49 protein-coding genes, 16 tRNA genes and 2 rRNA genes (1 of these 67 running past the window's edge) are annotated in these 57671 nt (G+C 40.1%); 43 read left to right on the forward strand and 24 right to left on the reverse strand.

The window, feature by feature from the left end; translation table 11 throughout:
• The 17 genes from HNR53_RS00005 to HNR53_RS00085 all read left to right on the forward strand — a co-directional run.
• Positions 1 to 296 (forward strand): 23S ribosomal RNA (locus HNR53_RS00005); the annotation flags it as partial.
• A 120-nt stretch (positions 297 to 416) separates the two neighbouring features.
• Positions 417 to 532 (forward strand): 5S ribosomal RNA (gene rrf, locus HNR53_RS00010).
• A gap of 277 nt (positions 533 to 809) precedes the next feature.
• Positions 810 to 884 (forward strand) — tRNA-Asn (locus HNR53_RS00015).
• Between the two features lie 3 nt (positions 885 to 887).
• Positions 888 to 980, forward strand: a tRNA-Ser gene (locus tag HNR53_RS00020).
• 11 nt (positions 981 to 991) lie between these two features.
• Positions 992 to 1066 (forward strand) — tRNA-Glu (locus tag HNR53_RS00025).
• A gap of 12 nt (positions 1067 to 1078) precedes the next feature.
• A tRNA-Val gene (locus tag HNR53_RS00030) sits at positions 1079 to 1154 on the forward strand.
• 134 nt (positions 1155 to 1288) lie between these two features.
• Positions 1289 to 1362: transfer RNA gene (locus HNR53_RS00035), tRNA-Met, on the forward strand.
• Between the two features lie 3 nt (positions 1363 to 1365).
• A tRNA-Asp gene (locus HNR53_RS00040) sits at positions 1366 to 1442 on the forward strand.
• Positions 1443 to 1468: 26 nt separating this feature from the next.
• A tRNA-Phe gene (locus HNR53_RS00045) sits at positions 1469 to 1544 on the forward strand.
• Between the two features lie 22 nt (positions 1545 to 1566).
• Positions 1567 to 1650, forward strand: a tRNA-Tyr gene (locus HNR53_RS00050).
• 3 nt (positions 1651 to 1653) lie between these two features.
• A tRNA-Trp gene (locus tag HNR53_RS00055) sits at positions 1654 to 1724 on the forward strand.
• A gap of 14 nt (positions 1725 to 1738) precedes the next feature.
• Positions 1739 to 1814 (forward strand) — tRNA-His (locus tag HNR53_RS00060).
• 18 nt (positions 1815 to 1832) lie between these two features.
• Positions 1833 to 1907: transfer RNA gene (locus HNR53_RS00065), tRNA-Gln, on the forward strand.
• 4 nt (positions 1908 to 1911) lie between these two features.
• Positions 1912 to 1986 (forward strand) — tRNA-Gly (locus HNR53_RS00070).
• Positions 1987 to 1995: 9 nt separating this feature from the next.
• A tRNA-Cys gene (locus tag HNR53_RS00075) sits at positions 1996 to 2070 on the forward strand.
• A gap of 37 nt (positions 2071 to 2107) precedes the next feature.
• Positions 2108 to 2196: transfer RNA gene (locus tag HNR53_RS00080), tRNA-Leu, on the forward strand.
• Positions 2197 to 2218: 22 nt separating this feature from the next.
• Positions 2219 to 2300 (forward strand) — tRNA-Leu (locus HNR53_RS00085).
• A 387-nt stretch (positions 2301 to 2687) separates the two neighbouring features.
• On the opposite strand, the gene HNR53_RS00090 is transcribed toward HNR53_RS00085, so the two are convergent.
• Together HNR53_RS00090 and exaC are read right to left on the reverse strand one after the other, a co-directional pair.
• The gene (locus tag HNR53_RS00090; RefSeq protein WP_184521287.1) at positions 2688 to 3050 is read right to left on the reverse strand and encodes a DUF779 domain-containing protein; all 363 of its coding nucleotides are present in this window, start codon (positions 3048 to 3050) and stop codon (positions 2688 to 2690) included.
• A 17-nt stretch (positions 3051 to 3067) separates the two neighbouring features.
• Positions 3068 to 4588, reverse strand: a complete 1521-nt coding sequence (exaC, locus tag HNR53_RS00095) for an acetaldehyde dehydrogenase ExaC (RefSeq protein WP_184521289.1) — start codon at positions 4586 to 4588, stop codon at positions 3068 to 3070.
• A gap of 667 nt (positions 4589 to 5255) precedes the next feature.
• Here exaC and HNR53_RS00100 point away from each other — a divergent pair.
• The 5 genes from HNR53_RS00100 to folE all read left to right on the forward strand — a co-directional run bounded on the left by HNR53_RS00100 (position 5256) and on the right by folE (position 10094).
• Positions 5256 to 6926 carry a formate--tetrahydrofolate ligase gene (locus HNR53_RS00100; RefSeq protein WP_184521291.1) on the forward strand — a complete coding sequence of 557 codons (1671 nt, stop codon included), beginning with the start codon at positions 5256 to 5258 and terminating at the stop codon, positions 6924 to 6926.
• Positions 6927 to 6940: 14 nt separating this feature from the next.
• Positions 6941 to 7816: a bifunctional 5,10-methylenetetrahydrofolate dehydrogenase/5,10-methenyltetrahydrofolate cyclohydrolase gene (locus HNR53_RS00105; protein WP_184521293.1), complete on the forward strand. Its 876-nt coding sequence runs from the start codon at positions 6941 to 6943 to the stop codon at positions 7814 to 7816.
• Between the two features lie 100 nt (positions 7817 to 7916).
• Positions 7917 to 8546 (forward strand): cyclodeaminase/cyclohydrolase family protein, encoded by a 630-nt coding sequence (locus HNR53_RS00110; protein ID WP_184521295.1) that lies wholly within the window; start codon positions 7917 to 7919, stop codon positions 8544 to 8546.
• A gap of 42 nt (positions 8547 to 8588) precedes the next feature.
• Positions 8589 to 9416 carry a formate/nitrite transporter family protein gene (locus HNR53_RS00115; RefSeq protein ID WP_184521297.1) on the forward strand — a complete coding sequence of 276 codons (828 nt, stop codon included), beginning with the start codon at positions 8589 to 8591 and terminating at the stop codon, positions 9414 to 9416.
• A 120-nt stretch (positions 9417 to 9536) separates the two neighbouring features.
• Positions 9537 to 10094: a GTP cyclohydrolase I FolE gene (gene folE, locus HNR53_RS00120; RefSeq protein WP_184521298.1), complete on the forward strand. Its 558-nt coding sequence runs from the start codon at positions 9537 to 9539 to the stop codon at positions 10092 to 10094.
• Between the two features lie 249 nt (positions 10095 to 10343).
• Here the strand turns inward: folE and HNR53_RS00125 are convergent, their stop codons facing one another.
• A complete protein-coding gene (locus HNR53_RS00125; protein ID WP_184521300.1) occupies positions 10344 to 10511 on the reverse strand; it encodes a hypothetical protein in 168 nt (55 codons plus the stop codon).
• Between the two features lie 279 nt (positions 10512 to 10790).
• Between HNR53_RS00125 and HNR53_RS00130 the strand changes: the two genes are divergently transcribed.
• The 3 genes from HNR53_RS00130 to queG all read left to right on the forward strand — a co-directional run bounded on the left by HNR53_RS00130 (position 10791) and on the right by queG (position 14057).
• Positions 10791 to 12446: an FAD-dependent oxidoreductase gene (locus tag HNR53_RS00130; protein WP_184521302.1), complete on the forward strand. Its 1656-nt coding sequence runs from the start codon at positions 10791 to 10793 to the stop codon at positions 12444 to 12446.
• A 184-nt stretch (positions 12447 to 12630) separates the two neighbouring features.
• Positions 12631 to 12704 (forward strand) — tRNA-Gly (locus HNR53_RS00135).
• Between the two features lie 228 nt (positions 12705 to 12932).
• A complete protein-coding gene (gene queG, locus HNR53_RS00140; RefSeq protein WP_184521304.1) occupies positions 12933 to 14057 on the forward strand; it encodes a tRNA epoxyqueuosine(34) reductase QueG in 1125 nt (374 codons plus the stop codon).
• A 25-nt stretch (positions 14058 to 14082) separates the two neighbouring features.
• On the opposite strand, the gene HNR53_RS00145 is transcribed toward queG, so the two are convergent.
• Complete coding sequence (locus HNR53_RS00145; RefSeq protein ID WP_184521306.1) at positions 14083 to 14685, reverse strand: TetR/AcrR family transcriptional regulator; 603 nt, start codon at positions 14683 to 14685, stop codon at positions 14083 to 14085.
• 235 nt (positions 14686 to 14920) lie between these two features.
• Between HNR53_RS00145 and HNR53_RS00150 the strand changes: the two genes are divergently transcribed.
• The 5 genes from HNR53_RS00150 to yhbH all read left to right on the forward strand — a co-directional run bounded on the left by HNR53_RS00150 (position 14921) and on the right by yhbH (position 21543).
• Entirely contained in the window at positions 14921 to 15817 is an 897-nt protein-coding gene (locus tag HNR53_RS00150; protein WP_184521309.1) for an amidase domain-containing protein, read from the forward strand.
• Positions 15818 to 15891: 74 nt separating this feature from the next.
• Positions 15892 to 16371, forward strand: coding sequence for a tRNA (uridine(34)/cytosine(34)/5-carboxymethylaminomethyluridine(34)-2'-O)-methyltransferase TrmL (gene trmL, locus HNR53_RS00155; protein WP_377802066.1), 480 nt, complete (start codon positions 15892 to 15894; stop codon positions 16369 to 16371).
• A gap of 120 nt (positions 16372 to 16491) precedes the next feature.
• Positions 16492 to 17241: an oxygen-insensitive NADPH nitroreductase gene (nfsA, locus tag HNR53_RS00160; RefSeq protein WP_184521313.1), complete on the forward strand. Its 750-nt coding sequence runs from the start codon at positions 16492 to 16494 to the stop codon at positions 17239 to 17241.
• A gap of 981 nt (positions 17242 to 18222) precedes the next feature.
• A complete protein-coding gene (locus HNR53_RS00165) occupies positions 18223 to 20118 on the forward strand; it encodes a PrkA family serine protein kinase (RefSeq protein WP_184521315.1) in 1896 nt (631 codons plus the stop codon).
• A 252-nt stretch (positions 20119 to 20370) separates the two neighbouring features.
• A complete protein-coding gene (gene yhbH / locus HNR53_RS00170) occupies positions 20371 to 21543 on the forward strand; it encodes a sporulation protein YhbH (protein ID WP_184521317.1) in 1173 nt (390 codons plus the stop codon).
• 38 nt (positions 21544 to 21581) lie between these two features.
• Here the strand turns inward: yhbH and HNR53_RS00175 are convergent, their stop codons facing one another.
• Entirely contained in the window at positions 21582 to 22637 is a 1056-nt protein-coding gene (locus tag HNR53_RS00175) for a lactonase family protein (RefSeq protein WP_184521319.1), read from the reverse strand.
• 207 nt (positions 22638 to 22844) lie between these two features.
• Between HNR53_RS00175 and HNR53_RS00180 the strand changes: the two genes are divergently transcribed.
• Entirely contained in the window at positions 22845 to 23480 is a 636-nt protein-coding gene (locus HNR53_RS00180; RefSeq protein ID WP_184521321.1) for a YczE/YyaS/YitT family protein, read from the forward strand.
• A gap of 61 nt (positions 23481 to 23541) precedes the next feature.
• Here the strand turns inward: HNR53_RS00180 and HNR53_RS00185 are convergent, their stop codons facing one another.
• From HNR53_RS00185 to HNR53_RS00200, 4 genes are all read right to left on the reverse strand, one after another.
• Complete coding sequence (locus HNR53_RS00185) at positions 23542 to 24165, reverse strand: spore coat protein (protein ID WP_184521323.1); 624 nt, start codon at positions 24163 to 24165, stop codon at positions 23542 to 23544.
• 204 nt (positions 24166 to 24369) lie between these two features.
• Positions 24370 to 25368 (reverse strand): inorganic phosphate transporter, encoded by a 999-nt coding sequence (locus HNR53_RS00190; RefSeq protein ID WP_184521325.1) that lies wholly within the window; start codon positions 25366 to 25368, stop codon positions 24370 to 24372.
• Between the two features lie 13 nt (positions 25369 to 25381).
• Positions 25382 to 25999, reverse strand: a complete 618-nt coding sequence (locus tag HNR53_RS00195) for a DUF47 domain-containing protein (RefSeq protein WP_184521326.1) — start codon at positions 25997 to 25999, stop codon at positions 25382 to 25384.
• 162 nt (positions 26000 to 26161) lie between these two features.
• Positions 26162 to 27082: an RluA family pseudouridine synthase gene (locus tag HNR53_RS00200; RefSeq protein WP_184521327.1), complete on the reverse strand. Its 921-nt coding sequence runs from the start codon at positions 27080 to 27082 to the stop codon at positions 26162 to 26164.
• Positions 27083 to 27261: 179 nt separating this feature from the next.
• Between HNR53_RS00200 and HNR53_RS00205 the strand changes: the two genes are divergently transcribed.
• The gene (locus HNR53_RS00205) at positions 27262 to 27660 is read left to right on the forward strand and encodes a DUF5365 family protein (RefSeq protein ID WP_184521329.1); all 399 of its coding nucleotides are present in this window, start codon (positions 27262 to 27264) and stop codon (positions 27658 to 27660) included.
• 81 nt (positions 27661 to 27741) lie between these two features.
• On the opposite strand, the gene HNR53_RS00210 is transcribed toward HNR53_RS00205, so the two are convergent.
• Positions 27742 to 28209, reverse strand: a complete 468-nt coding sequence (locus HNR53_RS00210; protein WP_184521331.1) for a thioredoxin family protein — start codon at positions 28207 to 28209, stop codon at positions 27742 to 27744.
• A 1-nt stretch (position 28210) separates the two neighbouring features.
• Positions 28211 to 28648, reverse strand: a complete 438-nt coding sequence (locus tag HNR53_RS00215) for a disulfide oxidoreductase (protein ID WP_184521333.1) — start codon at positions 28646 to 28648, stop codon at positions 28211 to 28213.
• A gap of 294 nt (positions 28649 to 28942) precedes the next feature.
• Between HNR53_RS00215 and HNR53_RS00220 the strand changes: the two genes are divergently transcribed.
• Positions 28943 to 30685 carry a phospho-sugar mutase gene (locus HNR53_RS00220; protein WP_184521335.1) on the forward strand — a complete coding sequence of 581 codons (1743 nt, stop codon included), beginning with the start codon at positions 28943 to 28945 and terminating at the stop codon, positions 30683 to 30685.
• 91 nt (positions 30686 to 30776) lie between these two features.
• On the opposite strand, the gene HNR53_RS00225 is transcribed toward HNR53_RS00220, so the two are convergent.
• Complete coding sequence (locus tag HNR53_RS00225; RefSeq protein ID WP_184521337.1) at positions 30777 to 31037, reverse strand: YhdB family protein; 261 nt, start codon at positions 31035 to 31037, stop codon at positions 30777 to 30779.
• Between the two features lie 276 nt (positions 31038 to 31313).
• On the opposite strand from HNR53_RS00225, the gene HNR53_RS00230 reads away from it, so the two are divergent.
• Complete coding sequence (locus HNR53_RS00230) at positions 31314 to 32732, forward strand: SpoVR family protein (protein ID WP_184521339.1); 1419 nt, start codon at positions 31314 to 31316, stop codon at positions 32730 to 32732.
• Between the two features lie 42 nt (positions 32733 to 32774).
• On the opposite strand, the gene HNR53_RS00235 is transcribed toward HNR53_RS00230, so the two are convergent.
• Complete coding sequence (locus HNR53_RS00235; protein WP_184521341.1) at positions 32775 to 34085, reverse strand: hemolysin family protein; 1311 nt, start codon at positions 34083 to 34085, stop codon at positions 32775 to 32777.
• A 231-nt stretch (positions 34086 to 34316) separates the two neighbouring features.
• Between HNR53_RS00235 and HNR53_RS00240 the strand changes: the two genes are divergently transcribed.
• The gene (locus HNR53_RS00240; protein WP_184521343.1) at positions 34317 to 35339 is read left to right on the forward strand and encodes an AI-2E family transporter; all 1023 of its coding nucleotides are present in this window, start codon (positions 34317 to 34319) and stop codon (positions 35337 to 35339) included.
• 47 nt (positions 35340 to 35386) lie between these two features.
• On the opposite strand, the gene corA is transcribed toward HNR53_RS00240, so the two are convergent.
• The 9 genes from corA to HNR53_RS00285 form a co-directional block, all read right to left on the reverse strand.
• The gene (gene corA, locus HNR53_RS00245; RefSeq protein WP_184521345.1) at positions 35387 to 36337 is read right to left on the reverse strand and encodes a magnesium/cobalt transporter CorA; all 951 of its coding nucleotides are present in this window, start codon (positions 36335 to 36337) and stop codon (positions 35387 to 35389) included.
• A gap of 93 nt (positions 36338 to 36430) precedes the next feature.
• A complete protein-coding gene (gene cydC / locus HNR53_RS00250; RefSeq protein WP_184521347.1) occupies positions 36431 to 38161 on the reverse strand; it encodes a thiol reductant ABC exporter subunit CydC in 1731 nt (576 codons plus the stop codon).
• A complete protein-coding gene (cydD, locus tag HNR53_RS00255; protein ID WP_184521349.1) occupies positions 38161 to 39894 on the reverse strand; it encodes a thiol reductant ABC exporter subunit CydD in 1734 nt (577 codons plus the stop codon). The genes cydC and cydD overlap by 1 nt, the downstream gene beginning before the upstream one ends.
• Positions 39894 to 40907, reverse strand: coding sequence for a cytochrome d ubiquinol oxidase subunit II (gene cydB, locus HNR53_RS00260; protein WP_184521351.1), 1014 nt, complete (start codon positions 40905 to 40907; stop codon positions 39894 to 39896). Before cydB ends, cydD begins: the two co-directional genes overlap by 1 nt.
• Positions 40894 to 42297 carry a cytochrome ubiquinol oxidase subunit I gene (locus HNR53_RS00265; protein WP_184521353.1) on the reverse strand — a complete coding sequence of 468 codons (1404 nt, stop codon included), beginning with the start codon at positions 42295 to 42297 and terminating at the stop codon, positions 40894 to 40896. The genes cydB and HNR53_RS00265 overlap by 14 nt, the downstream gene beginning before the upstream one ends.
• Positions 42298 to 42564: 267 nt before the next feature.
• A complete protein-coding gene (locus HNR53_RS00270; protein WP_184521355.1) occupies positions 42565 to 43947 on the reverse strand; it encodes a hemolysin family protein in 1383 nt (460 codons plus the stop codon).
• 627 nt (positions 43948 to 44574) lie between these two features.
• Entirely contained in the window at positions 44575 to 45132 is a 558-nt protein-coding gene (locus HNR53_RS00275; RefSeq protein WP_184521357.1) for a GNAT family N-acetyltransferase, read from the reverse strand.
• 68 nt (positions 45133 to 45200) lie between these two features.
• Entirely contained in the window at positions 45201 to 46079 is an 879-nt protein-coding gene (locus HNR53_RS00280) for a cation diffusion facilitator family transporter (RefSeq protein ID WP_184521359.1), read from the reverse strand.
• A gap of 568 nt (positions 46080 to 46647) precedes the next feature.
• Positions 46648 to 46848: an alpha/beta-type small acid-soluble spore protein gene (locus HNR53_RS00285; protein ID WP_184521361.1), complete on the reverse strand. Its 201-nt coding sequence runs from the start codon at positions 46846 to 46848 to the stop codon at positions 46648 to 46650.
• A gap of 285 nt (positions 46849 to 47133) precedes the next feature.
• On the opposite strand from HNR53_RS00285, the gene HNR53_RS00290 reads away from it, so the two are divergent.
• Positions 47134 to 47376: a hypothetical protein gene (locus tag HNR53_RS00290; RefSeq protein ID WP_184521363.1), complete on the forward strand. Its 243-nt coding sequence runs from the start codon at positions 47134 to 47136 to the stop codon at positions 47374 to 47376.
• Between the two features lie 60 nt (positions 47377 to 47436).
• Here the strand turns inward: HNR53_RS00290 and HNR53_RS00295 are convergent, their stop codons facing one another.
• Entirely contained in the window at positions 47437 to 47604 is a 168-nt protein-coding gene (locus tag HNR53_RS00295) for a hypothetical protein (RefSeq protein WP_184521365.1), read from the reverse strand.
• Between the two features lie 196 nt (positions 47605 to 47800).
• Here HNR53_RS00295 and HNR53_RS00300 point away from each other — a divergent pair, with 196 nt between their 5' ends.
• From HNR53_RS00300 to HNR53_RS00310, 3 genes are all read left to right on the forward strand, one after another.
• Positions 47801 to 48154 (forward strand): YlbF family regulator, encoded by a 354-nt coding sequence (locus tag HNR53_RS00300; RefSeq protein ID WP_184521367.1) that lies wholly within the window; start codon positions 47801 to 47803, stop codon positions 48152 to 48154.
• A gap of 219 nt (positions 48155 to 48373) precedes the next feature.
• Positions 48374 to 49240 (forward strand): Cof-type HAD-IIB family hydrolase, encoded by an 867-nt coding sequence (locus HNR53_RS00305; protein ID WP_184521369.1) that lies wholly within the window; start codon positions 48374 to 48376, stop codon positions 49238 to 49240.
• Positions 49241 to 49383: 143 nt separating this feature from the next.
• Positions 49384 to 50877 (forward strand): coproporphyrinogen III oxidase, encoded by a 1494-nt coding sequence (locus HNR53_RS00310; RefSeq protein WP_184521371.1) that lies wholly within the window; start codon positions 49384 to 49386, stop codon positions 50875 to 50877.
• Here the strand turns inward: HNR53_RS00310 and HNR53_RS00315 are convergent.
• A complete protein-coding gene (locus HNR53_RS00315; RefSeq protein WP_184521373.1) occupies positions 50858 to 51103 on the reverse strand; it encodes a hypothetical protein in 246 nt (81 codons plus the stop codon). The two genes, HNR53_RS00310 and HNR53_RS00315, sit on opposite strands and share 20 nt — an antisense overlap.
• Positions 51104 to 51236: 133 nt before the next feature.
• Here HNR53_RS00315 and HNR53_RS00320 point away from each other — a divergent pair, with 133 nt between their 5' ends.
• The 4 genes from HNR53_RS00320 to HNR53_RS00335 form a co-directional block, all read left to right on the forward strand.
• Positions 51237 to 52136 (forward strand): ABC transporter ATP-binding protein, encoded by a 900-nt coding sequence (locus HNR53_RS00320; RefSeq protein WP_184522700.1) that lies wholly within the window; start codon positions 51237 to 51239, stop codon positions 52134 to 52136.
• Positions 52129 to 53382, forward strand: a complete 1254-nt coding sequence (locus HNR53_RS00325) for an ABC transporter permease (protein ID WP_184521375.1) — start codon at positions 52129 to 52131, stop codon at positions 53380 to 53382. The genes HNR53_RS00320 and HNR53_RS00325 overlap by 8 nt, the downstream gene beginning before the upstream one ends.
• 180 nt (positions 53383 to 53562) lie before the next feature.
• A complete protein-coding gene (locus tag HNR53_RS00330; protein ID WP_184521377.1) occupies positions 53563 to 54780 on the forward strand; it encodes a metallophosphoesterase family protein in 1218 nt (405 codons plus the stop codon).
• A gap of 15 nt (positions 54781 to 54795) precedes the next feature.
• Positions 54796 to 57671, forward strand: the 5' portion of a protein-coding gene (locus HNR53_RS00335; RefSeq protein ID WP_184521379.1) for an AAA family ATPase. 115 nt of this gene lie beyond the right edge of the window; 2876 of the gene's 2991 nt are visible here — the first part of the coding sequence; it begins with the start codon at positions 54796 to 54798; the stop codon falls past the right edge of the window.

Genomic DNA, 57671 nt, shown 5'->3' on the forward strand with positions numbered 1-57671 from the left:
TTCGGTCCCTATCCGTCGTGGGCGCAGGAAATTTGAGAGGAGCTGTCCTTAGTACGAGAGGACCGGGATGGACGCACCGCTGGTGTACCAGTTGTCTTGCCAAAGGCATCGCTGGGTAGCTATGTGCGGACGGGATAAGTGCTGAAAGCATCTAAGCATGAAGCCCCCCTCGAGATGAGATTTCCCATAGCGTAAGCTAGTAAGAACCCTGAAAGATGATCAGGTTGATAGGTCTGGGGTGGACGCGTGGTGACACGTGGAGCTGACAGATACTAATCGTTCGAGGACTTAACCTAATTAATGATGATTGCTTGTTATTCACTTCTTCAGTATTATCTAGTTTTGAGGGAATAATTTCTGAGAATCCCTTGAAAAAAAATGTAAAGACATTATAATAATATATGTCTTGAAAATAGTTTGGTGACGATAGCGAGAAGGTCACACCCGTTCCCATCCCGAACACGGAAGTTAAGCTTCTCAGCGCCGATGGTAGTTGGGGCTTTGCCCCTGTGAGAGTAGGACGCCGCCAAGCTGTTATTCCGCAGTAGCTCAGTGAGCCGCGGCGTCCTGAAGAGGACGCGGCTTGCGATAAAAAGCCAAGGCTTTTTCGGAGCACAAATCACAATCTTTATATAAAGGATTTTTTAAAAGATTTGGGGATAATACAATATTTTCCGCAGTAGCTCAGTGAGCCGCGGTGTCCTGAAGAGGACGCGGCTTGCGATAAAAAGCCAAGGGCTTTTTCGGAGCACAAATCACAATCTTTATATAAAGGATTTTTTTAAAGATTTGGGGATAATACAATATTTTCCGCAGTAGCTCAGTGGTAGAGCATTCGGCTGTTAACCGAACGGTCGTAGGTTCGAATCCTACCTGCGGAGCCATATGGAGAGCTGTCCGAGTGGCCGAAGGAGCACGATTGGAAATCGTGTAGGCGGGCAAAACCTGTCTCAAGGGTTCAAATCCCTTGCTCTCCGCCATTTTATTTTACGGCCCGTTGGTCAAGCGGTTAAGACACCGCCCTTTCACGGCGGTAACATGGGTTCGATTCCCATACGGGTCACCATTTAAATTATGTGGAGGTTTAGCTCAGCTGGGAGAGCATCTGCCTTACAAGCAGAGGGTCGGCGGTTCGAGCCCGTCAACCTCCACCATATTGTTTTTATTATCGCGGGGTGGAGCAACGAAGCGTTACTCCATTGAAAAAGCTGCGAGTTGTACCGAATCGTAGATTCGGGACAGTCTTTACTCCTTATTGGAGTATGAATACTGTATAATTTTCTATTATCGCGGGGTGGAGCAGTCCGGTAGCTCGTCGGGCTCATAACCCGAAGGTCGCAGGTTCAAATCCTGCCTCCGCAATATGGTCCGGTAGTTCAGCTGGTTAGAATGCCTGCCTGTCACGCAGGAGGTCGCGGGTTCGAGTCCCGTCCGGACCGCCATTTTTTTAAAATTCAATATAACTTGTGGCTCAGTAGCTCAGTCGGTAGAGCAATGGACTGAAAATCCATGTGTCGGCGGTTCGATTCCGTCCTGAGCCACCATTTTTTTAGTTTCATTTAATATGGAGGGGTAGCGAAGTGGCTAAACGCGACGGACTGTAAATCCGTTCCCTTGGGTTCGGCGGTTCGAATCCGTCCCCCTCCACCATTTAGGGGTATAGTTTAAAGGTAGAACAAAGGTCTCCAAAACCTTCGGTGTGGGTTCAATTCCTACTACCCCTGTTTGTAGTATTATGGCGGCTGTGGTGAAGTGGTTAACACATCGGATTGTGGTTCCGACATTCGTGGGTTCGATCCCCATCAGCCGCCCCATTTATTAATTAGCATTATTGGGCTATAGCCAAGCGGTAAGGCAACGGACTTTGACTCCGTCATGCGTTGGTTCAAATCCAGCTAGCCCAGCCATTATGCGGAAGTAGTTCAGTGGTAGAACATCACCTTGCCAAGGTGAGGGTCGCGGGTTCGAACCCCGTCTTCCGCTCCAAAATTTAACGGCGGCATAGCCAAGTGGTAAGGCCAAGGTCTGCAAAACCTTTATCCACCGGTTCGAATCCGGTTGCCGCCTCCAATTTTAGCATTTTCTATTGCATACAGATAGATGATATGCCGGGGTGGCGGAACTGGCAGACGCACAGGACTTAAAATCCTGCGGTAGGTGACTACCGTACCGGTTCGATTCCGGTCCTCGGCACCAGTAATAAATGTTAATTGAATATGCCGGTGTGGCGGAATTGGCAGACGCGCACGACTCAAAATCGTGTTCCTTCTGGAGTGTCGGTTCGACCCCGACCACCGGTATCATAAGAACAAAATGAAGCACTCACGAATGTTGATATATTTCAATGTTTGTGAGTGCTTTTTGTTTTGAATGTCAATTATGTTATTAATGTGAATTGAATTATCCTTACAATACTTGGAGGAAAGATGGAAAAGGTTTGAGATTCATAAGCAGAAAATTTCCGGTTAATGTATATAGGGGAGGCTTAAGAAGCCGATATTAGCGGAGATATTCCGATTAACTTCTCTAAATAAGACAAAATTCAAAGATTTGGATAGTATAAATGGAAAAATAGGGTGAGAAAATCACTGCGATTTCGCACCCTATTTGCATTGTGATTTACTGTTTTGCACCTTTATGAAAACCCGTTAAACAAAAATACTGGAGAGTGATTCTTCAATAATAAACTACAATAGTCTAATTACTTCATGATACTCTTTGTCTGTGAAAACACGGGAGCGTGTAATGAAATGCTTGTCTTCGATACTATCAAGAGAGAATGCTGCGCCGCGTCCTGGAATAGCATCAATGATTAATTGGGTATGTTTCCAATAATCATATTGGCTTTTATGCATGTAAAAGGGTATGTTCCCGATTGCGCCGAGGTAAATGTCGGAATTACCTAATAAAAAGTCATCCTTACCGTAGCACATCGGAGCAGATCCGTCGCAGCAGCCGCCGGATTGATAAAACAGGATTTGTCCATGTTTCTCTTTCATTGTTTCTATTAATATTAGTGCTTTATCCGTTGCCGTAACACGTTCAACCATGGCAGCATCCTTTCACATTAAAAGAAACCTTGGGCGTTTTTATTGTAATTGACTAATAAACATTTCGTTTGTTGATAGTGTTCCAGCATCATAGCATGGTTTTCACGACCAATGCCTGACATTTTATAACCGCCGAATGCAGCGCCTGCCGGATATTGGTGATAAGTATTGGTCCAAACACGACCGGCTTGAATGGCTCGTCCGGCACGGTAAGCAACATCGCCATTTCGTGACCATACACCTGCCCCCAAGCCATACATGGTATCATTGGCTATTTCGATTGCTTCCTCAAAGTCTTTGAAGGTAGTCACACTAAGGACTGGTCCAAAAATTTCCTCTTGAAAAATCCGCATTTTGTTATTTCCTTTGAATACGGTTGGCTGAATGTAATATCCATTTTCAAGCTGATTGCCAAGCTGATTTTCCTCTCCGCCAGCTAATAATTGTGCCCCCTCTTCTTTTCCCAGGCTGATGTATGAAAGGATTTTTTCCTTTTGTTCAATAGAGGCTTGGGCACCCATCATGACATCGGTGTCAAGCGGGTTTCCAACTTTAATCGCTTTTACACGCTCTAATGCACGCTCCATAAATTTACCGTAAATCGACTCTTGAATTAGGGCGCGTGAAGGGCAAGTACAAACCTCGCCTTGATTGAGGGCAAACATGACAAAACCTTCGATCGCTTTATCTAAGAATTCATCATCCTGATTCATCACATCTGCAAAGAATATATTTGGTGATTTTCCACCTAGTTCGAGCGTTACAGGAATGATATTTTCTGTTGCGTATTGCATAATTTGACGTCCAACCGCAGTTGATCCGGTGAAAGCCACCTTCGCAATACGAGGATTTGTTGCAAGCGGTTTGCCTACTTCAATGCCGTAACCATTGACTACATTTAGAACTCCAGCAGGAAGTAAGTCCTGGATTAGCTCAACTAAGACCATGATCGAAACAGGCGTTTGTTCAGCTGGTTTTAACACGATACAGTTGCCAGCAGCTAACGCTGGAGCCATTTTCCAAGCCGCCATTAAAATGGGGAAATTCCATGGAATGATTTGTCCAACAACACCAAGCGGTTCATGGAAGTGGTACGCTACAGTATTATGATCTAATTGACTAGTCCGATCTTCCTGGGCACGAATCGCACTGGCAAAATAGCGGAAATGATCAATCGCTAAAGGAATATCAGCGTTTAATGTTTCCCGGACTGCTTTCCCATTTTCCCAAGTTTCCGCTACAGCCAGCATTTCTAAGTTCTCTTCAAGCCGGTCCGCAATCTTATTTAATATAAAAGCGCGTTCTGCTGCAGAAGTTTTTCCCCAAGCATCCTTTGCTGCATGGGCTGCATCTAAAGCTAGTTCAATATCTTCAGCTGTAGAACGAGCAGCCAGAGTAAAGACTTCCCCGGTTACAGGAGTCTTATTTTCAAAATATTGGCCTTTTACCGGTGGAACCCATTCGCCGCCAATAAAATTATCATATTTTTCTTTGAATTGAACGTTTGCTCCTGATGTATTCGGATTAGCATAAATCATAGCTCCATCTCCTTTTTCTATTTTAATAAGATCTTGCGTACTGCTTTTTTTAGTTGGTAAGTCCCAATTTAAAACTATGTAATGGAAAAGTTGAATCCTTACTATTGGATTTGGACTAAAACCATCTGTATTTCCATTATAAGGGAACTTTTGTTGCTTGAACATATATTTTTTGAATATTATAACTATTTTAAATAAGTTTACTAAACTAATAAAACATTAATATGTTCCTGAAAATAGGTTTAAATTGAATGTTATTTTCAAAAAATAATTATTTTGCATTAAGGAATAATAATAATAGTAATTAAGAATTTACAAATAAAATCAATTATATTACAATAACAATGTGAGTGTTGGCAGCATCCTTGTACATAGGAATCAATTTCACAGACCGTATACTGCAGATACTGTCTGAAAATAAAAGTTATAGAGTAGTTGGTATTATCCGTAACCTGAGCTCAGACCTAGTCATTGTGCCCGTTTGAGAGTCGCTTAGGGAATTTGTTTTATCATAAAGAATCGACAAAAGATACACAATAAAGTAAGCGGTTACGATACTCGTGCAAACTTTGAAATCGAATGAAAAAAATTCCTTCATTGATTTGAAGTCTACGTTTGCTAAATCTTACTGCAAAACAATAAACCGATACATATAAGGAGAGATCATATGAAAACAGATGTTCAAATTGCCCAAGAGGCTAAAATGCGCCCAATTAGTGAGATTGCTGATTCACTAGGAATTACTGATGATGAATTGGAATTATACGGAAAGTATAAAGCAAAGGTATCATTGGATGTATTATCCCGCTTAGAAAATAAGCCTGACGGAAAACTTATTCTTGTAACAGCTATTAATCCAACTCCTGCCGGAGAAGGAAAAACAACAATGAATGTTGGTCTTTCAATGGGATTAAATAAAATTGGCAAGAAAACAATTACAGCATTAAGAGAACCATCTCTAGGTCCTGTATTTGGTGTAAAAGGTGGAGCTGCCGGCGGCGGTTATGCTCAAGTTGTACCAATGGAAGACATCAACCTTCACTTTACTGGTGATTTCCATGCGATTACATCTGCCCATAATTTACTTGCGGCTCTACTTGATAATCATTTGCAGCAAGGCAATGCTCTTAAAATCGAACCGAAGAAAATCGTTTGGAGAAGAGTACTTGACATGAATGACCGTGCTCTTAGAAATATTGTGATTGGTCTTGGCGGGAAACCAGACGGCGTTGTGAGACAGAGCGGGTTTGATATTACCGTTGCATCCGAAATTATGGCGATTCTTTGCCTGGCAACAAGTGTGTCAGACTTAAAAGACAGACTATCAAGAATGGTCGTGGCCTACAATACAGACGGAGAAGCTGTAACAGCTGGACAATTAAATGCAACAGGTGCAATGGCCATGTTATTAAAAGATGCCATTAAACCAAACTTAGTTCAAACGATTGAAAATACACCAGCATTCATCCATGGTGGACCGTTTGCGAATATTGCTCATGGTTGTAACTCTGTTATGGCCACAAGAATTGGTTTAAAACTAGCTGATTATGTAGTAACAGAAGCTGGTTTTGGTGCAGATTTAGGTGCAGAGAAATTCTTTGATATCAAATCTAGATTTGCCGGATTAAATCCAAATGCGGTTGTCATAGTTGCGACTATTAGAGCACTTAAAATGAATGGCGGCGTTCCTAAGACAGAGCTTGCTGCTGAAAATCTGCAGGCTCTTGAAGCAGGTCTTGCAAACCTTGAAAGACATATTGAAAATGTCAATAAATTTGGCGTGCCTGCTGTTGTTGCTATCAATAAATTCCCAACAGATACAGAAGCTGAAATTCAATTATTAAAAGAAAAATGTGCTGCACGCGGGGTAGATGTGGTGCTTGCAGAAGTATTTACAAAAGGTGGAGAAGGTGCTGTTGAATTAGCACAAAAAGTGGTTGAAGTGATTGAAACAAAACCATCTAATTACGCACCGCTTTATGATGTACACTCTTCCATTGAAGAGAAAATTTCAACCATTGCTAAGGAAATTTATCGTGCGGACGGAGTGGACTTTACTGCTCCTGCAAAAAAACAAATTGCTGAACTTGAGAAGCTTGGTTTAGATAAAATGCCGATTTGTATGGCGAAAACTCAATACTCTTTCTCAGATAATGAGAAGTTACTTGGAGCTCCAACTGGATTTAGAATTACAGTTAGAGAAGTTAAGGTAAGTGCAGGGGCAGGCTTCATTGTAGCTTTAACAGGCTCCATTATGACAATGCCAGGTCTTCCTAAAGTTCCGGCAGCAAATGGAATGGATATTTTAGAGAGCGGAGAAATTGTCGGACTCTCATAATGAGGAGGGAAAACATGGGCGAGAAATTAGCAGGAAAACCAGTTGTTCAATCATTAAGAGAAAATATTATCTCAAGAGTAGAAGCGCTTAAAGAAAAAGAAATCAATCCAACTCTTTTGTTAATTAGAGTTGGTGCACGTGAAGACGATCTTTCTTATGAAAGAGGGATTTTAAAAAACTGCGATCTATTAGGGATTAATATCAATGTGCTGGAGCTTCCAGTCACTGTTTCCATGGAAGAATTAACGTCTGTTTTTGAAAAAGCAAATAAAGATGAGAATGTTCATGGAATGATGATTTTCAGACCGCTTCCGGATCATCTGGATATAGATGTGATTCAAAATCTAATTGCCCCTGAAAAAGATATTGACTGCATGAATCCAGTCAACTTAGAAAGAGTCTTCGAGGGTCACAGCACAGGATTTGCTCCTTGTACACCGAAAGCAGTCATTGAAATACTTAAATCTTATCAGATTCCTTTAAGTGGAGCGAATGTAGCAGTTGCGGGAAGGAGCCTGGTTGTAGGAAAGCCCCTTGCTATGCTGCTTTTAGATGAAAATGCAACGGTAACGATTTGCCACTCACGTACGAAGGATATGCCTGCTGTTACTGCAAAAGCAGATGTTGTGGTAGCCGCGATTGGAAAGGCTAAGTTTATGGATGAAAAGTACTTTGGTGAACATTCAATCGTTATCGATGTTGGCATCAATGATGATGGAAATGGCGGCATTTGCGGGGATGTTGATTATGATCAAGTCTTTGACAAGGTAAAAGCCATTACACCTTCCATCGGTGGTGTTGGACTGATTACGACAACCATTCTATTGGGTCATGTGGTGCAAGCTTGTGAAAATTTAACGAGCACAAAAAAGAAGCCCAGTTTAGTGTAAGGATAAATTTGAACTGAATCATAGGGAAGGTAAAAGGATAAGTTTTACTTTTGCCTTCCTTTATAAAATGGGCGTCTGAATTATTATTGGAGGGATCGCTTTGTTAGAAAAAAGCAGCAATGAATTTATCCAAGAACTCTCATCAAAAGCGCCGGTACCAGGCGGCGGCGGTGCCTCAGCCTATGTTGGCGCACTGGGAATGGCATTAGGAAGTATGGTAGGAAACCTGACCGTGGGAAAAAAGAAATATAAGGATGTAGAAGAAGATATCATTAAACTTCTTGAAAAATCAGAAGAGATTATTAATAATCTTAAAAGTCTAGTACAAAAAGATGCGGATGTTTTCTATCCTCTCTCTCAAGCCTACGGATTACCTGCAGCCACAGAAGAAGAGAAAAAGAAGAAAGAAGAAGTCCTGCAAGGTGTACTTGTTGAAGCCTCAATGGTACCGCTTGAGATTGCCCGCAATTGTTTAGCTGCGATTAATTTACATGAAGAGTATGGAAAAAAAGGTACTCGTATTGCGATCAGCGATGTTGGAGTGGGAGTAGTATTTTGTAAAGCAGCCCTGCAGGGAGCAAAATTGAATGTTTTAATTAATACTAAAATCATGAAAGACGAAAACCTTAAAAACAAAATAGAAAGTGAATTATTTGAAATTGAAAAAGTTGGCATAGCAAAGGCTGATAAAATATTTAATGATGTAGAACAAATGTTGATTGCAAAATAGGTATTATTCATAACTTTATATGACTAAGGGGGTGGAGAGGAAATGGATTATTATAGTCCGCTAGAAATTGCGAATACTTCCATTCAGAAAGGAACAGAAAAGGCTAATTTATCCAAATTTCCCTTGATGTTTTTAGGTTTTTTAGGAGGAGCGTTTATTGCAGTGGGGTATCTGGCATATATTCGTGTAACCGGAACGATGCCTCATGAATGGGGAAGTCTAGTTACGTTTATTGGGGCTTCAGTGTTCCCAATCGGGTTAATTTGTATATTATTGGGCGGTGGTGAATTACTTACCGGTAATATGATGGCAGTCAGCATTGCTTTTTATGCTAAAAAGATAACTTTCACTCAATTACTAATTAATTGGCTGTTAATTACCTTTACCAATTTGTTAGGTGCATTGTTTGTTGCTTATTTTTTTGGCCATTTTGTCGGACTGACTGAGGGAGCTTTCTTGGAAAAAACAGTTGCTACAGCTCAGGCGAAAGTAAATGACCCTTTTTGGGTTGCATTGGTTTCAGGAATTGGATGTAACTGGCTGGTTTCGATGGCTGTATGGTTATGTTATGGAGCCAAAGACTTTTTCGGCAAAATATTGGGGATCTGGTTTCCTACCATGACATTTGTATTAATTGGATTTCAGCACGTCGTAGCTAATATGTTCATCATTCCGGCAGCTATTTTTGCCGGCGGTTTATCATGGTCTGCTTTTTTACCAAATGTAATCCCCGTATTTTTAGGGAATGCTATTGGCGGATCCATTTTTGTTAGTCTTATTTATTTTATGGCTTATAAAAGAAATATTGCAAAACTTGAAAATCAATCTAATAGAGAGGAAGAAGTTATTAAAAAGGCTCGTGCCGTATAGAACGGGAAGTTGTTAAAAAAAGGTTTTACTATTAACAAAATAGCAAAAGAAAGTTTAAGACAGGATTTACCTGTATAGGGTATTTAGCTGCATTTTACAGAAAGTGTAAGGTATAAAATCATGGATAGTAAAAGAATAGAATCAGCAGTAAGAGAAATATTATTTGCAATCGGAGAAAATCCGGATCGTGAAGGATTAGTCGAAACACCAAAAAGGGTTGCAAGGATGATGGAAGAAGTATTTGCAGGTTTAAACAAGGATCCTAAAGAACACGCCCGAACAGTTTTTTACGAAAATCATGAGGAAATGGTCTTGATTAAAGACATTCAATTTTCGTCAATGTGCGAACATCATTTAGTTCCTTTTTTTGGCGTAGCACATATTGCCTACCTGCCTAAAAATGGACGTGTCATTGGGTTAAGCAAAATTGCCCGAATACTTGAGGATGTCAGTAAGAGACCGCAATTACAAGAGAGAATTACGTCAACTGTTGCCGATTTATTAATGGAAAGTCTCGACCCTAGAGGTGTCATTGTCGTTCTTGAAGCAGAACATATGTGCATGACGATTAGAGGAGTAAAAAAACAAGGTGCAAAAACAGTTACAAGTGCAGTTAGAGGAACGTTTAAATCTGATAGCAAGTCAAGGAATGAAGTGCTCTCGTTTATTAGAAATTAGTCTGTGGAAGAATCCCCTGAAATCCAATATAAGAAGCTGATAAAACGGTTGACAAATATGTCTGGCCGTTTTTCATTGTTTTCGGATATTCGGAAGCTGTACATATAGAAATATCAATTCAGCCGGTTCAAAAAGGGGAAAAATTGAAAAAGTGCCGGTGAGAAATGATGGGGAAAATCGATAATGCCTGGGAAGGACCACCCCGCATCTGCAGGATGCCCCATTTTCATTTCAATCGGTGAGTTTTCTTTAAAATGCAATGTATTCTTTAATTTCAATCCACCATACTTGATTAAAAATAACTTCTCTTAGCGCTTTGGCAATTTTTTCATGTTTTTCATTTTCTGATAATCCAATAAACTCCTCATTATTGAAGGTCAATACAAAATCTCTTGGTGTTTTGGCAAGTACTTTCATACTTTCACCCCGTTAGAACGATTATTGTCAGTATATTCGCAGAAAAGGACTGCTATGACATATCACGATGAAAGAATTCAGCGTGAATTCTTTTTGAATAAAAAAGCAACTCTATCTGTTATGGTTGATTATATACCCATCTGGGTATATAATCATTTTATGAAGAGTTTATAATTATTTTACAGGATGTCATGAAATATTTGTCTATTTTTTTGTAAATATATATACCAATAGGGGTAATAGTAAAAACTAAAAATTTCATTTAGGAGGTTATTGGTAATGGCACAGAAGATCATTATTATCGGCGGGGTGGCAGGGGGTGCAACTGCTGCAGCGAAATTAAGAAGAATCAGTGAAGAAGTTGAAATTATTTTAGTAGAACGCGGGGAATATATTTCATTTGCAAACTGCGGTCTTCCTTATTACATCGGTGAGGTGATTAAGGAAAGATCAAAGCTGTTAGTACAGACCGTTAAGGGAATGTCTAACCGCTTCAAAATTGATATTCGTAATTTAAGCGAAGCTATAAGTATTGACCCTGAAAAAAAATTAGTGACCATTCACAATCTGCAAAATGGCGAAACCTATCAGGAAACCTATGATAAGCTGTTATTATCTCCCGGTGCAAGTCCAATTGTGCCGCCAATCCCGGGCTTACAGGAGAATCAAGCCTTATTTACACTGAGAAATATTCCGGATACTGATCAAATCAAGGGCTTTGTTGATGAGAAAAAGCCACAAAAGGCAGTGGTTGTCGGCGGCGGCTTTATCGGAATTGAAATGGCCGAAAACCTAGCGGAAAGAGGAATTCAGGTTACAATTGTAGAGATGGCCAATCAAGTAATGGCACCGATTGATTTTGAAATGGCCAGCATCCTTCATTCTCATTTAAGAGAAAAGAGAGTGCAGCTCATTCTCGAAAACGGTGTGCAGTCATTTGCTGACCAAGGGAGAAAAATCATTCTTTCTGATGGTACTGAAATCGAAACCGATATGACGATTCTTTCCATTGGTGTCAGACCTGAAAATGAGTTAGCAAAAGCAGCAGGTCTTGAATTAGGGGCACGTGGCGGTATTGTGGTCAATGAATACCTGCAAACCTCAAACGAAGATATCTATGCTGTCGGGGATGCAGTGGAAGTAGTTGACTATGTAAACGGAACGAAAGCAATGATTCCGCTTGCTGGTCCGGCTAACCGCCAAGGACGGATTGCTGCCAATAATATGATGGGAAAAAGAGAGAAGTATCAAGGGGCACTGGGAACGTCTGTGGCGAAGGTGTTTGATTTAACCGTATCTGCTACAGGAAATAATGAAAAAACGTTAAAGCGTTCAGGTATCCCTTATGAGGTATTGCACATTCATCCAAGTTCACATGCCGGTTATTATCCTGGAGCAGCCCCTATTGCTTTTAAGCTCATCTTTGATAAAGAAACAGGTAAAATATACGGAGCACAGGCTGTGGGGGCAGATGGTGCTGAAAAACGAATGGACGTCATTGCCACAGCGATTAAAGGCGGCTTAACAGTTGAGGATTTAACAAATCTAGAATTATCATACGCACCGCCGTTTTCTTCGGCAAAGGATCCCGTAAATATGGCAGGGTATGTAGCAACAAATCTCATGGAAGGCGAATTGGAACATATTCAATGGCATGAGGTGGACGAAGTGATTGCCGGCGGAGGATTGCTCATTGATGTTCGTGAACCGGTGGAACGTGAATTTGGCTATATTGAAGGGTCTATCAATATCCCGTTAAATGATCTCCGTGAAAAGTTAGCTGAACTGCCAAAGGAGCAAACGATTTATGTTAGCTGTCAGGTTGGATTAAGGGGATATCTAGCTGCACGTATTCTGCAAAACAATGGATTTAAAGTGAAGAATGTAGATGGCGGCTGGAAAACCTATTCATCTGTTTACGGAAACAAAAAATAAACTGACAAAAGGGCCCTTAATCAACGATTAAGGGCTCAGGTTTATATAGAAAAATAAAACTTTTCAACAAATTTTTCAACAGAAAGTATACAATTTGACAATCCTCAACATTTTTTCGCATAAAATTCAATTTTCTATTGCATCAATGTAATTTTTTTGTTAAGATAAATTTTGTGAAAAGCATGCGGGTGTAGTTTAGTGGTAAAACTACAGCCTTCCAAGCTGTTGTCGTGGGTTCGATTCCCATCACCCGCTCCATACATATCGGTATCAACGCAGTATTTCGTATCCAACAGAGAACGAGGTGTTGCGTTTTTTATATTTTTCGACAAAGTTTTTTGATAATGAAAAGCGGGCACCTTCCAGTTACTCCTCCCTGTATCTTCTATCCCTATTAGAATGGTAATAGGCTCCTTCCTGTTATTTCCGTTATTTAACAATACTTACATTTTCCATGGAACTCAGCAAAAGAGAGGTGATGAAAAGATGAATATTGCCCAATTAAAACAAGAAATTATTCAATATAGCAAAACGATTGGGGTAGATAAAATCGGCTTTACAACCGCTGCGCCGTTTGCTGAACTGCGAAATCGCCTGATCAAGCAAAGAGAGTTAAACTATCAATCAGGATTTGAAGAAGATGATATTGAAAAAAGGGTCAATCCCCGCTTGCTGCTTGATGGAGCGGAGTCCATTATCTCGATCGCGGTTGCGTATCCCTCGAAGATGACAGAGCGGGTCAGCAGTAAGAAAGGTGAACGCAGAGGAATCTTCTCCCGTGCCTCATGGGGATTGGATTACCATATGGTCTTGCGGGAACGCTTAAGGAAACTCGAAACCTTTATGGCAGAGAAGGTACCTGATGCCCAATTTCGTTCGATGGTTGACACGGGCGAATTGGTTGACCGTGCAGTAGCGGAACGAGCCGGAATCGGCTGGAGCGGCAAAAACTGTTCCATTATTACGCCGGAATTTGGTTCTTACGTTTATATCGGTGAAATGATTACGAATATCCCATTTGCACCGGATGCACCCATCGAGGACCGCTGCGGGGACTGCCGTAAGTGTCTGGACGCCTGTCCGACAGGTGCCCTTGTACAAGGGGGGCAAATCAATGCCAGCTGCTGTATTTCTTTTCTGACGCAAACAAAAGAGCTGATTCCGGAAGAATTCCGCGATAAGATCGGGAACCGGCTTTACGGATGTGACTCCTGCCAAACAGCTTGTCCGGAGAATAAGGGGATGGATTTTCACCTTCATCCTGAAGTTGAACCGGAACCTGAAATAGTTAAACCATTATTAAAACCGCTGCTAAATTTGAGTAACCGTCAGTTTAAGGAACAATTCGGCACATTGTCCGGCTCTTGGCGAGGGAAAAATCCAATTCAGCGAAATGCGGTGATGGCCCTTGCCCATTTTAAGGATAAAGAAGATATCGAAACGATACTAAATGTCTTACAGAATGACACAAGGCCGGTGCTGCGCGGTACAGCGGCATGGGCAATAAGGAAAATCGCGGGGAAAGAAGCGATTAGGCTGCTTGAAGCTGCATTAGAAAAGGAAATGGATGACAGTGTCAGGAAAGAAATCATAAACGCATTAAAAAGATGAGAGGGCCCACTGCTCCCTCATCTTTTTAAATGCTTGAACTCATTATTGCCTGCGGATAAAAACAGATAATATCTATTAATTGCGCTGCCATATATTCGGGTGGTGATTCGAAGTCACTTTGTATCCATTCCGTGATTAACCCCATAATGCCATAGGCTTGAAAGGTAACAAAAAGGTCTTTATCGTTTTTTGGACCAAGATTTTTTAGCGGAACGATTGCCTCTTTTGTAAGCACTTTAATTGTTTGAATAAATCTTTCCTGAAGATGGGGAATACATTCAGTTTTCTTCCAAAGCTTGAAAAAGTCCCTGTTTTCTAAAATATAGTCAAATAGAATAATATCAGAAGGGGGAGTTTTGCTTAGATCCTGATGATTCTTGTTCTGATATGGAAAGCGAAAGGCATAAATGAAGTCATTTATCATACTTTCCACCACTTCTTCAGCTAAATCCTCTTTATATTTATAATGAAGATAAAAAGTGGCGCGGTTATAATCTGCATATTCAACGATATCTGTTACCGTAATATGTTTATAGTCTTTTTTCTCTAATAGTTTGATGAATGCTTGGCGAAACATTCGTTTTGTTCTCCGAACTCTTCTATCTACATCCTTTTCTTCTGTCAGCATACCAATCCCTCCAGGAAAAATCAGTAAGGTAAATGCAAGAGATAAACATTCTTTATTACTATTTTAACATAATTCCTCATCAGAAATGCTTCTAAATCACTAGTATTTCCGATAGTCCACGGGATATGGGAACTCCTGCAAAGGTGCGATATTCTGTACTTCAGTATGTTAGGAGGCATTTATCAAGAATGTAAACTCCGTTCATATATATATCTATATGAGAGGAGTGATGCCGATGCGGAGACAGCTGCAGGATTTTCTTTCCAAAAGGGCTCAAGCTTGTGTTACTTATGTAAGGGATAGTCAAACTTGTGATAAAATGGCGAAAAAAAAGGAGCTGTTACACAATAGAAAAGCTGAGATTATGAAAGTGAAGGCTAGGGGGATCATTGACAGGGTGGAGAAAAGCGGTACTGATGTGGAAATGGTTCATTATCAGGCGCATATTCAGTATTTAATTGATCAAAAGGGTTATATATATTTGGAAGAGGAAGTGGAATTAAGGGAGGCGGAATTTTATAAAGGAGTGCTCATTTATGACAAAGAGAAAAGTCCGAACTATATTGCGGCAAGTGCAAAGGAGTTCAGGGATACAGGTGAATTCGAGCGACAAGGAAAGGCGGGAAAGGGAAAGTGGGGTTTTTTCCGTTATAATCGTTTAAGGGCGGTGCAATATGCGGAAAGATGGTGGAATGATTACAACCCTGCTTATACTAAGTTTGATGTAGATTGTACAAATTTTATTTCGCAATGTCTTCATGCTGGAGGAGCTCCCATGGCAGGATCCCCAAACCGTTCCAGCGGATGGTGGATGGAAAATAATAACTGGAGCTATAGCTGGTCGGTTGCCAATGCTTTAAGATGGTATTTACCGGGAGCGAAGCGAGGATTGAGAGCGGTGGAAGTGGATAGTCCTGAGCAGCTGCTCTTAGGAGATGTGATTTGTTATGATTTTGAAGGAGATGGCCGTATTAATCACAGTACGATGGTAACAGCAAAGGATGCAAACGGGATGCCGCTTGTCAATGCCCATACTTCAAACAGCAGGATGAGATACTGGGACTACGAAGATTCGACCGCTTATACAGCAAATATTAAATATAAATTTTTCACCATTACCGATGATGAATAGCCTTATTGGAATCAGAACTCTAAGCTTGCTTATCACAAACATGTGATATAATAATTACAGTTTATTTTTTTGAGGTGAAAGATGTGGCACTGCATGTAGTTTTATATCAACCGGAGATCCCAGCAAATACTGGCAATATTGCACGTACATGTGCAGCAACAGATACTTATTTACATTTAATTCGTCCTCTTGGTTTTTCAACAGATGACAAAATGTTAAAAAGAGCAGGACTTGATTACTGGCCGTTTGTAAAAGTTGCGTATTATGATTCCCTTGATGATTTTTTTACTCAAAATAACGGGGAATTTTATTATATTGAAACATTTGGAGAAAAGACCTACGCTGATTACGATTTCAGTAATCAGGAGCAAGATTACTACTTTATGTTTGGCAAAGAATCAACCGGGCTTCCTAAAGAATTATTAGAAAAGAATAAAGATCATTTTCTGCGCATCCCGATGACAACCAACGTCCGTTCATTAAACTTATCAAATACCGCTGCCATTCTTGTTTACGAGGCATTACGACAGCAAAATTTCCTTCATTTAAAATAAGAAAAGGGACCCGCGTTTTGGGTTCCTTTTTTTCATTACCGAAAACTTTCATTAAATAGTAGCGAATAGAATCAAACAAAGTTAGTATATAAAAGAATACATAATTAGAGGGATGGTAGTATGAATCAAATCATTGAAACGTTATTATCGCACAGATCGATTCGCCATTTTGAGGATAAGCCTTTAACAAAAGAGCAGATTGAAACAATTGTGACGAGCGCTCAGGCCGCATCAACATCAAGTTATGTACAGGCTTATTCCATTATCGGGGTAACGGATTACGAGAAAAAGAAAACATTGGCTGAGCTTTCGGGAAAGCAAAAATATGTGGAGAAGAACGGCCACTTTTTTGTATTCTGTGCTGATCTATACCGTCTGGAAACAGCAGGTGCTATGGAGAATACGGACGTGTCCACTGCTATTGAGAGCACAGAAAAGTTTATGGTGGCATTAATTGATGCTGCTTTGGCAGCGCAGAATGCCGCTATTGCTGCTGAATCCCTAGGCTTAGGGATTTGCTATATCGGCGGTATCCGCAATAACTTGGAAGAAGTATGCGCACTGTTAAAGACACCTGAAAGAGTCATTCCTTTGTTTGGGCTGGCTGTTGGGTATCCGGAAAAAATTACGGATCAAAGGCCGCGTCTGCCGATGAAGAATGTTTATCATGAAAATGAATACCAGCAGAATATGGCCGAATTTAAAGAGGAACTGCAGCAGTATAATGTGCTTGTTTCCAGCTATTATGAAAAGCGTACGAAAGGGAAAAGAACGGATACGTGGACCGGGCAGATGGCAGGTACTCTCAGAAGTCCGTCAAGAATGTATATGAATGAATTTATTAAAAATCATGGGTTGGACCTAAAGTAAACACGTATATGATAAAGAAAACTCGCTGTTTGGCGAGCCTGAAGGGCGAAGACAGAGACGTAGTCGCGCTGAGCCCGATGGACTTTACTAAGAGCTGAAGCTCTAAGTAAAGTCTTATCACGCAGAGCCCGTTTGATTTTTCTAAGAGCTGAAGCTCTAAGAAAAACCTTATTGCACCTATTCTGATTTCATTGAAATTGCTACAACGCCTGAGATGCTTCTTCGCCGCAATTTTAGGCTTTCCTATCAGTGTAAAAGCAAAAAGGCCGCACAATGCGGCCTTTATACTTACTATTTTGTTATTTTTGGTTTGTCGTTGTAACCTGCTGTGAAGATGGCAGCAAGAAAAGCAACCATTACACCAAGGATAAGGATTAAACCCACTTATGTATGCCCCCTTTGAAAAGCAATTTATTATAAATGTAAAACACTAAAACTCTGTTTGAAAACGATACCAAAAGAATACAGTGCAGTCCATCTTTTGCGTATTATCAGGATTATCTTCAGTTACAGAAAAGCACCTTAAGGATTTATAGAGCAAACTTCAAATTTATTATAGCCTATAAAAATTAACTTGTGAATAGTTTGTGCTGATTTTCCAGCGTTTGTACACAAAAAGTGATGAGTATCACAAAGGTGACGAGCGCTATTTTGGATCATTCATAAATTGTAAAACATGGTGCTATATCTATTGGAAAAGCCGCCTAACATTTGCTGGAAATAATGGCAGATACCCTTACATATTATGCTTTTTTGGCATGTTCACAATTTTTCGCGCATAGAGTATATTAATCGTTTCTGATAGCAGGATTAGCCATTTAAGGGGGAAAATAAACTTCTTATAATGGTTAGGGAATTCGGGTGTGCTTTTGTCTGGTTATGTTTGCGAGTTCGGGCTTTTATGGGCAAGCATCTAAAGTCGAATCAGCATGATAGAGTGAAAGCCTGTTTAAGCGGGAAAAAGCGACAGGGGAGGTCCATATGGATATATTAAAAAAGATTGAGTTATATCGTAAGGAAGAGGAAAAGCTTAAATGGGAAGGAACATTTGGAGAATACCTGGAGATTATTAAAGAGAAACCATGGGTTGCCCAGTCAGCACATTCAAGAGTATATAATATGATTAAGGATTCTGGTGTCGAAGAGGAAAATAGTCATAAGCGTTATAAATTCTTTTCCAACCAGCTATTTGGTCTGGAGGAAGCTTTAGAGAAATTAGTGGAGGAATATTTCCATCCATCTGCTAAAAGGCTTGATGTCCGTAAACGGATTTTATTATTGATGGGTCCTGTCAGCGGTGGTAAATCAACCTTAGTGACGATGTTAAAGAGGGGGCTTGAAGCTTATTCTCTCTCTGATAAGGGTGCAGTATTTGGGATTAAAGGGTGCCCGATGCATGAAGATCCGCTCCATTTAATCCCGCATCATTTACGGAAGGATTTCTTTGATGAATATAGTATCCGGATTGAAGGGAACCTTTCTCCATTAAACATGATGCGATTGGAACAGGAATATAACGGTCGAATTGAAGACGTGCTGATCGAAAGAGTCTTCTTTTCAGAGGATCGCAGAGTGGGGATCGGTACATTCAGCCCTTCTGATCCGAAATCGCAGGATATTGCCGATTTAACAGGAAGTATCGATTTCTCTACCATTGCTGAGTATGGTTCAGAATCGGACCCGCGGGCCTATCGTTTTGACGGAGAGTTAAATAAAGCAAACCGTGGGATGATGGAATTCCAGGAAATGCTGAAATGTGATGAAAAATTCCTGTGGCATTTGCTTTCTTTGACGCAGGAGGGAAACTTTAAGGCAGGCAGGTTTGCCCTGATTAGTGCGGATGAATTGATTGTAGCCCATACGAATGAAACGGAATACCGTTCATTTATTTCAAATAAGAAAAACGAAGCCCTTCATTCAAGGATTATCGTCATGCCGATTCCGTACAATTTAAAGGTGTCAGAGGAAGAAAAGATTTACGAAAAAATGATCCGTGAAAGTGATGTGGCCGATGTTCATATTGCGCCGCATACATTACGGGTGGCAGCTATGTTTACCATTTTAACAAGACTGAAGGAACCGAAAAAAGGTGATATCGATTTAGTGAAAAAGATGCGCCTTTATGATGGAGAAAGTGTGGAAGGGTATAATCAGGCCGATGTGAAAGAATTAAAGAAAGAATACGGTGATGAAGGAATGAGCGGAATTGATCCGCGCTATGTTATCAACCGGATTTCTTCTACTATAATCCGCAAAGAAATGACGAGCATTAATGCGCTCGACGTCCTGCTTTCGTTAAAAGAAGGACTTGATCAACACCCATCCATAACCGCTGAATTACGTGAACGTTACTTAAATTATATTTCCCTGGCACGTAAAGAGTATGATGAAATTGCGAAGAAGGAAGTTCAGAAAGCATTTGTCTACTCCTATGAAGAATCGGCAAAAACGTTAATGGAAAATTATCTCGATAATGTTGAAGCATATTGCAACAAAGTAAAACTCCGCGATCCTTTAACAGGAGAAGAAATTAACCCTGATGAAAAGCTCATGCGTTCGATTGAAGAACAAATCGGAATCTCGGAAAATGCGAAAAAAGCATTTAGAGAGGAAATTCTCATCCGCATTTCGGCTTATGCAAGAAAAGGGAAACGGTTTGATTACAATTCACATGACCGCCTTCGCGAAGCAATCCAGAAGAAGCTATTCGCTGATTTAAAGGATGTTGTGAAGATCACGACCTCAACTAAAACCCCAGATGAACAGCAATTGAAGAAAGTAAATGAAGTTGTCAAGCGATTAATTGACGAACATGGCTACAATTCTACTTCGGCTAATGAATTACTTCGCTATGTTGGAAGTCTATTGAACCGCTGATATGAATAACTGAAGCAGTAAGCAAACGATGTCAAACACGTTCCTTAGAATTAAAAAAGAGCATGATGATAAATGCTCTTTTTTTTGTTTTTTAGTCACCTGGGCGATTGTCATATTATTAAAATATTAGTAAATAATTTTCATTTTTTGCATATGATAGAGTAATCTAAAATGTTATTAGATACTCGCAATATTGTATGTATTCATGGAAAAAGTGTGCAGGAAAAATTCATTTTTTAAGGAGGGGTTGAAATGACTGAACAGAATAATCATCAATTTGTAATTTCTAAAGAAGACTGGTCCCTCCATCGCAAAGGCCACGATGACCAGCAGCGGCACAATGAAAAGGTTCAGGAAGCAATTCGTAATAATCTCCCAGAACTTATTACTGAAGAGAGCATTATTATGTCAAACGGTCGTGAAGTGGTGAAAATTCCGATTCGTTCTCTGGACGAATATAAAATTCGCTATAATTATGACAAGAATAAGCATGTTGGCCAAGGCGACGGGGACAGTAAGGTTGGAGATGTTGTGGCGCGTGATGGAGCTGATGGAAAGAAGGGGCCTGGAAAGGGTCAGGGAGCAGGCGATCAGCCTGGGGAGGATTACTTCGAGGCAGAGGTTTCGTTAATGGAATTAGAGGAGGCGTTGTTTAAGCAATTAGAGCTTCCAAATTTAAAACGCAAAGAGCAACAAGAACATTTGATTGAAGACATCGAATTTAATGACATACGCAAAACGGGATTAATGGGGAATATTGATAAGAAAAGGACGATGATGACGGCCTTTAAGCGGAATGCTATGCATGGCACACCGAAATTCCATCCTATTTATAAGGAAGATTTGAAATTTAAAACATGGAATGAAATTGTCAAACCTGATTCAAAAGCAGTAGTCCTTGCGATGATGGATACGAGCGGCAGTATGGGAATTTGGGAGAAATATATGGCACGCAGTTTCTTCTTCTGGATGACCAGATTCCTGCGTTCAAAATACGAAACGGTTGAAATAGAGTTTATTGCCCACCATACAGAGGCAAAAGTAGTTTCGGAAGAGGACTTCTTTTCCAGAGGGGAAAGCGGCGGAACCATTTGTTCATCAGCTTATCGTAAAGCATTAGAGCTTATTGAGGAAAAGTATCATCCGGATAAATTTAACATTTACCCGTTTCATTTTTCAGATGGTGATAATCTGACTTCTGATAATGCCCGTTGTGTTAAGCTTGTCGAAGAATTGATTAGTGTTTCCAATATGTTCGGCTATGGGGAAGTAAACCAATATAACAGGCATTCCACACTGATGTCAGCTTATAAAAACATCAAAAATGAACAATTTCGCTATTATATTCTCAAACAAAAGGTAGATGTATTTCATGCCATGAAAAGTTTCTTTAAGAAGGAAGAAGAGAATAAGCTATATGCTTAAAAACGATAGGCGGCAACCTATCGCTTTTTTTTTTGCCTTTATAAAGTTTCATTCAAAAATTTAATACAAATTGGATGCGGGACATGGATATCGGATTGCAGCAGTGAAAGTCTTCCAGATTCCAGGTCTCTTCTATAAATTACGATATTTTCTGATTCCTGGTTGGAGCCAATCATGTATTTTTCAGTTGGATCCAAAGCAAAGTCACGGGGCCAGTCTCCTGCGGATGATACATGCTCAACAAATGTCAGCCTTCCACTCGTTTCAGCGGCAGCAAAAACGGCGATGCTGTTATGTCCGCGATTGCCGGCGTAAAGATAACGACCGTCCGAGGTAATGTGGATAGCGCTTCCTTGATTATTTTCTGTAAAATCGGCAGGTATCGTCGTTATCGACTGCAGTTCGGTAAATGTGCCTGTTTCCGCATGATACTGTAAGACCACTACTTCTGAACTGTATTCTGTCATAATGTAAGCATATTTACCATTTGGATGAAAGTCCAGATGTCTTGGTCCGCTCCCCGGTGTGAGGTCCAACTGGCTGACCTTTTGCAAATGATCCTCCACGATTTCATAGGTTAGTAATTGATCAATACCTAAGTCAACTACTGCAACAAACCTTCCATCCGGGGTAAAGGTAGCATAGTGGGTATGCGGCTTTTGCACAGGAGCTTTGCCTTTGTGCTCGATGACGGAGGGCTGGCGGTTCACCTCTCTGTTTGCTGCATTTATGGTATAGGCTGTAATCGTTCCTCTATGGTAATTTGCTGCCAAGAGATAATGATTTTCGCTGTCGAGCTGCACATGGCAAGGCTGCGGACCTTCTGTTAGCTGCTGATTTAATAGCTGCAGTTCTCCGGTAGTGCTATTTAATGAAAAAGCCGCTACACCGCCCTGAGTTCCGTCCTGAACAATACTATAAAGATAGTTGTTATCTTTTGAAATCGCTAAATAGGTAGGATTATTCAGTTTTGCTGCCGGTTTGACTTCACTTATCTGACCACTCTCTGCATCAAAGAGGAAGGTATAGATTCCTTCACTTTCTCCTTTTGTATATGTACCGATAAATCCGCGGTATTTATCTATATGGCTCATTTTAACACTCCTAATCAAAAAGGATTGTATACTACCCTTTCATCATAACATGTCCGTTATGTGTGAAGTCAACGACGTTGTCCTGCCTGTGAGGACATTTGTCCTTTTATGGTGCCAGGCACCGAATTTTATAGTCATAAGTTAGAGAAAAGCAGTATATGTTTTATTATGCTCTAAAGGCCGTATATGCATGAGAGGGAAAAGAGAATGGGGAAAAAACTAATATTCTTTGTCACAGGAATTGCCGTTGCCTGCATGGGTGTTGCCTTTATTTTAAAATCAAATGCCGGGGCAGGTCCTCAGGATGTCGTGTTAATGGTATTAGCTAAAAAAACGGGTGTCACATTTGGAACTTGGGTGATTATTTCGCAAGGGATTTTTCTTTTATGCAATGCATTGCTGCTAAAAAAAAGACCGCAGTTTGAGTCAGTATTTACGATGGTATTATGGGGGCTGCTGGCCGATTTCTGGCTGGAAATCATTTTTGCTGATTTGCATTTTGTTTTAGTCACCCCTGTACTAAGATGGTCCTTCTTTCTTCTAGGAGTTCTGCTTATTGGAATTGGAGTCGGAATTTATTTAACATCTGAACTTCCACGGATGCCATATGATGGAATGATGGTGGCCTTAAGCGAAAAATTTCATGTGAATTTAATGGTTTCACGAACGATATTAGAGCTGCTCCTTATTTTCCTTGGCATCATGGTTGGCGGAAAAGTAGGGGTGGGGACGATTGTTATTGTCCTCTGTATTGGGACGATCATTCAATTTTTTAATCAAGTGTCGCTCAAAATCTACCATCATACGTTTGACTTCAAAAATGCTTTTAAAAAATTTAGCTAATGAATGGATAGACCTGTCTCTGCATTGCTATCAATGCGGAGACAGGTCTCCTTTTGTTATGTTATTGCAGCTGCTGTCCTGTTGCCGGAGCGTAGCTGTTGATTACATTGACCATATCATTTTGGTCTAATCGGGCTACTTGATAATATCCATGTTTGTTTTGATATTGGAAAATTTCATAAGCCATTTCAATAAAGTTAGGAACGGAGTCGGCAATGACCCTGCGGACAACAGGGTTTGTTACCTCAAGTGCACCCATTGTCATCACACTGGCACTTGATTTTACCAGTCCCATCATATAACCGGAAATACATTGGTCAGTGATTTGAGAAGCGTTTGTATGAGGCTTCTTAGGCTGCCCTGGCTGTAAACCATAAATAACATCATTATTTTGTGTCATCGTATATCTTGTTGTATGGTGGGATGGATTTCTCCCGGATTTGAAACATTCACAAAGGATATTGTAATTATCCAGAATAAATTGATGCTGCCGGTTGAGCATATCTCTTAATTCAGGGTCCTTTACTTGCTGCTGGTATAATAAATATTGATCCAAAGTAGAAGTTAAGCACCCTAAAACTTCATGAACATCCATCAGCTCATGTCCGCCGTGTAATGTATCTGTCGCCTGCATATTAGGCATCATTTGCTGAGTATTATTGGTTGGGTTAAGTGTTTGCTGCATCTTGTTTGTACCTCCGGCTGAAATTTTGTCGGCAATACTGTGCCGTACATCATTATTATGTAAAAAATCATTTTAATGATGTCTGGAAAATAAAACTTTCAATCGGATTGCTGTTGTGCAGTTTTAATAATGAAAAGGAAAAAGGCCGCTTCAAAAACACCGGCATCATCTGCCGCTGTTTTGAAACAACCTTATAAAAAGTGGTTAAAAGAATAGGTTTAACACTAAATAAAACAATCCTGCCAAAGCGGCTGAAATGGGCAGCGTAATAACCCAAGTAATGAGCATCCGCTGTGCCGTTCCCCATTTTACCCCTTTTAAGCGGTGGGAAGCACCGACACCCATAATGGAAGATGAAATAACATGGGTTGTACTTACCGGTAAGTGGATATAAGTTGCTCCAAAAATAATCATTGCACCTGTTAAATCTGCTGCAACTCCGTTAACAGGGCGGATTTTCATGATATTACCGCCGACTGTTTTAATGATTTTCCAGCCGCCGACAGATGTACCGAGCGCCATGGAAGTCGCGCAGGCTATTTGTACCCAAAGGGGAACATCATTTGAAGTAAGATGGCCGCTGGTGATTAACGCCATTGTAATTATACCCATTGCTTTTTGCGCATCATTTGTTCCATGTGAGTAAGCCTGTAATGCTGCGGTGAAAATTTGAAAGATACGAAAACCTTTATTGGTTTTCGTTAAATTATTGTGTTTAAAGATAATTTTAAAAATGCTGTATACAATAAACCCTGCTACAAAGGCAAGAATAGGTGAAACAATTAAAGCCTCAAGGATTTTGATAAAACCTGTATAATTTAATGAGCCAAAACCTGCTGCTGCAATGGCGGCCCCGGCAATGGAGCCGATAATGGCATGGGACGAACTGCTTGGAATTCCGTAATACCATGTGATTAAATTCCAGGCAATCGCTGCCAACAGTGCGGCTAAAATAACCACTGAGCCGTTAGGCAGTGTAAAAGGGTCAACGATATCCTTGGTGATGGTTTTTGCCACACCTGTAAACGTCAAGGCACCGACAAAGTTCATCACAGCAGCGAGGACGATCGCATGCCGCGGTTTTAATGCTTTAGTTGAAACTGATGTTGCAATGGCGTTTGCTGTATCATGGAAACCGTTGATAAAATCAAATGCCAGGGCGCAGATGACAACTAAGATGGTTAAAATAAAGAGTGCATCCATTTGTCAAATCTCCTTATGCATTTTTCATAATGATGGTTTCCAATGTATTGGCCACATTTTGGCAGTAATCGGCAACATTTTCCAGATTCTCATAAATTTCTTTGTATTGAATGATTTTGATCGGATCTTTTTCAACGGAGAAAAGATGTTTAATCGATTGTCTTTGAATCCCGTCACATTTTGACTCATAATCTTTAATTTTTATGGCATGTTCACGGATTTGCAGTAATTTCTTTGTGGAAAGGAGCACAACTGCATCCTGAATTTCATTAGCACAGCCTTTCAGTGCCTCAGAAAATTTCAGCATAAATTCATCAGCATCGGTAATGTTGTACATTTCAAATAATGCTGAAGTGTGCTCTAATCCGTCAAGCACATCATCCATACTGATGGTTAAGGATAAAATGTCTTCTCTCTCAATTGGGGTAATAAAGGCATTATTTAATTCCTTTATCACTTCATGGACATATGTATCTCCTTTTGTTTCAAATTCTTTCATTGTTTCGGAAAAGATTTTTAAATCCGTTACATTTTGTAAACGGTAATCAGCAAAAAAATTGGCTGCTTCTTGCAGATTTGACGAAATATTATGCAGCATCACTGCAAATTTATCCTTCTTTTTGAAAACCATTTTGTTACCCCCAAAAATTATTTCATCCAAAGTAAAACCAAACGAGTTAATTCTAATCGAAAAATGTCGAATATAAAAGTTATTCAACGAAAAATTTACATAATCTTAATATTACCTATGTTGCACAAGCAACATACTTAATAAAAATTTTATGTTGCTTGGTTAAATTGAATTAGGGTCTATATCCGTAAATATGACCGGTGTATCAAGAAATGGAGCATGGCAGGTAATTTTTTCCTCTGTGAAAGGATGGATAAATTCTAGTTTTACAGCATGCAGGGCCTGTCTCGTAAAGACCGGTTTTCCTCCGTACAACATATCCCCGGCAAGCGGATGACCTATATGGCTGAGATGTACGCGGATTTGATGCGTTCTTCCCGTTGCTAATTGGCACTTTATCATCGTGCTCTTTTTCCTTTGTTCGATTTTTAGTACTTCATAATGGGTGACAGCCGGCATCCCTTTAGGGGAGACTCTTCTTCTCACGGGATGGTGCCGATCCCTGCCAATGGGTTCATCAATCGTCCCTTTCAGATTAGTCAGTATCCCATGAACAATGGCCAAGTAGGTTCGCTTAATTTCCCTTTTTTCCAGCATTTGATCCAAAAGAGAGCCGACAAAAGGGTGCTTTGCGAAAAGAACGGCACCGGTGGTATCGCGATCAAGCCGGTGGACATGCTTTATTTGTCTAAATTCTCCTTTAGACTGAAGGTAAAAAGCTGCAGCATTGGCTAAGGTGTTCGTCTGGTCAGGCGCATTTGGATGAGTATCCATACCTGCCGGCTTATTCACTACCAGAAGATGGTCATCCTCATAAAGAATGGACAGATCAAAAGGACCCGGCAATAGACCGAAATCTGCTTCGGTAAAAAAGCGGATTCTGACTTGTGCTTCCTGCTGCAGCGGTTTTGTCCAATTTGCAGGTTCTCCATCAACTAAGACTCCTTTTTCCATTCTCAGTATATGGGTTTGTTTTTTCGGTGCCTGCCAAATACTGCGAAAAAGTTCCTCAATGGTAAGACCTTCCCATTTTTCTGGAATAATTATTTCAAACCACTCATCGATACGTTTTGTTTGAATCATGCTATTCTCCTAATTGATTAATGTTATATCGCTCATTTTTAGCGGTTTCTGATGCGCTTGGGGCTGCTCACAACAGTGACTCCCGCCCTTCTATTAATTACCATCATCTTAGCATAAGATAATATGCTATTCTATTAGTATCTATGATACTGATCAGACTGATTAAAGGTGGGTTTAGAGTGAAAGTGGTTTTTGCTTCGACTGAAAGTCAAGAAGAAAAAATAAAGGAGCTTATCGATCATTTCTATTCTGATATCTTTCCTGCATATTTTACAGATGGAGATATTCAGAAATATGAAAGGCTCAAAGTATTAAATACGTCCAAAAGTCATTTTGAGCAATTTGGCACTTTGAAGGACGCCTATCAGGTGATTGCAAGCTTACAGACATTGATCGCGATTCTTGAAACAAAAACCTTGGATGGACAATATATGGAGACTTTTTATAAAAATGTATCCATCTTAAAGGACTACGGCTTCTATTTTCCGTTTGAATATGAACAATTTGAGGTATCTAAATTAGCTAAAGCGGACGAAATCAGCCTATATACTAAGCCGGCAAACCAAATGTTAATATAGCGGAAAAAGGCAGACATTATATTTGTCCGCCTTTTTTCTATTATTAAACTAGATGTAATAAAATGAATGTTCCAAAGGGCGTTACTGGCTGTTTTCCTCGAACCATTGACGGTAGGTTGCTTCGTCCCGTAGGTCTTTAATTCTGGCAGTTTCTTTTCCTTTTTTAAACTGCACAATGGTTGGGGTGCCTTCTATCCGATATTTGTCCCATCCCTCTTCAAATTCGAGGAGATTGTATTGGACAAGGTTTATCCCCATATCTTCGGCCAGCGGCATCAAGATTGGTGTAGCCTGTTTGCAGAATTCACAGGTTGATTGAAAAAAATAGACCGTAACATCTTCTTTATTGGCTAATTTTTTTTCCAGTTCTTGCGGGAGAATGATGTTTTGATAATTTTCATCATCCAATAAATCAACGGTGGCAGCATAAAGAGTATCTTTGCCATACGGGTTTCCTTTTGCTTTTTCTTTATTTTGCATATTGGTTAATAATCCAAGCACAGCAAATAATACGACAATGATTCCTAAAAAGATTAGTACCTTTTTCAACTTATTTTTCCTCCTTTGAGCTTTTCCAAATCAGAAAACTGCATATAAAGATCACAATAAATGCGGTCAGTGCTAAAAAAGGAATGGTAATGAAACCGAACCAGTTAATGTATTGGCCAGTGCATGGGATTCGGCCGCAGGCTGGTGCTGCTTCGGAAATAAAACTTACCTTTTGCAGTAAATAATGGTAGAGAGAAATCCCTCCTCCAATAGCTGATAAAACCATTGAATAAATGGTGATTTTGAACTCCTTTCTAACAACGGCTATTCCCAAAAGAATGACCAGAGGATACATGAGGATCCGCTGGTACCAGCAAAGCTCACAAGGCTCATAGTGCCGAATTTCCGAAAAAAACAAGCTGCCGAACATAGCAATGACAGATGCCGCCCAAGCAATAAAAAGAAATGATTCACGAGAATCTTTTTTGATATCTTTCATGATGGTCTCCTTTGGCAAAAATGAGTAGAGGTTGAGAACCCTTTTACTTGCATTATAAACGGGGAAAATTTAGGTGTAAACAAAATCAATCTGTTTAGATAGGAATTCTGTATTATAAAATTAAAAAAGATATTGAGGCATTTTGTATAAATGTCAGTTTTTGTATGGAATTGTTACTGTTTTGTCACCATAATAACCTGCGGTAAGCTTTAATAATTTTCTAATTTACGGTAATATTTTATTCAGACCAGCGGTCGTTGAATTGATCGTGTATTATTAGGAGGTTATACATTAATGAGTTGGAGAAGTAAGGCAGATAGATGGATGCAATTTGAATTATTAGATTCAACAGTAAAGGAACAATTGAACAAAATCGCCGCAGATGAAAAAAGTCTTGAAGAAGCTTTTTATAAAGACTTGGAATTTGGCACAGGCGGTATGCGCGGAGAAATTGGTGCCGGAACTAATAGGATGAATCTATATACTGTCCGGAAGGCATCTGCAGGTCTCGCTGCCTTTATTAATAGCAATGGCTTCGAAGCGGAAAAAAGAGGGGTAGTCATTGCTTATGATTCACGGCATTTTTCTCCTGAATTTGCAATGGAGGCCGCAAAAACTTTAGCTTCAAGAGGAATTCAAACTTATGTATTTGAATCATTGCGTCCAACACCGGAGCTTTCTTTTGCTGTTCGTTACCTGCAAGCCTATTCCGGGATTGTCGTGACAGCAAGCCATAATCCACCAGAGTATAACGGCTATAAGGTGTATGGTTCAGATGGCGGTCAAATGCCACCTGAAGCAGCAGATATCATTATTGAACAGGTTAATAAAATAGATAATGAATTATTAATAGATGTAGAAAGCGAAGCAGTATTAAAGGAAAAAGGATTAATCAAAATTATCGGTCCTGAAGTGGATCAAGCTTATATTGAGAAACTGATGACGATTTCAGAAAATCCAACATTAGCGGATGAAGTGGATGTGAAGGTCATTTATACGCCATTGCATGGTACAGGAAATATTCCGGTCCGCAATGGATTAAAGGCTCTTAAATATCAGCATGTAACAGTGGTGGCAGAACAGGAACTGCCTGATCCGGAGTTTTCAACAGTTAAAAGCCCGAATCCAGAGGAACATGCGGCATTTGAATTAGCGATTGAAGCGGGAGAGCGTATTGGTGCGGACCTGCTGATTGCGACAGATCCGGATGCAGACCGTTTAGGACTCGCTGTGAAAAACAATGCAGGAGAATATGTTGTCTTAACAGGAAACCAAACGGGGGCGCTCCTTCTTCATTATATTTTATCCCAGAAGCAAGCGAAGGGAACCATGCCAAAGAATGGGATTATGTTAAAAACGATTGTAACAAGTGAATTGGGACGAAAGATTGCTGCATCATTCGGCGTCCATACTTTGGATGTATTAACCGGTTTTAAATTTATTGGGGAAAAAATAAAAGAATATGAAATGACGGGTGAATATAAATTTTTATTTGGTTATGAGGAAAGCTATGGTTATTTAATTGGTGATTTTGTCCGTGACAAAGACGCGGTTCAGGCGGCACTATTGGGAACGGAAACCGCTGCTTTTTATAAAAAGCAGGGAATGAGCCTTTATGATGCGTTAATGGCCATATTTAAAGAGTACGGCTATTTTCTTGAGGGTCTCCGTTCCTTAACCTTAAAAGGGAAGGATGGTGCCGAATTAATTCAAAAAACGCTTGCTTCATTCAGGGAAAATCCTTTAAGGGAAATTGGAGGCTTAAAGGTAACAGCAGCGGAAGATTACTTAACAAGCATCCGGACAAATTTAGATGGTACATCGAATCCGATTCACCTGCCAAAATCGAACGTTCTGAAATATTATCTGGAAGATGGGACATGGATTTGTTTAAGACCATCAGGCACTGAACCAAAAGTAAAATTTTACTTCAGCGTTAACAGCGGCAGTCTCGATGAAAGTAAAGAGAAGTTGACCCGCATTGAGCAGCAATTTATGGACATCGTTAATGAAATAATTTCAAGTTTATCCAAATAATAAGGTGTATAGCGTAAAACGCGTCGAACATAAAAAACACGGTTCTAGGCTAAAGAACCGTGTTTTGTCATTGGTGGTATTCTCACTATCGTTACTTTAGTACATAAAGCGGCTGTTGTTTATCAAACGTTCTATTCTCTATCTGAGTGTTGGCGTGGTCGATGTATCGCAGTAAAGAATATAACTTTTTCTCCACAATGGAGTAATCTTTCTCAAAGTTATAGGCATGCAGAAAATGCTCAATTTTTTTGGCTAAAAAGTTGTCGGCTGTACGAACCATCAGAATTAATAAATTGTCCCACTCTGAGCGGTATGTGTAATATAGTGCTCGGTCATAATCAACCTTCATCATGGTTTTCCTTTCTCCTCCTTTTCTAAGGAGTTGATATTAGTTTGAACGAGATAAAGAAAATATTGCAGTGTAAATGTTGGACTAATTGTTATCTCGGGGTGCCACTACTTACCAGATGAAATGACAGGAGAACCGTACGGATTCTGCAGACAATACATATATGGGTTCTGAATTTCCTTATTTCAGTATCTTTTTGCCACGAAGGACAGTAAAGATTCATGTTTCTTCCTGTTTCTTCATACATTGTGATATGAAGAAATGAAGGGGGAGACAAGAATGAACGAGGAGGAGCGTAAAGCACTTCAGTATTCCATTGAAGAAATTACGGAAATCGCAACTGGTTTCGGTCTCGATTTTTATCCTATGCGTTATGAGGTTTGTCCGGCGGATATTATCTATACATTTGGAGCATATGGGATGCCGACAAGGTTTTCTCATTGGAGTTTCGGAAAGCAATTCCATAAAATGAAACTACATTATGATTTAGGTTTATCGAAAATTTATGAGCTGGTCATTAACTCCGATCCGTGCTACGCATTTCTGCTCGATTCGAATTCGTTAATCCAAAATAAATTGATTGTGGCCCATGTCCTAGCGCATTGTGACTTTTTCAAAAATAATGTCCGCTTCCGTAATACGAAGCGCGATATGGTCGAAAGTATGGCAGCAACAGCTGATCGAATCCGCCAGTATGAAATCATTCACGGCAAAAGAGAAGTGGAAGTATTTTTAGATGCCATCCTTGCCATAGAAGAACATATTGATCCTTCCCTAATGCGCCCGAAGCTGGCATGGAATATAGAGGATACTGAATTTGCGGAAGATGAGGATGTAAAATCAGCGACAAAGTATGACACTCTTTGGGAATTGGATGAACGAAATAAGCCAAAGCAAGAAAAAACGCCTAAGAAAAGGAAATTCCCGCCGCAGCCTGAAAAAGATCTACTGCTATTTATTGAACAATACAGCCGTGAATTAGAGGAGTGGCAGCGTGATATTTTAACGATGATGCGGGAAGAAATGCTTTATTTCTGGCCGCAGCTTGAAACGAAAGTCATGAACGAGGGATGGGCATCCTATTGGCATCAACGAATTTTACGGGAAATGGACTTAACTAGTGCTGAAGCATTGGAATTTGCGAAGTTAAATTCAGGTGTTGTTCAGCCGTCACGCACAAGCATCAATCCCTATTATTTAGGTCTGAAAATTTTTGAGGACATTGAGGAACGGTATAATAATCCAACGGAAGAAATGAAGAAAAGGGGAGTAGTACCGGGCTCAGGGCGGGAGAGGCTATTTGAAGTAAGGGAAATCGAGTCTGATATTTCCTTCCTGCGCAACTATTTAACAAAGGATTTGGTCATGAGGGAGGATATGTATCTGTTTCAAAAGCAGGGGAAGGATTATAAAATTGTAGATAAAAATTGGGAGCATATACGCGACCAGCTTGTTAACGTAAGAGTGAATGGGGGATTTCCCTATATCACGGTCAATGATGGCGATTATATGAAAAATGGTGAATTGTATTTAAAGCATTGGTATGAAGGGATTGAACTGGATTTACGTTATTTAGAAAAGGTGCTTCCGTATGTTTACCAGCTTTGGGGCAGGATGATTCATTTGGAAACCGTCAGTGATGAAAGAAATCTAATTTTCACATATGATGGCAAGAATATTCAACGGAAATTTATCTAATGGAATAAAAGGGTGCAGGATGCTTAAACTGCACCCTTTTATTCAAGCTTCAGCCATCTCTTCCTTTTTCACTTCGATATATAGAATGTGATGACCCTCAATTTCTTTGACGGTAAACCTGTATCCTTCTGCAGAAATCTGATCCCCTAATTTAACATCATAATTTTGCGACAGGAACCAGCCGCCGAATGTATCGATTTCTTCTTCGATAAGGGTTGTGCCAAGCAGGTCATTAATATCTTCCATTAATACCTTCCCGCTGATAATGTAATGGTTTTCACCGTTCTTGCGAATATCGGCCACTTCATCGGTATCAAATTCATCGCGAATCTCGCCGACAATTTCCTCGATGATATCCTCAACGGTAACAAGTCCGGCAGTCCCGCCATATTCATCGTGCAAAATGGCCATATGCGAGCGGTCTTTTTGCATTTTTAGCAAAAGGTCGTGAATCGGTATCGTTTCAATCACACGAATAACCGGTTTAATAAAGGGCTCGATCGTGCTGTCTGGTTTTATGGAGGTATGATTTATGGAAGCGGTAAGAATCTCTTTTATATTGATGATACCTTCAATATTATCTTTGTCTCCATTCATGACAGGATAACGTGTATATTTTTCTTCTCTAATCACGTCAAGCACTTCTTTGAAGGTGATCTCAATAGGCAGGGTGACCATTTCTGTACGCGGGACCATAATCTCTTTAGCGATCCGGTTATCAAATTCAAAAATGTTATTCACGTATGTGAGCTCAGATTTATTAATTTCACCGCTTTTATAGCTCTCTGACATAATGATACGCAATTCTTCTTCTGAAAGGGCTAATTCACTTTCAGAAGCAGGTTTCAAACCAAATAAGCCGTTAAGAAGTCTCGCTGAGCCGTTTAATACCCAAATAAAGGGAAACATAATCTTATGAAACCAAATGATGGGTTTTGCAAAGGATAACGTGATTTCCTCAGCCTTTTGGATCGCAACCGTTTTAGGTGCCAACTCGCCAATAACGACATGAATAAATGTAATCATACTAAAGGCAATGAAAAAAGATAGAATACTGGCCGCTGATTCGCTGACATTCAAAGAGATAAACCAAGGATGAAGAATCTTCTCAACTGTAGGTTCTCCCAGCCACCCTAAGCCTAGTGCTGTAATGGTAATCCCAAGCTGGCAGGCTGATAAATAATTGTCTAAATGAGTAATAACATTTTTCGCTGCTTTTGCTCCAGGTTTGTTTTCCTCGATTAATTGATTAATTCGGGAACTTCGTACTTTTACAATGGCAAACTCTGTTGCTACAAAAAAGGCTGTTAACGCAATCAGGATTGCGATTAGTATCAGATTAATTGTTATCAATTATGAAGGGACTATTTTCGGGACAGTCCCATGCACCTCCTAGTTCTTTTTGCATAGAAAGACTCATTTTTCAACATTATATCATAAGTGACTGGAGATGTAATGGATGGTCCATTGCAGCAAATGAAATCGATATTATTACTATACCGATTCGAAAAAAAAGGATAAAATGTATGTATTATGAAAAAAACGAGAATGTAGTATAGTAAAGATATAAAGGGGACCCGAGGCATGGATGAACTTACAAAAATAATACAGAATAAGAGTGTTAAGCGATTCATTATATTGGTTCTGATTGCTCTCGTCTTGTACAGTATGAGAAGTATGATCAACTTTATTCTGCTGACATTTATTTTTACATTTTTAATCAATTCGCTTGTTAGTATTGTTTATAAAAAGCTTCATATAAACCGAAAGCTGACGGTTATTATTTCTTATACGTCGATTGTCGGTTTTTTGTCTTATGGCATTGTGAAATACTTACCAATTATCATTTTTGAAATAACGGAGCTGGTTAAACAGGTTACCGCATTTTACCGGCAGCCGCAGGATAATATCTTGATCAATTATTTAGTCGGTCTTCTAGAGAAAAACCAAATTTCTCAGTATTTAGAGCAGGGTCTTACCTTTGTGATGAAGTACTTTACGAATTTTAGCCAATTTGCCATGCAAGTGCTGCTTGCTTTGCTGCTCAGTTTATTCTTTTTGCTGGAGAAACCTAGACTCGTGGCATTTACCCGTCAATTTAAGGAAAGTAAACTAGCTGATTTCTATAATGAAATTGAATTTTTTGCTGGTAAGTTTGTTCGTACTTTCGGAAAGGTCATTGAGGCACAATTTATTATTGCTATCGTCAATTGCGTGTTGTCTGTTATCACTCTTTCGATTATGGGCTTCCCGCAAATATTTGGCTTGGGAATGATGATTTTCTTTCTCGGATTAATTCCTGTTGCCGGTGTCATTATTTCATTAATTCCTCTTAGCCTGATAGCGTACAGTATTGGAGGTTTTATTCAAGTTTTATATGTTTTAATCATGATTGCGATAATTCATGGAATTGAGGCATATATTTTGAATCCAAAACTAATGAGTTCGAAGACGGATTTGCCGATTTTTTATACGTTTATTGTGTTGATTTTTTCAGAACATTTCTTTGGGGTTTGGGGATTAATTATCGGGATTCCAATATTCGTCTTTTTGCTGGATGTATTAGATGTAACCAATTCTGAGAGAAGGGTCAAGATAAAAAGCTGAACCTAGGTGGTTCAGCTTTTTTCTGGATTTTGTGGGGATTTTACCCGCTATTTAAACCAGCCTTTTTTTTGAAAATAAACATACATACCATATCCAATTCCAGCCATAATAAACATGACCGAAAAATAACCATATTTCCAGTGCAATTCAGGCATATTGGCAAAGTTCATGCCGTAAATACCGGCAATAAAGGTTAATGGCATAAAAATGGTCGTAAATACAGTTAATATTTTCATTACCCGGTTCGTCTGATGGGAGTTATAGGAGAGATAGCTGTCTCTTATATCAGCCGTAATCTCCCTATTGGCATCAATCATCTCGGATAATTTAAGTAAATGATCGTAAATGTCTAAAAAATATTCCCGATGGTTCATGATCCCTGGCAGACGGTGGGAGTTTAACATGCGGTAGACAAGATCTCTCATCGGGGAAACCGTTCTTCTTAACATCAACAGCTTTTGTCTTGCAGCAAACAGTTCCTCTAGAAGTGTTTCCATCGATTCATTTTGCGAATTCTCATCAATTTTTCCTAAGGTGTCCTCGATTTCGTAGGCAATAGGGAAGTATTGGTCTACCAGTTCATCTATCATAAAATGGAGGACTTTATACGAATCCCATTCCCTCACATTTACCTCATTATGAAACAATCTCCACATTTTATTTACTTCTTCCAGCCGTGTATGATGATACGTAACGATAAAATGATCGCCAACAAAAAAGTCCAATTCTTCTTTGGTGAAAGTGGATGGATTCATACTCTGGGTAATAAAGAAGGTATGATCCTCAAAGTAATTGAGCTTAGGGCGCTGCTGCCAGTATATACAATCTTCAATGGCCAGAGGATGAAAATGAAGCAAGTCCCGCAGCAGTAAATTTTCCTTTTCATCCGGTTGATCAAAATCTATCCAATACCATAAAAAACCTTCTGCAATCAGTGTTTCAATGGGGAGGTTTTTTTTCAATAAACCTTCTTCATCCACTGCGATTGTCCTAATCATTTTTACTGCCTCCTATGTATGAGTCCTTCCATTATAAACCGAAAAAAAGAAATCAGCATCAGGTGCCGATTTCTGATTCAGACGGAGGGGGTCTTATAATCCCCGATCTAATCTGTACAATTGACGGTAGTGCTCATTTGTTTTTAATAATTCCTTATGGGACCCGTGCATGGTGATTCTTCCGTTGTCGATAAAAATAACTTCATCCATTTTTTCAATGCCGATTAAATGATGCGTCACCCATATGATTGTTTTATCCTTTAAGGCGGTAAAAATCGTATCTAATAAAAACTTTTCCGTCTTTGGGTCAAGACCAACTGTCGGTTCATCTAAAATAACGATCGGTGTATTGTTTAATAATATCCGTGCCAGCGCAATTCTCTGCCGTTCTCCTCCAGAAAAGCGCTGACCAGTTTCTTCCACATGTGTATTTAACCCTTTTGACAGTGAATGGATATACCCATCCAGATTTACTTGTCTAATGACGTGCTCAATTTCTTCTTCTGCTGCAGTCTGATTTCCGAGGCGAATATTGTTCTTTACGCTGGTGGCAAATAAATAGGGTTTTTGATTCAATACACTAACCATCTTAAAGATAGCATCACCGTATTCGTCTGGACGCCAGCCATTTATTTCGATTGTACCAGCGGAAGGGATTCGTGCCCCCAGTAATAATTGCAGCAATGTAGATTTACCGGCACCGCTTTTGCCTAAAACCGCTATTTTCTTTCCTTGTGGAATCGAAAGTGAAATTTGCTGTAAGGCATCTTTTTCTTCCTTTTCATAACGAAAATAAACATTGTTAATTTCAATATCCGCTGCCGCACTGATGGGCACATTTGGCAAATCTGCCGCTGCTGAATGCGGTGCAAACTGGGCAATATGGTCCAGGCGCTGCAATGATTCATGGTAGGCTGGAATCCGTTCAACCGCATGTGATACTGGTATCAATGTTTCTACAATGGGGATAGTGACCAGTACAAATGCAGCAATATAAGCTGGTGCTAAGTCACCGGTCTGTACCTGGTTACCTGCCCAAACACCGGTTGTAATGAGGACTAAACCAGAAATGAACTGTAGTTGAAAGGTCCGAGAATGATTCCAATTGCGTATCTTTTTGTCCATTTGATTACTTTCCATGCTGTCAATCGAAAACTGTTTGATAAACCGTTCTTTTTGTCCGCTGATCATCCAATCTGAAAGACCGAAAACAGCATCTGTTAATGTTCGATAAAGATGGCTTCGTTTTTGTTTCTGTTCTATCTGCTGCTTTTTCCAAAAATATAAAGAAAGAAGCGGATAGACTAGGATGATGATGCTTAAACAAAAGGCAATCCAAAGGGCAAAAATCCAATCAAAGAAAGCAAGAGAGATGAAAGCTGAAACAAACAATGTTAGTGCGGTCAGGATTGGGAAAATCGTCCGAATATACACATCCTGTAAATGTTCAATATCATCTGCCAATGTGCCAAGGAGATCACCGGTTTGAAAGCGGGAGCGCAAAAACAGCGCCTGTGGTTCTAAAACATTGTATAATTTGACCCTCATTTGTGAAAGGATTTTTAACACAGCATTATGCCCGGCTAAACGTTCTGCATAACGGGTTACAGCCCGCGAGATCCCGAAAGTCCGCACTAAAACAACGGGAACATAAATCATTAGGATATTCTCCGGTCTTTCTGCGGCACGGGAAATTAAGTATCCGGAGACGAAAATCAGCATAGACGCTCCGACAGCGGTTAGGAACCCAAAGAAGACTGCCGCGAGGATGGATTGTCTATATTGTATTAAATAAGGTTTAATATAAGTTTGATAAAGCTTCATCAATCCATCCCTCCTAATATTCCGCCTTGTGCCGCAACAAGCCGGTAATAATAATCCTTTTTCATTAATAATTCATGATGATGACCAATTTCCACCAGTTTTCCATTATCCAAGACAAAAATAATATCCATTTCACGCATCCAATGTAACCGGTGTGTCGCGAAAAAGACCAATCTTTGCTGCATCAGCGGCAGGAGCATTTGCTTAATCTCATGTTCTGTCTCAATATCCAGATGGGCGGTAGGCTCATCAAACAGCATAATCGGGCGTTCCTGAAGGAGGGAACGGGTTAAGGCAATCCGCTGTTCTTCACCACCGCTTAACATTCTGCCTCCCTGTCCAATCTGCTCATCTAAGCCATTGGGCAGCTTGTCAACAAATTCGGTTAATCCGGTTACTTTTATTGCCTCCTCAATTTCTTCCCGTGAAGCATCCGGGGCATACAGCTTGATATTATCAGCGATTGTACCGGAAAAAATATAGGGGTGCTGTGGAATATAAATAATCTGCTCCTGCCATCCGGCATGTGAGAAGTTATTTATCTTTACCCCATCCATTGAAATTTCACCTGTTGAAGGTCTGGCAAACCCGGATAATAGGTCAATTAAAGTGGATTTCCCTGCTCCGGAGGCTCCAACGATGCCAACCTTTTGGAACCCTTTAATGGAGAAATTAATATTTTCAAGGATCGGTTTTTTTTCTTCTTCAGAACGTTTACTTAATTCTTTGACGGTAAGACTGCTGTCATAAGTCCAGCGCTCTATTTGTGGTGCCGGCTGTTGTTCTTCTGCTGCATCCTTTTGCAATAAGCGGTGAATTTGATTTCCGGCATCTTTTCCGTCCATCGTTGCGTGGTAATCAGTTCCTAAATCGCGGATGGGCTGAAAATATTCCGGGGCGAGTATCAACACCGTTAATGCCGCCTGAAGACCGATTGTCCCATCAATTAAGCGCAGACCAAGCTCGACAGCCACAACGGCAATGGAGAGACTGGAAAAGAAATCTAACGAAAAGCTCGATAAAAAGGCGATTCTTAAGGAGCGGATGGTGGCAATCCGATATTTATTGCTAATGTTGTCAATCGACCCTTGATGTGATTTACTTTTCCCTAAATATTTTAACGTTAAAAGCCCGCGCAGCGAATCAACAAAGTGCCGTGCTAGAAGCTGATAGCTGCTCCATTGCGTCTTTGCGTATTTTTGTGCTGCCACCCCTAATAAAATGAGAAACATAATCATGATCGGCATCGTTAAAGTTAAGACAATACCAGAAGGTGAATCGGCACTGTAAATATAAATTAGTAATACAATCGGGATGGCAGCCATCGCGATCGCCCGAGGAATAAATAGTTCTAAATACGTACAGAATTTTGGGATCCCTTCTAAAGCAAGGGTAATCATATTTCCTGAACCATTTTTGCCAATGCCGCGGGGACCTAATTTGAACATTTGTTTAATCAGAAAGCTTTGATAGGTAAATGAGATTTTCTCAGCAAAATGAAATGCTGTTTTTTCTTTGAGCCATTGCAGAAAATGGCGGGTTAGAAAAGCTGCTGCAAAGCCGGCAAAATAGGGAAGGACAGCTTGGAAGGCTGTCCCGTTAAACATATTTGTAATAGCCGCTGCCAAGAGAACGGCTTGGAAAACAATCGTTATCCCTTGGAGAACAGTCAGTATTCCAACTATGAACATATGCTGTTTTATGCCTTTATAGTGGAAAAGATGTTTATCCATTAGTATTCTAAATGCTCCTTATCTGTTATCCGTTTTCGGAATACGTAATAATTCCAAATGGTATAAGCAAGGACAATCGGTACCATTGTAAAGGCGATAATTGTCATTAATTTAAGCGAGTAATCTCCTGATGCTGCATTATAAACCGTTAAGTTATAGGCTGCATCTGTTGAACTGAGCATCACATTTGGGAAGAGGGCGATAAAGAATGACGCCGTTACCAGAACAATCATTAAACCTGTTGCCGTAAAGCTGAAGCCTTCTTTTTTCGTCTTCATAAAACCGAAAAGGGCTAAGTAAAGTAAGATAACCACAGCGTACAGCGGGATTAAGATGGCACCTTTTTCTGCTAACGTATCTGTATAGATTCCTGTTAGGACGACAAAGAGCACCAGTACTGCGCCAAGGGCGAAATAGATTTTTTTTGCAGATGTTGCGGCACGCTCACGGAGCGGACCAGTCGTTTTTAAAGAGATAAACATCAAACCGTGCATATAAGCAAGCAATACCACAGCAATACCGCCCACAACGGTGTAAACATTCACAATATCAAAGAATCCTGCTGCCATATTCATATTTTGATCAATTGGCACGCCTTTAATCAGGCTGGTGAATAATACGCCGACTAAGAACGGCGGAAGCAAGCTGCCGAGGAAGATGGACCAATCCCAGGTCTTGACCCATTTAGCTGAAGCGGCTTTTCCCCTGAATTCAAAAGCCACACCTCTTGCGATTAAGGCTAACAAAAGGACGACAAATGGCAAATAATAACCGCTGAATAATGTAGCATACCAGTTCGGGAAGGCGGCAAACATAGCACCACCGGCGGTGATCAGCCATACTTCATTGGCATCCCAGAATGGTCCGATTGAATTGATCAGCATTCGCCTTTCCAGATCATTTCTGGCAAGGAATTTTGTACTCATTCCGACACCAAAATCAAAGCCTTCCAAGAACAGAAACCCAATCCATAACACCCCGATAAGGATAAACCATATCTCACTTAGTTGCATGTTCTACACCCCCAGCGCTGAATGGATCCGTCGTATTAATATTATCTTTCGGTTTTGCATGAGGACCTTGTTTAATTACTTTAACGAATAAATAAACCGTTGCCACACCTAATAATGTATAAACGAGTGAGAAAGCAATGAGTGAGAATAATACTGAGCCCGCAGAAACATTCGGTGATACAGCATCTGCCGTTTTCATTAATCCATTTACAATCCAAGGCTGACGACCGATTTCTGACATGATCCAGCCAAAGGTATTTGCAATATAAGGAAGAAATATGGCCGGAACCAATAATTTCAAATAGAAAGTTTTATTTTCAATGGTTCTGCGGCGGCTGTAAATTAAACCGACTAAGCTTAACAGAATCATTGCTCCTCCGGCTGCAACCATTATGCGGAAGCTCCAGAAGGTTGTTTTTACGGGAGGAATATAATTTCCTGCACCAAACTGCTCTTCATATTGAGTCTGAAGGGTATTCATACCCGTTACTTTTCCAGTGAATTCTCCATAAGATAAGTAGCTTAAAAGATACGGGATTTCTAATGTTCCTGTTACTTCTTTATTTTCCGTATCAATTTTCGCCCATACCGTCCAGGCAGCCGGATCGCCGCTGTCTTCATATAATCCTTCCGCTGCAGCCATTTTCATTGGCTGCGCTTCAACAAGATAGGTTGATTGTGAATGACCAGAGAATGCGATCCCCACAGTAGATATTAAGCCGATAATGAGTGCAATCTTTATTGAACGTTTGAAGAAATCCAAGTCGCGCTTTTTCAAGAAGTTCCAAGCGCTGATTCCTGCAACAAAAAAGGCGCCTGTTGCCAGTGCAGCAAATATGGTATGCGGAAAAGCAACCAATAATTTAGTGTTAGTTATAACTGCTAAGAAATCGTTTGTTTCGGCGCGTCCATTTTGCAGCGCGTATCCAACAGGATTTTGCATGAAGGAGTTGGCGGCCAGAATCCAGAAAGCGGAAACGGCTGTCGCAAATGAAACGAGCCAAATGCTGGCTAAGTGCAGTTTTGCGTTAATTTTGTCCCAGCCAAAGACCCATAGACCAATGAAAGTTGATTCAATAAAAAACGCTAGTAACGCTTCAATGGCGAGTGGTGCTCCAAATACGTCCCCCATAAATCGGGAATATTCGGACCAGTTCATTCCAAATTGAAATTCCTGAATGATCCCGGTTACAACCCCGACAGCAAAATTGATGAGAAAGAATGTCCCCCAAAACTTTGTCATCTTTTTGTAAATTTCTTTCTTTTTAACAATGTACATTGTCTGCATGACTGCCACTAAAAATGCCAGACCAATGGACAATGGCACAAAAATGAAGTGGAACACAGTTGTTGAAGCAAACTGAATTCGAGCTAAGATAAGCTCTTGCATTATTGTAAACCCCCTTTAAAAAAATCTGAATTTTTCATCACCCTCTATAATGATTTTAACAAAACTAGTTTGTGAAGTTGTGAACATTGGAAGGGGTAAATGTGACAATTTTAGCAACTGGGTTTTTGTGTGATAGAAGTTGTTGACGTTAATAAAATGTACAATTATTATACATTTTTTCATAAATAAAGTTCAAAAAGAGAAATAAACAGAGGTGAGGGGGGACATTCCTATCAATAAACAAAAAAATCGGCAAAATGCCGATTTTTAATAGAAAACTTCTGATTTAGTTAACGGGACAGAGGAGGAAAGGGGATTTTCGCCCTGCTCAAAGTTCTCCAGGTTCTCCTTTACTTCCTGCTGTTTTGTCACTTCAATATATTTGATATGATGTTCTTCCATATCTACTATTTTAAATGAATATAATTCAAATTGAATCACATCACCTTGCTTGGCTTCGTAATTTTCGGTTAAGATCCAGCCGCCGATGGTATCAACGTCTTCATCATTAATTTCAAGGCCAAGCAAATCGTTTACTTCAGATACAAGTACTTTGGAATCAATGATAAAGTGATCATCTTCAATTTTGCGAATCATTGGTACTTCATCTGTGTCAAACTCATCACGGATTTCACCGACGATTTCTTCGATAATATCTTCTACTGTAACAAGACCGGACGTACCGCCGTATTCATCCATTAAGATGGCCATATGAATCCGTTCCTTTTGCATTTTGACAAGCAGACTATGAATAGGAATCGTATCAATGACCTTAATAATGGGGCGAATATAGGTTTCCAGTGTTTTTGCCGTTAAGTCTTGATAGTCTAATATATCCGTTAAAAGCTCCTTCATATTGACCATGCCGATAATATGGTCCTTATCCCCGTCAATAATTGGGTAGCGGGTAAACTTTTCTTCTTTAATAATCGCCATAAAGGTTTCCAATGTTTCGTCTTTTGCAAGAGAAACAATTTCTGTACGTGGAACCATGATTTCTTTTGCTATGCGATTATCAAACTCGAATATTTTATTTACATACTTAAACTCAGATTGGTTGATTTCGCCATTCTTATAACTTTCCGACAATATGATTCTTAGTTCTTCTTCTGAATGCGCCAATTCATGTTCCGATATAGGCTTAAGACCGAATAGCCCTGTGATTAACCGCGCTGAGCCATTTAACAGCCAGATGACCGGGAACATAAGTTTATAGAACATGATAAGAGGACGCGCTGTAATTAATGTAATCCATTCCGCTTTTTGGATAGCGACAGTTTTCGGTGCAAGTTCTCCGACAACTACATGTAAAAAGGTCATAATCGAAAAAGCGATCACAATCGAAAGAATAGAAGTTAACGATTCTGGTAGATTAAAAAATGCTAATATTGGATGTAAAATATGCTCGAATGTCGGCTCTCCAAGAGCTCCTATACCAAGAGCTGTCATCGTGATACCTAACTGGCAGGCTGATAAATATTCATCCAGGTTTGAAATGACCTTTTTTACTGAAAGAGCACTTTTATTTCCTTCTTCAATTAACTGATCGATTCTGGAACTTCTTACCTTAACAATGGCAAATTCAGAAGTAACGAAAAATGCCGTTAAAGCAATTAAAATGGCTATAATAACCAAGTTTAATATGTCCAAATAAGTTTCCTTATCCTGATTTTAACAGGAAAGGAGTCACCTCCTGATAATTCAAAAATTTTCATTTATTACTATTTGTCTCAAATAATTCTAAGCTAGTATAATAGTCAATTGTCGTAGTAGAAACATTTGCCCGCCAGGCTAATACTTCATTTTGATAAAATGCCCCATCATACCACCTCAGATCTTTAGTCATTTGGCTTTGTTTATCGAATCTCGATTTATCCAGGTGATTACAATCGTAAGCAACATAGACTTGGAACAATATGAAACAAAGCATATATACATTAATTATACGGTAACATAAACTATACAGTCAAACGTTCAGATCGTAATGGGTGTTATGAATAGTATATGACGAAAAAAGCGGCGGAATGCTTTTATACATTTATATGAAGAAAAAAGAAATAATCCCCTAATATTGATCAGGGGATTTATCCCACTCTTAACGGGCAGTTAGACTCCCGCCTCTATAATCTGAAAATCAAAAAGAAGTTAGGTGGGAGATCTAACTGCCCGTAAAGGTCCGATTGGTGAGATAAGGTCTTTTCTAAGGGTTTCAGCCCTTAGAAAAGCCAATCGGGCTCAGCGCGACTAACCCTAAGTGGGGGGGAGGAAAACCCCCACTTAGGGAAGTTTCACCTTATCTGCCCATTGGCGTGCCAGCATTCCGAAAACAGCTAAATCATGGAAATGGTCATAAAGAAATTCACCGTCCCGGATCACGCCCTCCAAGACAAAACCGAGCCGTTCTGGAATGGCTCTGCTTTTATGGTTGAAAACACCGCAGCGGATCTCAACACGGTTTAAGTACAAATGAGAAAAAAGATAGTGGAGTAATGCCTTTACAGCCCTTGTCATAATTCCATAACCTTCAAATTCCTTACCCAAATAATAGCCAATTGTTGTTTGCTTATTATACCAGTCAATAAAGTGAAGACCTATCACTCCGGCTAATTTTCCTCTAAAACGGATGCCCGCATGAAATCCATTGTTGTTTGCATATTGTTTTAACCATTCCGGAATGATTGTATGATATTGGAGGGGAGAGACCATGCTGTCTACCCATGGAAGCCATTGACGCAAATGTGACCGATTCCTTTGCACCAGCCCAAAAAGCTCCGTACTATCCTGAATCTGAAGCAGATGTAATTCGATTTCATGATCTACCTTTAACGTGAACATGCCTATCTCCCCTTTGATCCCCCTCTTAACAGGCAGCGCGGCTATCCTTTCATGAGGGGAATTTTACCTCATCCTGTCTCTGTCTGATAAGGTTCAATATGAATCATGACTATAGAAACACGGTGTTTTTTATCAAGCTGTTCTTCAATATTTTCTGTAATCTCATGACTTTCGACCACATTTAGGTCTGGATCGACACTGATAGTGGCTTCGACAAGAATCTGGTTTCCCTGTGTCCTGGCTTTGACTGTGGATACTTTTAAAACACCGGGTGCCTCGATAATCGTTTGTTCAATGCCAGACAAGAGAGCTGTGTCGATTCCATCTGTCAAAGTATGAGCGTTATCTCGGAAAATGTCCCAGGCTGTTTTGCAAATAATCACGCCAACAATGATCGCAGCTATTGTATCGAGAAAAGGAAAACCAAATTGTGTGCCGATAATGCCAATAAATGCGCCGATACTGACAAATGCGTCAGAACGGTTATCATATGCGGCAGCTTTAATAGACGGGCTGTTGATTATTCTGCCTAATTTCAGATTGTATAAATAGACAAAATACATAATCATTGCACATGTTAAAGCTGTCCAAGCTGTCAGCATATCAGGTGTTTCTGTCTGGTTGGAAAAAAAACTTTCAACTCCGTCAATGATTACTTGGATTCCGACAGTAAGCATAATAAATGCAGCGATAAGTGAAGCAATCGATTCGGCTCGGTAGTGTCCGTATGAATGATTCTCATCCGGCGGCTTTTGTGAAATTCTTAGTCCAATTAGGATGGCGATAGATGAGACCACATCGGTCGTATTATTTAAACCATCTGCCATCAGTCCTTCAGACTGTCCAAAATGACCAATTACAAGCTTAACTATTGCTAAAAAGATATAAGCGAAAATACTAAGCCATGCACCTTTTTCCCCCATTTTTAATTGGGCTTCTGTTTCCATTCTGTTCTCCCCCAAAACGCTTCCATTCAATATTTAAGAAAAAATGCCTTGTCTAATGCGGTTTTCTTTATCTTTACCTTATCAAATAGACGTCTAGTGGGTCTATACAAACATTTTCGCGTGAATACATGTCTATTGAATGAATGAAACAAAGTTTCTTTAGGGAAAAAACATAAACACTATAATTATATTGTAAAAATATTTCATTTTATTCTTAAATATCTAAACCGGAGAATACAAGCATGTAACCTGTTTCTTTATGTGTTAAATATTGCAATGAGATATAAAAGTGTCACAAAAAATTGCGAATTGAGTCAATGAAAAGCAGTTTTTCTATGTTAATTTTGAAATAGTAATGTGAGGTAAAAATGTTTTTGAAAGGGAGTGCTCCTATCATGGAATCATTAACAGTTACTTTGGCAATTGCAAGTATTATGGTACTCGGATATTATATTGTAGGTACATTACTGCAACGGGATTAATTTGTAACCGCAATCATTAAGAGAGCCCCCAAAGGAATGGGGGCTCTATCCATATACTATTAAATTTTCCTTGAAAAAAGACTGCCTTATCGTGTACCGCCAAGCTGCTGTTCAGCCATTTGAACAAGGCGCTTCGTAATTTCTCCTCCAACTGAACCGTTTGCACGAGATGTTGTGTCTCCTCCAAGGTTTACCCCAAACTCATTCGCAATTTCATATTTCATTTGATCTAAAGCTTGTTGTACTCCTGGAACTAGTAATTGGTTTGAAGAATTGTTGTTTGGCATTGATGCACACTCTCCTTCAGTAATTTTTTTTTTGGTGGACTATTTTGGAATTGAACCAAATTGATTGATACGAATCAAGCTGCCATGCATAGTCCTTACATTTTACAAAGATTACCTCATAATCCTTTGCGTTTCGGTTAAACTATTGTAGTGAGTTTATTTGCTGCTGTTTTCTCCTTTGTACTCTCTATTATGGAGAAAATCCTGAATGATATGCACAATTAGGCGAAGGTAAATATTAACAACTTTTATATGTTATTTATCATTTAAAAGGAGGCGCATTTGATGGGGATTTGTCCGGTATGTAATGGATTTCAGCAACTTAAATTAAGCTGTCCAGCTTGTAGTCAAACCATCGAAGATAAGGGAAGAATCATGGATTATTTTGACGATTATAGTCCATATATGCAAATTGATCAAATGAAGCTTGAAGACGGGTATCCCGATGATTATGAAAGAAGACTATGCCCCCATTTTTTGAAATGCAGCCATTGCGGATATGAAATCACTTTTCTTGTTAAGGAATAACCAAAAACGAACAAAGTGTCTGAAGCTTTCATTCTGTTCAGACACTTTGCTGCTGGGATATTAATTCTGATTTGGCGGTGTTTCACGTATAAGGTCACGAGCTTCTTCGATATTCGTATTGTCAGCGGCAGAATAAACCATACCGCCTGCTAAACCTTCATTAATCATTCGATCAACATCCATAAACAAATCATCTCGACCTTCAAACCGCGAATCTTTTTCCTTCATTTGTTAACCTCCTTTCAACATGCCTATAGAATAGAGTCTGTAATAAAGAAAAAGTCATACATTTCTTTATAATAAAATATTAGGGTATTATGAAAGTCTTTTTTGCATAAGGTGAAAAGGAATGGTTTGTTTTGGTAGTAATGAAACATAATGTCTGATACAGTTAAGTGAATTATGCAAAGGGAGTTGAACATTCGTGGCTGTAAATTTACATGATAGCGCCTATGAAATGGAAAAGGCAATACGGAATAGTGATGAATATCAAACACTTAGGAGATTATATGAAGAAGTGAATGCCGATCCATCTGCAAAGCAAATGTTTGAAAACTTCCGCCAGATGCAGATGCAGATGCAGCAGAGGCAAATGATGGGGCAGGAAATCACCCAGCAGGAAGTAGAACAGGCGCAGCAGATAGTGGCACTTGTTCAGCAGCATCCGAAAATTTCGCAGTTGATGGAAGCTGAGCAGCGTATGAGTATGATTATTGCAGAATTAAATAAAATTATCCTTAAACCGCTTGAAGAACTCTACGGTCCTATGATGGGTTAAAAATGATGGCAGGGGCCGCCCTGTAAGGTATCAGGAATTCACAATATATCTATATCCAATGCTTAAATTGCAAAGTGATAGTAGATACAGTATTGTGGTGCCTGGTACCTTTTGTTTTTAGGGCTGTGTTTGTCCTTGGGAGGTAAGTTCTATTCATTCGTTGTCTTTCATAATACTAATGTATAGGGTTCACAACACCGAGACTAGGAGGCAAATTGGATGATCTACAGAATGCTTGCCATCAATATTGATGGAACGCTCTTGCACACAAATGGAAGGATTCATAAAATAACGAAGGAAGCGATTGATTACGTTCAGAATAAGGGCATCTATGTAACCCTCGTTACATCCAGGACATTCGCTTCCGCAAGCAAAGTAGCGAAGGCACTGAAACTGGATTCGCTCCTTATCACACATGGGGGCGGGTATATTGCAAAGGAAGCAGGAAGACCTGCATATGAGAAAAAGCTTGAGCCTCATACAACATATGATATTGTTCGTCTCCTCGAAGGATTTCCCTGCCAAATCCGGCTCGTACATGAAAATTTCTCTTTGGCCAACAAATATAAACTGCAGCATAATCTGCTGGCCAAAACTGTATTTACTTCAAATGATCCCATATTCTACTCGCAGCAATTTGTTGATTCGATTGGTGATACTGTTGTAGATGAACCGGCAAATCCACTTACTATTGAGGCGTATTTCGAAAATAAGGATGATTTATCCGATGTAAAAGATGCGATTCAAAATATGTTTCATGAAGTGGACTGCCTTAAAATAAATGATTTCCGTTTAGACATTATACCTGCAGATGTGTCAAAGTGGAGCGGCTTGCTCTATTTAGCAGGAAGACTCGGTATTTCGCGAAATCAAATTGTTTGTATCGGTGATGATTATGATGATATTGAAATGATTGAAGGCTCCGGTCTTGGTGTAGCAATGGGAAATGCACCGGTTGAGGTAAAAAGAGCGGCAGACTGGGTCACCCGTTCGCAAAATCAAAAGGGTGTTGCATATATGGTGAAGGAACATTTCCGCAAACAGCAGCCGATTCAGTTTTTAAGAAAGATGAATATTATTAAATAAAATAGAGGATGAAAGAAAAAGCTTCGGGTGGACCGTATCCGCTTCCGGGCTTTTTTGCTTGTAGTGCAGTCCACTGTGCATTCATTGACCGAAATATGCCGATTTTGTAAACTATTTATAGTAAATTGAAAAGGTGATTTAGTTTGTATATATCTGTATCAGGATTAGAGGACGAACGGTTTATCCGTCCGCTTCAGCTTAATGCTAATTTATTTTTTGAGGAAACAAGTGTTGTATTTGCAGAAAAGGAGGATGCGGAATTAAACTTGAAGTTTGCCCTTGCCGTTGATCCCTCCTCTGCTGAAATCAAGGGAGTGCTGACGGATCAGGGTGGGCAGGAACTTTTCTCGGAGTATAAAGCGCAGCTTCCAGCAATAGGTGAAAAAGACCGCTTTAAGCAAATAAAAAACGCCGTTGTACGGGTTCAATTACTCCTGCTGGAAGAATGGACAGGGATTACGCAAAAGTGGGGGATTTTGAACGGAGTACGGCCGACTAAACTGCTGCACCGGAAAATGCAGGAAAAAGTGGATAGAGAAATTGCCCACCAGGGGCTTCATGAAAAATATTTGATATCAAGGGAAAAAATTGCGTTAATGCAGGAAATCGTGGACCGGCAATTAAAAGCTGTCCCTGATTTATATGAGTTGAAAAAAGAAGTAAGTATCTATATTGGGATTCCCTTCTGTCCGACAAAATGCGCCTATTGTACATTTCCTGCCTATGCAATTAATGGCAGACAGGGATCAGTAGATTCCTTCTTGGGCGGGCTTCATTATGAAATGAGAAAGGTTGGGAATTGGTTAAAGGAGCATAATGTTAAGATAACGACCGTTTATTTTGGCGGCGGGACACCGACAAGTATTACAGCAGAAGAAATGGATTTACTCTATGAGGAAATGCATCAATCATTTCCCAATGTAGAGAAAATCAGAGAAATAACGGTAGAAGCAGGAAGACCTGACACGATTACTCCCGAAAAATTGAAAGTGATGCAGAAGTGGGGAATTGATCGAATCAGCGTGAATCCGCAATCCTTTATTCAAGAAACGCTGAAGGCGATTGGCCGGCATCATACTGTTGTGGAAACGAAAGAGAAATTTCAGCTTGCGCGTGATATGGGGATGAACAATATCAATATGGATTTGATTATTGGTTTGCCGGGAGAGGGACTGCCGGAGTTCACCTATACCTTAGATGAAATCGAAAAGCTGATGCCGGAGTCGTTGACTGTCCACACTTTGTCGTTTAAACGGGCATCGGAAATGACAAAACATAAGGAGAAATATAAAGTTGCCGATCGGAATGAAATCGGAAAGATGATGGATTTAGCGGAAGCATGGACGAAAACACATGGCTATTTTCCTTATTATTTATACAGACAGAAGAATATACTGGGAAATCTCGAAAATGTCGGTTACACGCTCGAGGGACAGGAAAGTATCTATAATATCATGATCATGGAAGAACAACAGACCATTTTGGGTCTTGGCTGCGGGGCATCTAGTAAATTTATTCATCCTGAAACAGGGGAAATTACTCATTTCGCCAACCCAAAGGATCCAAAATCTTATCATGATTCCTATGAACATTATGCTGATAAAAAAATCAAGGTGCTCACTGAAATTTTTGGGTAAAAATAATGAATGCTGCAGGCTGCCGTACTGGAATTGGTGTGAGCAATTCCAAGGGCAGCCTTGTTCCTTTTTTTGTATAGGCTCTGTTAAACTTGGTTGTTGATTTCCGTTCCAAGCACTTCGCTTTCCGCGGGCGACCGCCGAGCCTCCTCGCCACTTCGTGCCTGCGGGGTCTCGTCTGTCTCGCTGTTCCCGCAGGAGTCTTCGTGCCTTCCACTCCAATCAACAAAGTCCTCCAAAATCAACATTGACCTTTAACACAGCCTTTGTATAAAATGACATATTGTGTAATTTGTTTTGCGAATATTGGAACCTTTCCCGTCTGAAATCGTAAAGAAGGAGACAAAGGAGGCGGAATGATGGTATTAGAATTGAAAGAGGTAACAAAGCGCTTCGGCAGCTTTACTGCTGTCGATCATCTATCCTTAAAGATACCAGAAAAGGAAATCTTTGGGTTCCTTGGGGCGAATGGGTCCGGTAAGACGACGACGTTTAGAATGATTCTTGGACTTTTAAATCCAAGTACAGGAATCGTGACCTGGGATGGAGAGCCTGTCGATTATTCGATCAGCCCGATCATTGGATACCTGCCTGAAGAAAGAGGCTTATACCCGAAACTAAAGGTGAATGAGCAAATGGTTTATTTGGCCAAGCTTCGCGGAATGGCAAAAAAAGAAGCGTTAAAGGAATTAGTATATTGGCTGGATCGCTTTAAAGTACCTGAATATGCAGGCAAAAAGGTAGAAGAGCTCTCGAAAGGCAATCAACAAAAGATTCAATTTATTGCCGCTGTGATTCATAAACCAAAGCTTCTGATCTTGGATGAGCCATTCAGCGGTCTGGATCCGTTAAATGTTGAATTATTAAAGGATGCTGTATTAGAACTTAAGGAGAATGGCACAACGATTCTCTTTTCGAGCCACCGGATGGAGCATGTTGAAGAGATGTGTGAGCATCTTTGCATATTACAAAAAGGCAAACCGGTCGTGCATGGTGCTTTAAAAGAAATAAAACGCGCCTACGGGAGGAAAAACCTCGTTATTCATGCTGATTTTTCCTTAGATGAAATGCTTCATTTTCCTGGAGTTACTCAGGGAAAACTAACTGCTGAAGGCATCTCACTGCAGATTAAAGAAGAAGCCGTGGCACAGCAAATCATCAACAGCATTGTCACTAAAGGTTTTATTTCTAAATTTGAACTGGAAGAACCATCTTTAAATGATATTTTTATCGAGAAAGTAGGTGCTTCTTATGAGTAGCTTTTGGACGATTCTTGTCCATACATATGTAAGCAAATTAAAAACAAAGTCCTTTATTTTGACGACGATTATTACCGCACTTATCTTTATTGCTCTGACCAACATGACGAATATCATTGGCTATTTCAGCAAGGATGAAGCTGCGGATAAAATAGCTGTAATTGATGAAACGGAGCAAATCTTTCCTCTGTTTGTGACGCAGATGAAATCGATAAACCCGGATCTGCAAATTGAAAAGTATAGCAAAACAGTGGCGGAGGCAGAGAATGAAGTAGCGGCTGAAAAATATGAAGGAGTGTTGATTCTTGATTTTGATCAAAATCATCTTCCGCAAGCCACATATAAATCATTAAATGTGGCTGATTTTGTCTTGCCGGGTGCGTTAGAATCCGGAGTACAGCAAATAAAGGTTCAGCTCGCGGCCTCTCAATTACAGCTGACACCTGACCAATTGGCGAAAATCTATGAGCCGCCCGTCTTTGAACGGGTGGCATTGAAAAAGAATGCAAAAACGCAGGAGGAATTAAGTGAGGCCCGCGGTTTGGTATATGTGTTATTGTTCCTCATTTACTTTGCTGTGGTAATGTATGCCAACATGATTGCCATGGAGGTGGCGACTGAGAAATCATCCCGGGTAATGGAAATTTTAATTTCCAGCGTTTCGCCGATTAAACAAATGTTTGGAAAAATTATCGGGATCGGCTTGTTAAGCTTAACGCAGCTGGTGCTTCTTTTAGGGGTTGGCTATTACTTTGTTAAACGAAATCTTAAATCAATGGAAGGGGGATTTTTTGAATTTCTCGGATTTCAAAATATCCCTTTGTCCACGATAATTTATGCGGTGATCTTCTTCATCCTCGGTTATTTTCTGTACGCTACGCTGGCCGCTTTGCTCGGGTCGTTAGTCAGCAGAATAGAAGATGTGCAGTCAATGATCACCCCGATGACCTTCGCTGTTGTGGCCGGCTTTATGATTGCGATGTTTGGTCTAAGTCAGCCTGATACGACCTTCATTACGGTTACATCGTATATCCCGTTTTTCACACCGATGCTGATGTTCATGAGGGTGGGGATGCTTAACTTGCCGGTATGGGAGCCGATTGCGGGGATTCTGATTCTCATCGTTTCGATTATCCTTCTTGCTGCTTTTGGGGCAAGAGTCTACAAAGGCGGCGTCTTAATGTACGGAAAATCCAATTCGTTTAAAGATATAAAAAAAGCATTGCAGTTGACGAAAGATGAATAAAAAAGAGTAATATACTAAATTTCAGGAAACAGTCTCTCCTTTTGCGTCTATTTTTACTGTAAAAAGGAAAGACTGTTTTTTACACAAATCAATCAGAACGTGCATTCGACTTGCGGGGATGGTAAAATGAAACAGATCGATACTTTTCTTTAAATAGAAAAAATGGGGTAAAGAATAAAAATGAAAAAAGTTACTTTTATACATGCAGCAGATTTGCATCTGGACAGTCCGATGACAGGACTGTCACAATTGCCGAAGAAGATATTTGAACGGATTAAAGAAAGTACATTCACGGCTTTAAGAAAGTTAACAGATGCTGCTATTGAGCACAAAGTGGACTTCGTCATTCTGGCCGGTGATTTATTTGATGAAGAGGACCGGAGTGTACGGGCGCAAACCAGGCTGCGCAAAGAAATGATGAGATTATCTGAACATCAAATTGAAGTCTATGTGGTTTACGGCAATCACGATCATTTAAATGGGAAGTGGATCCATCTTGATTTGCCGGAGAATGTCCATATTTTTAAGGATGAAGTAGAAATAAAGATATTTAGAAAAGAAGATACTTCAGCCCATTTATATGGCTTTAGTTATCCAGTGCGTCATGTGACAGAAAACAGAATGGCGGAATATGTAAAACAGGAAGGGGCGGACTTTGATATCGGAATTCTGCACGGGTATGGTGGTGGAGCGGGTGAACATGCGCGTTATGCCCCTTTTCAAATCAAAGATCTCCTTGCGAAAAAATTCGATTATTGGGCGCTCGGCCATATCCATAAACGGGAACTGCTCAATGAAATGCCTTATATTGTCTATCCCGGGAATATACAAGGAAGAAATAAAAAGGAAAGTGGCAGCAAGGGCTGTTATTTAGTGACTCTCACGGCAGGGGAAACGAAGCTGGAGTTTATTGAAACCTCCGATGTATTGTGGGAAGAATGCATGATTGATTCCCGGGAGGTACACAGCTTTCAAGACCTGTATTTGCTTTGTTTACAGGAAATGGAGAAAAAACGCTCATTCACGAAAGGTGTTCTGCTTACGCTCAGATTAAGCAGTATCCGCTTGGCAGAAAAAGAGCTTGCAGCCGTCATAAATGGCGAACTGCTGCAAGCTTTGCAGGAGGAAGAAAGTGAAGAAGAAGGGTTTGTTTGGCCTGTTGCCATCGAAGTGGGACAAAGCCTCCAATGGAATCGGGAAGAACTAGAGCAAGAATCGGATTTTTATCAAGAGTTGTTTCGTACCTTCGATGCAAATAATCACGTCACGGAAAGCACCCGTATACTTTATGAGAATCCAGCAGCGCGAAGATTTTTACCAGAGATGACAGAAGAGGAAAAACGCACACTGCAGGAGCAAGCTTTACAAACATTGATTCAATTATTGCAGCACGATTAGATTGGCGGTGACACGGTGAAAATTATAGAAATCATTATATATGGCTATGGTAAGTTCGAAAATATTACTTTTTCTCTCTCGCACCATTCTCAAGTATTTTTTGGCGAAAATGAGGCAGGAAAGTCAACCATTATGTCTTTCATTCACAGCATATTATTTGGCTTTCCAACAAAGCAGCAGTCAGAACTTCGCTATGAACCTAAAAAAGGGGCTAAATACGGCGGAACATTAACGGTTATCTTTCCGGGGAACCGGAAGGCTGTTATTGAGCGTGTAAAGGGAAAGGCCGCAGGTGATGTTTCAGTAAGTTTAGATGACGGACGTACAGGCAGTGAGGAGCTTTTAAAGGAGCTTTTATCATCCATTGATAAAAATACGTTTCAGGCTGTCTATTCCTTTAATTTACACGGGCTGCAAAATGTTCATCAAATGAAAGGGGAGGAGCTTGGACGGTTTTTATTTTCGACAGGTGTCATTGGTTCAGACAAGCTGGTTAAGGCGGAAAATGACTTAAATAAAGCATTAGACATGCGCTATAAGCCAAATGGCAGAAATCCAGTGCTGAATACAAAGCTGAAGGAATTGCGCCAGGTGTGGAATGAACTGAGAAAAGCAGAAGAAAATAACGGACAGTACATGAATTTAGTCAGAAAACAGGAAGCTGTTGAGCGGCAAATGGAAGAAATGCGGGATCGTGCTGTCAGGCTGTCACGGCAATTAACACGTTATGAGGAAATGATAAAGGCAGAACCGCTTCTGCGACAGGAAAAAATTCTTCGCGAAGAACTAGAACAGACAGGAGATATTACGTTTCCTGAAAATGGACTTGGTCAGCTGGAACATTTACTGGAGCTAAACAGTTCATTGGAAAGAAAAATGGCCATTCTTAGGAAGCGAATGGAAAACTTAAAAGCTGAATTAAACGAAATAGAGCCTAATTTTACCTTGATTGATAAAGAGCAGGAACTTAACAGAGCATCCGAGAGTCTGAAGCTGCTTGAGCAGCGGGAGCAGGAAAATCTGCAGCTCCAGGTCAAGCTGCAGAAAATCGAAGAGGAAATGACATTTTTACAGAGTAAACTTCATCACCATTTCAGGGAGGAGGATATTCTGAATGCAGATACAAGTATTTTTATGCGGGAACAGGCGTCGCAATTAATGGCCAATCAAAAGCGCCTCAATGAAAAAAAACGTGAGCTTGATGAACAGTTTCAAAAAGAGAAAAGCCGATTAGAGGAACTGGAGAACAGCGCCGCAGCGCTGAAAAACGAAGTAATGCCAAAAGATGAACGTCAGAGGCTGGAAGAACAGCTGGCTGCCTCGGGAACAAAGGAAACCGTCTTAGCAAGACTTGAGGAAGTGAAAGAGAGACAATCACTACTTAGTCAATCGCTTAAACAGGCGGAAAATACGAGAAGCAGGGAAAGAAAGCAGTATTTCGTTTTTCTTATTTTGTTTGCCATTCTGATCTTGGGGGGGTGGCTGGCAGATCTGATCGTTATGCTGGCAGCAGGAGGCATGGGATTTTTATTTGCCCTCTTTTTCCTCTGGAAAAACCAATCCCGTTCAGAGGATCACCATCTACAGGAGGAAATTCAAAAATGGCAGAGGGTGGAATCCGAGCACAGGGAAAAGCTGAACAAGCCGGATGAACAGATCGAATGGCTGCGGCAAAATCTGAAACGGGACGAAATGCTGCAGGAACGGTTATATGGACTAATGGTCAAACTTGAGGAACAACAGCTGCAATATGATCGTGTTATTGATCAATTTGAACATTGGGAAAGCGAAATGGCAGAATTGAAAACACAGTTACTTTCGGCCGGCAGGGAGTTGAATATCCCAGAGCGGATTGCCTTGAGCTATCTATTCGATGCCTTTCAAATTGTTGATGATTTAAAACGAAATGTTCAGGAAAAGTTATATATTGTGCAGCAATTATCAGCAAATGAAAATATAATCAAGAACCTGTATGAGCCGCTGCAGCAGTTGACAGCGCAGTTTTTACCCGATGCGCATTTTTCTGTTCAGGAGGCGGTTCTATCCTTAAAGAAAAGGGTCCGCTTCGAATTGGAAAAGAGAATTAAATTTGCGGAGAAAAGGGAGCAGTTCAATCGGCTTGAAGAGGAATTCAAAGAGCTTGAAGCAGAGCGGGAACGTTTAATTCTAGAAAGGAATACCCTTTTGGTCCATGCTGCATGTGACAATGAAGAGCTATTCCGTGAGACAGCGCGCAAAGCGGCCTATCGAAAAGAATTGCTGCAGCAGCTGGAACATGTCTCACTTCAGTTAAAAATGCTTTCACTAAATGACTATGAGCATGGAGAGCTGTTAAATGAAACTCAGCTGGAGACAGTGGTTCATGAAACGAAGGAAAAAATTGAAACAGATACTGAATTACAGAATAAGCTGCATGATGAATTGGCGCAATTAAAATATAAAATTCAATTGCTGGAGGATGGAGGCACCTATGCTGAATTACTCCATCATTTTAAGCTGCTGCAAAGTGATTTGGCACGGGAAGCACGTGAATGGGCCGTGTTTATGACTGCTAAAGAGATGCTGTATAAAACAGTGCAAATCTTTAAAGAAGAACGGCTGCCGAAAATGCTTGGTATGGCTCAAAGATTTTTATCTTTTTTAACAGACGGGAAGTATAAACGGATTATTCCGAAGAGTGAGGGCAGCGGTTTTTTGATTGAAAACAGCAGCCAGGTTCTATTTGAGGCAAATGAGCTCAGCCAGGCAACCACGGAACAAATCTATGTATCCATCCGTTTGGCGCTTGCTGTGACGGTGTATGAGAAATTTAAATTCCCGATCATTATTGATGACAGTTTCGTTAATTTTGATGCCAAAAGAACGGAAAAAATGATGCAGCTGCTTAAGCA

It is taken from the genome of Bacillus benzoevorans (assembly GCF_014207535.1).
GTDB lineage: Bacteria > Bacillota > Bacilli > Bacillales > Cytobacillaceae > Bacillus_BD > Bacillus_BD benzoevorans.

Coding starts and splice junctions, on each gene's coding strand:
- HNR53_RS00090 (WP_184521287.1), bottom strand. CDS start 3,050: ATGGTTGAACGTGTTACGGCAACGGATAAAGCACTAATATTAATAGAA.
- exaC (WP_184521289.1), bottom strand. CDS start 4,588: ATGATTTATGCTAATCCGAATACATCAGGAGCAAACGTTCAATTCAAA.
- HNR53_RS00100 (WP_184521291.1), top strand. CDS start 5,256: ATGAAAACAGATGTTCAAATTGCCCAAGAGGCTAAAATGCGCCCAATT.
- HNR53_RS00105 (WP_184521293.1), top strand. CDS start 6,941: ATGGGCGAGAAATTAGCAGGAAAACCAGTTGTTCAATCATTAAGAGAA.
- HNR53_RS00115 (WP_184521297.1), top strand. CDS start 8,589: ATGGATTATTATAGTCCGCTAGAAATTGCGAATACTTCCATTCAGAAA.
- folE (WP_184521298.1), top strand. CDS start 9,537: ATGGATAGTAAAAGAATAGAATCAGCAGTAAGAGAAATATTATTTGCA.
- HNR53_RS00125 (WP_184521300.1), bottom strand. CDS start 10,511: ATGAAAGTACTTGCCAAAACACCAAGAGATTTTGTATTGACCTTCAAT.
- HNR53_RS00130 (WP_184521302.1), top strand. CDS start 10,791: ATGGCACAGAAGATCATTATTATCGGCGGGGTGGCAGGGGGTGCAACT.
- queG (WP_184521304.1), top strand. CDS start 12,933: ATGAATATTGCCCAATTAAAACAAGAAATTATTCAATATAGCAAAACG.
- HNR53_RS00145 (WP_184521306.1), bottom strand. CDS start 14,685: ATGCTGACAGAAGAAAAGGATGTAGATAGAAGAGTTCGGAGAACAAAA.
- HNR53_RS00150 (WP_184521309.1), top strand. CDS start 14,921: ATGCGGAGACAGCTGCAGGATTTTCTTTCCAAAAGGGCTCAAGCTTGT.
- nfsA (WP_184521313.1), top strand. CDS start 16,492: ATGAATCAAATCATTGAAACGTTATTATCGCACAGATCGATTCGCCAT.
- HNR53_RS00165 (WP_184521315.1), top strand. CDS start 18,223: ATGGATATATTAAAAAAGATTGAGTTATATCGTAAGGAAGAGGAAAAG.
- yhbH (WP_184521317.1), top strand. CDS start 20,371: ATGACTGAACAGAATAATCATCAATTTGTAATTTCTAAAGAAGACTGG.
- HNR53_RS00175 (WP_184521319.1), bottom strand. CDS start 22,637: ATGAGCCATATAGATAAATACCGCGGATTTATCGGTACATATACAAAA.
- HNR53_RS00180 (WP_184521321.1), top strand. CDS start 22,845: ATGGGGAAAAAACTAATATTCTTTGTCACAGGAATTGCCGTTGCCTGC.
- HNR53_RS00185 (WP_184521323.1), bottom strand. CDS start 24,165: ATGCAGCAAACACTTAACCCAACCAATAATACTCAGCAAATGATGCCT.
- HNR53_RS00190 (WP_184521325.1), bottom strand. CDS start 25,368: ATGGATGCACTCTTTATTTTAACCATCTTAGTTGTCATCTGCGCCCTG.
- HNR53_RS00195 (WP_184521326.1), bottom strand. CDS start 25,999: ATGGTTTTCAAAAAGAAGGATAAATTTGCAGTGATGCTGCATAATATT.
- HNR53_RS00200 (WP_184521327.1), bottom strand. CDS start 27,082: ATGATTCAAACAAAACGTATCGATGAGTGGTTTGAAATAATTATTCCA.
- HNR53_RS00215 (WP_184521333.1), bottom strand. CDS start 28,648: ATGAAAGATATCAAAAAAGATTCTCGTGAATCATTTCTTTTTATTGCT.
- HNR53_RS00220 (WP_184521335.1), top strand. CDS start 28,943: ATGAGTTGGAGAAGTAAGGCAGATAGATGGATGCAATTTGAATTATTA.
- HNR53_RS00225 (WP_184521337.1), bottom strand. CDS start 31,037: ATGATGAAGGTTGATTATGACCGAGCACTATATTACACATACCGCTCA.
- HNR53_RS00230 (WP_184521339.1), top strand. CDS start 31,314: ATGAACGAGGAGGAGCGTAAAGCACTTCAGTATTCCATTGAAGAAATT.
- HNR53_RS00240 (WP_184521343.1), top strand. CDS start 34,317: ATGGATGAACTTACAAAAATAATACAGAATAAGAGTGTTAAGCGATTC.
- corA (WP_184521345.1), bottom strand. CDS start 36,337: ATGATTAGGACAATCGCAGTGGATGAAGAAGGTTTATTGAAAAAAAAC.
- cydC (WP_184521347.1), bottom strand. CDS start 38,161: ATGAAGCTTTATCAAACTTATATTAAACCTTATTTAATACAATATAGA.
- cydD (WP_184521349.1), bottom strand. CDS start 39,894: ATGGATAAACATCTTTTCCACTATAAAGGCATAAAACAGCATATGTTC.
- cydB (WP_184521351.1), bottom strand. CDS start 40,907: ATGCAACTAAGTGAGATATGGTTTATCCTTATCGGGGTGTTATGGATT.
- HNR53_RS00265 (WP_184521353.1), bottom strand. CDS start 42,297: ATGCAAGAGCTTATCTTAGCTCGAATTCAGTTTGCTTCAACAACTGTG.
- HNR53_RS00275 (WP_184521357.1), bottom strand. CDS start 45,132: ATGTTCACGTTAAAGGTAGATCATGAAATCGAATTACATCTGCTTCAG.
- HNR53_RS00280 (WP_184521359.1), bottom strand. CDS start 46,079: ATGGAAACAGAAGCCCAATTAAAAATGGGGGAAAAAGGTGCATGGCTT.
- HNR53_RS00285 (WP_184521361.1), bottom strand. CDS start 46,848: ATGCCAAACAACAATTCTTCAAACCAATTACTAGTTCCAGGAGTACAA.
- HNR53_RS00290 (WP_184521363.1), top strand. CDS start 47,134: ATGGGGATTTGTCCGGTATGTAATGGATTTCAGCAACTTAAATTAAGC.
- HNR53_RS00295 (WP_184521365.1), bottom strand. CDS start 47,604: ATGAAGGAAAAAGATTCGCGGTTTGAAGGTCGAGATGATTTGTTTATG.
- HNR53_RS00305 (WP_184521369.1), top strand. CDS start 48,374: ATGATCTACAGAATGCTTGCCATCAATATTGATGGAACGCTCTTGCAC.
- HNR53_RS00320 (WP_184522700.1), top strand. CDS start 51,237: ATGGTATTAGAATTGAAAGAGGTAACAAAGCGCTTCGGCAGCTTTACT.
- HNR53_RS00325 (WP_184521375.1), top strand. CDS start 52,129: ATGAGTAGCTTTTGGACGATTCTTGTCCATACATATGTAAGCAAATTA.
- HNR53_RS00330 (WP_184521377.1), top strand. CDS start 53,563: ATGAAAAAAGTTACTTTTATACATGCAGCAGATTTGCATCTGGACAGT.